The sequence below is a fragment of the Paenibacillus sp. FSL R5-0486 genome (assembly GCF_037975155.1).
In the GTDB taxonomy this organism is placed as follows: Bacteria; Bacillota; Bacilli; order Paenibacillales; family Paenibacillaceae; genus Paenibacillus; species Paenibacillus amylolyticus.
Map to the genome: position 1 here is coordinate 3056583 of NZ_CP150237.1, position 57671 is coordinate 3114253.

At 44.5% G+C, this 57671-nt stretch carries 44 protein-coding genes and 1 other annotated feature (2 of these 45 cut by a window edge); of the genes, 35 read left to right on the forward strand and 9 right to left on the reverse strand.

Annotation, left to right across the window (positions count from 1 at the left end):
* The 6 genes from MKY01_RS13780 to MKY01_RS13805 form a co-directional block, all read left to right on the forward strand.
* On the forward strand, positions 1–280 hold the final stretch of the coding sequence (locus MKY01_RS13780; RefSeq protein ID WP_339286648.1) for a glycoside hydrolase family 5 protein. Its footprint begins 701 nt before the window's first position; the window shows 280 of its 981 coding nt (coding positions 702–981); the start codon falls outside the window, past its left edge; its stop codon occupies positions 278–280.
* A gap of 179 nt (positions 281–459) precedes the next feature.
* Positions 460–2529 (forward strand): bifunctional aldolase/short-chain dehydrogenase, encoded by a 2070-nt coding sequence (locus tag MKY01_RS13785; RefSeq protein ID WP_339286650.1) that lies wholly within the window; start codon positions 460–462, stop codon positions 2527–2529.
* Between the two features lie 18 nt (positions 2530–2547).
* Positions 2548–3819 carry an L-rhamnose isomerase gene (rhaA, locus tag MKY01_RS13790; protein ID WP_339286652.1) on the forward strand — a complete coding sequence of 424 codons (1272 nt, stop codon included), beginning with the start codon at positions 2548–2550 and terminating at the stop codon, positions 3817–3819.
* Between the two features lie 157 nt (positions 3820–3976).
* Positions 3977–5650, forward strand: coding sequence for a ribonuclease J (locus tag MKY01_RS13795; protein ID WP_339286654.1), 1674 nt, complete (start codon positions 3977–3979; stop codon positions 5648–5650).
* A 245-nt stretch (positions 5651–5895) separates the two neighbouring features.
* The gene (locus MKY01_RS13800) at positions 5896–6888 is read left to right on the forward strand and encodes a DUF6731 family protein (RefSeq protein ID WP_339286656.1); all 993 of its coding nucleotides are present in this window, start codon (positions 5896–5898) and stop codon (positions 6886–6888) included.
* 18 nt (positions 6889–6906) lie between these two features.
* Complete coding sequence (locus MKY01_RS13805) at positions 6907–7416, forward strand: hypothetical protein (RefSeq protein ID WP_339286658.1); 510 nt, start codon at positions 6907–6909, stop codon at positions 7414–7416.
* 71 nt (positions 7417–7487) lie between these two features.
* On the opposite strand, the gene MKY01_RS13810 is transcribed toward MKY01_RS13805, so the two are convergent.
* Positions 7488–7673, reverse strand: a complete 186-nt coding sequence (locus tag MKY01_RS13810) for a toxin-antitoxin system HicB family antitoxin (protein ID WP_339286659.1) — start codon at positions 7671–7673, stop codon at positions 7488–7490.
* 767 nt (positions 7674–8440) lie between these two features.
* On the opposite strand from MKY01_RS13810, the gene MKY01_RS13815 reads away from it, so the two are divergent.
* From MKY01_RS13815 to MKY01_RS13825, 3 genes are all read left to right on the forward strand, one after another.
* Positions 8441–9424, forward strand: a complete 984-nt coding sequence (locus tag MKY01_RS13815) for a LacI family DNA-binding transcriptional regulator (RefSeq protein ID WP_339286661.1) — start codon at positions 8441–8443, stop codon at positions 9422–9424.
* 147 nt (positions 9425–9571) lie between these two features.
* Positions 9572–11047, forward strand: coding sequence for a sucrose-6-phosphate hydrolase (locus tag MKY01_RS13820; protein WP_339286663.1), 1476 nt, complete (start codon positions 9572–9574; stop codon positions 11045–11047).
* Positions 11048–11073: 26 nt separating this feature from the next.
* Complete coding sequence (locus tag MKY01_RS13825; RefSeq protein ID WP_339286665.1) at positions 11074–13056, forward strand: sucrose-specific PTS transporter subunit IIBC; 1983 nt, start codon at positions 11074–11076, stop codon at positions 13054–13056.
* 187 nt (positions 13057–13243) lie between these two features.
* Here the strand turns inward: MKY01_RS13825 and MKY01_RS13830 are convergent, their stop codons facing one another.
* Positions 13244–14143 carry a manganese catalase family protein gene (locus MKY01_RS13830; RefSeq protein WP_282321597.1) on the reverse strand — a complete coding sequence of 300 codons (900 nt, stop codon included), beginning with the start codon at positions 14141–14143 and terminating at the stop codon, positions 13244–13246.
* A 131-nt stretch (positions 14144–14274) separates the two neighbouring features.
* Positions 14275–16002, reverse strand: a complete 1728-nt coding sequence (locus MKY01_RS13835) for a cellulase family glycosylhydrolase (RefSeq protein WP_339286668.1) — start codon at positions 16000–16002, stop codon at positions 14275–14277.
* Between the two features lie 322 nt (positions 16003–16324).
* Between MKY01_RS13835 and MKY01_RS13840 the strand changes: the two genes are divergently transcribed.
* The 5 genes from MKY01_RS13840 (at position 16325) to abc-f (ending at position 24150) form a co-directional block, all read left to right on the forward strand.
* Entirely contained in the window at positions 16325–17155 is an 831-nt protein-coding gene (locus MKY01_RS13840; RefSeq protein WP_339286670.1) for an amidohydrolase family protein, read from the forward strand.
* Positions 17156–17394: 239 nt separating this feature from the next.
* Positions 17395–18837 (forward strand): 6-phospho-beta-glucosidase, encoded by a 1443-nt coding sequence (locus tag MKY01_RS13845; RefSeq protein WP_339287162.1) that lies wholly within the window; start codon positions 17395–17397, stop codon positions 18835–18837.
* Positions 18838–19261: 424 nt separating this feature from the next.
* On the forward strand, positions 19262–20092 hold the full coding sequence (locus MKY01_RS13850) for a PRD domain-containing protein (RefSeq protein WP_047842771.1): 831 nt from the start codon (positions 19262–19264) through the stop codon (positions 20090–20092).
* Positions 20093–20303: 211 nt separating this feature from the next.
* Positions 20304–22193 carry a beta-glucoside-specific PTS transporter subunit IIABC gene (locus MKY01_RS13855; protein ID WP_339286671.1) on the forward strand — a complete coding sequence of 630 codons (1890 nt, stop codon included), beginning with the start codon at positions 20304–20306 and terminating at the stop codon, positions 22191–22193.
* 487 nt (positions 22194–22680) lie between these two features.
* The gene (gene abc-f / locus MKY01_RS13860; RefSeq protein ID WP_339286672.1) at positions 22681–24150 is read left to right on the forward strand and encodes an ABC-F type ribosomal protection protein; all 1470 of its coding nucleotides are present in this window, start codon (positions 22681–22683) and stop codon (positions 24148–24150) included.
* Positions 24151–24292: 142 nt separating this feature from the next.
* Here the strand turns inward: abc-f and MKY01_RS13865 are convergent, their stop codons facing one another.
* Positions 24293–24883 (reverse strand): biotin transporter BioY, encoded by a 591-nt coding sequence (locus MKY01_RS13865; protein ID WP_339286673.1) that lies wholly within the window; start codon positions 24881–24883, stop codon positions 24293–24295.
* 112 nt (positions 24884–24995) lie between these two features.
* Here MKY01_RS13865 and MKY01_RS13870 point away from each other — a divergent pair, with 112 nt between their 5' ends.
* The 7 genes from MKY01_RS13870 (at position 24996) to MKY01_RS13900 (ending at position 31380) form a co-directional block, all read left to right on the forward strand.
* Positions 24996–25850, forward strand: a complete 855-nt coding sequence (locus MKY01_RS13870; protein WP_339286674.1) for an ATP-binding cassette domain-containing protein — start codon at positions 24996–24998, stop codon at positions 25848–25850.
* Positions 25835–27604, forward strand: coding sequence for an ATP-binding cassette domain-containing protein (locus MKY01_RS13875; protein WP_339286675.1), 1770 nt, complete (start codon positions 25835–25837; stop codon positions 27602–27604). Before MKY01_RS13870 ends, MKY01_RS13875 begins: the two co-directional genes overlap by 16 nt.
* A 140-nt stretch (positions 27605–27744) precedes the next feature.
* A complete protein-coding gene (locus tag MKY01_RS13880; RefSeq protein WP_017688728.1) occupies positions 27745–28044 on the forward strand; it encodes a hypothetical protein in 300 nt (99 codons plus the stop codon).
* Positions 28045–28193: 149 nt separating this feature from the next.
* Entirely contained in the window at positions 28194–28655 is a 462-nt protein-coding gene (locus MKY01_RS13885) for an NUDIX hydrolase (RefSeq protein WP_074094880.1), read from the forward strand.
* Between the two features lie 33 nt (positions 28656–28688).
* Positions 28689–29183, forward strand: a complete 495-nt coding sequence (locus MKY01_RS13890; RefSeq protein ID WP_339286677.1) for a GNAT family protein — start codon at positions 28689–28691, stop codon at positions 29181–29183.
* A 122-nt stretch (positions 29184–29305) separates the two neighbouring features.
* A complete protein-coding gene (locus MKY01_RS13895; protein WP_339286679.1) occupies positions 29306–30763 on the forward strand; it encodes a S8 family serine peptidase in 1458 nt (485 codons plus the stop codon).
* 35 nt (positions 30764–30798) lie between these two features.
* On the forward strand, positions 30799–31380 hold the full coding sequence (locus tag MKY01_RS13900; RefSeq protein ID WP_282321585.1) for a GNAT family N-acetyltransferase: 582 nt from the start codon (positions 30799–30801) through the stop codon (positions 31378–31380).
* Positions 31381–31560: 180 nt separating this feature from the next.
* Here MKY01_RS13900 and MKY01_RS13905 read toward each other — a convergent pair whose 3' ends face one another.
* Entirely contained in the window at positions 31561–31920 is a 360-nt protein-coding gene (locus MKY01_RS13905) for a MerR family transcriptional regulator (protein WP_076249478.1), read from the reverse strand.
* Positions 31921–32022: 102 nt separating this feature from the next.
* Here MKY01_RS13905 and MKY01_RS13910 point away from each other — a divergent pair, with 102 nt between their 5' ends.
* Positions 32023–32733: an SDR family NAD(P)-dependent oxidoreductase gene (locus tag MKY01_RS13910; RefSeq protein WP_339286682.1), complete on the forward strand. Its 711-nt coding sequence runs from the start codon at positions 32023–32025 to the stop codon at positions 32731–32733.
* A gap of 660 nt (positions 32734–33393) precedes the next feature.
* Here the strand turns inward: MKY01_RS13910 and MKY01_RS13915 are convergent.
* Both MKY01_RS13915 and MKY01_RS13920 read right to left on the reverse strand, forming a co-directional pair.
* Positions 33394–34911, reverse strand: coding sequence for an ATP-binding protein (locus MKY01_RS13915; protein ID WP_339286684.1), 1518 nt, complete (start codon positions 34909–34911; stop codon positions 33394–33396).
* Positions 34911–35594 (reverse strand): response regulator transcription factor, encoded by a 684-nt coding sequence (locus MKY01_RS13920; protein WP_339286686.1) that lies wholly within the window; start codon positions 35592–35594, stop codon positions 34911–34913. The genes MKY01_RS13915 and MKY01_RS13920 overlap by 1 nt, the downstream gene beginning before the upstream one ends.
* A gap of 225 nt (positions 35595–35819) precedes the next feature.
* Here MKY01_RS13920 and MKY01_RS13925 point away from each other — a divergent pair, with 225 nt between their 5' ends.
* From MKY01_RS13925 to asd, 6 genes are all read left to right on the forward strand, one after another.
* Positions 35820–37973 (forward strand): glycosyltransferase family 39 protein, encoded by a 2154-nt coding sequence (locus MKY01_RS13925; RefSeq protein ID WP_339287164.1) that lies wholly within the window; start codon positions 35820–35822, stop codon positions 37971–37973.
* 54 nt (positions 37974–38027) lie between these two features.
* Positions 38028–39014, forward strand: a complete 987-nt coding sequence (locus MKY01_RS13930; RefSeq protein ID WP_076327735.1) for a glycosyltransferase family 2 protein — start codon at positions 38028–38030, stop codon at positions 39012–39014.
* The gene (locus MKY01_RS13935; RefSeq protein ID WP_315373367.1) at positions 39007–39399 is read left to right on the forward strand and encodes a GtrA family protein; all 393 of its coding nucleotides are present in this window, start codon (positions 39007–39009) and stop codon (positions 39397–39399) included. The genes MKY01_RS13930 and MKY01_RS13935 overlap by 8 nt, the downstream gene beginning before the upstream one ends.
* A gap of 57 nt (positions 39400–39456) precedes the next feature.
* Positions 39457–40329, forward strand: coding sequence for a UTP--glucose-1-phosphate uridylyltransferase GalU (galU, locus tag MKY01_RS13940; RefSeq protein ID WP_339286689.1), 873 nt, complete (start codon positions 39457–39459; stop codon positions 40327–40329).
* A 149-nt stretch (positions 40330–40478) separates the two neighbouring features.
* Positions 40479–41324, forward strand: coding sequence for a class I SAM-dependent methyltransferase (locus MKY01_RS13945; protein ID WP_339286691.1), 846 nt, complete (start codon positions 40479–40481; stop codon positions 41322–41324).
* A 188-nt stretch (positions 41325–41512) separates the two neighbouring features.
* Positions 41513–41790, forward strand: a binding site (T-box leader).
* A gap of 171 nt (positions 41791–41961) precedes the next feature.
* Entirely contained in the window at positions 41962–43047 is a 1086-nt protein-coding gene (asd, locus tag MKY01_RS13950; protein WP_017688716.1) for an aspartate-semialdehyde dehydrogenase, read from the forward strand.
* A gap of 218 nt (positions 43048–43265) precedes the next feature.
* On the opposite strand, the gene MKY01_RS13955 is transcribed toward asd, so the two are convergent.
* Positions 43266–44234, reverse strand: a complete 969-nt coding sequence (locus MKY01_RS13955) for a bile acid:sodium symporter family protein (protein ID WP_047842786.1) — start codon at positions 44232–44234, stop codon at positions 43266–43268.
* A 141-nt stretch (positions 44235–44375) separates the two neighbouring features.
* On the opposite strand from MKY01_RS13955, the gene MKY01_RS13960 reads away from it, so the two are divergent.
* From MKY01_RS13960 to MKY01_RS13980, 5 genes are all read left to right on the forward strand, one after another.
* A complete protein-coding gene (locus MKY01_RS13960) occupies positions 44376–44846 on the forward strand; it encodes a DUF6376 family protein (protein WP_127545763.1) in 471 nt (156 codons plus the stop codon).
* Between the two features lie 324 nt (positions 44847–45170).
* Positions 45171–45926, forward strand: a complete 756-nt coding sequence (locus MKY01_RS13965; RefSeq protein WP_339286694.1) for an SDR family NAD(P)-dependent oxidoreductase — start codon at positions 45171–45173, stop codon at positions 45924–45926.
* 495 nt (positions 45927–46421) lie between these two features.
* Positions 46422–47219, forward strand: a complete 798-nt coding sequence (locus tag MKY01_RS13970; RefSeq protein WP_339286696.1) for a sulfite exporter TauE/SafE family protein — start codon at positions 46422–46424, stop codon at positions 47217–47219.
* Between the two features lie 187 nt (positions 47220–47406).
* On the forward strand, positions 47407–49788 hold the full coding sequence (locus MKY01_RS13975; protein ID WP_339286698.1) for a polyprenyl synthetase family protein: 2382 nt from the start codon (positions 47407–47409) through the stop codon (positions 49786–49788).
* A gap of 268 nt (positions 49789–50056) precedes the next feature.
* Positions 50057–52684, forward strand: coding sequence for a PAS domain S-box protein (locus MKY01_RS13980; protein ID WP_339286700.1), 2628 nt, complete (start codon positions 50057–50059; stop codon positions 52682–52684).
* Between the two features lie 128 nt (positions 52685–52812).
* Here the strand turns inward: MKY01_RS13980 and MKY01_RS13985 are convergent, their stop codons facing one another.
* A complete protein-coding gene (locus MKY01_RS13985) occupies positions 52813–54579 on the reverse strand; it encodes an ABC transporter substrate-binding protein (protein ID WP_339286702.1) in 1767 nt (588 codons plus the stop codon).
* Between the two features lie 329 nt (positions 54580–54908).
* On the opposite strand from MKY01_RS13985, the gene MKY01_RS13990 reads away from it, so the two are divergent.
* Both MKY01_RS13990 and MKY01_RS13995 read left to right on the forward strand, forming a co-directional pair.
* The gene (locus MKY01_RS13990; protein ID WP_127545778.1) at positions 54909–56144 is read left to right on the forward strand and encodes an MFS transporter; all 1236 of its coding nucleotides are present in this window, start codon (positions 54909–54911) and stop codon (positions 56142–56144) included.
* A gap of 602 nt (positions 56145–56746) precedes the next feature.
* A protein-coding gene (locus MKY01_RS13995) for an ABC transporter ATP-binding protein (RefSeq protein WP_339286704.1) crosses the window boundary here: on the forward strand, positions 56747–57671 show its 5' portion. The gene runs 821 nt beyond the window's last position; 925 of the gene's 1746 nt are visible here — the first part of the coding sequence; the start codon lies at positions 56747–56749; its stop codon lies beyond the right edge, outside the window.

Sequence of the window (57671 nt, forward strand, 5' to 3'; positions counted from 1 at the left end):
AGCCAATATGGAAAATGTGCTGAACAAAGGATTGGCTCTGATCATTGGTGAATTCGGGGGATATCACACAAACGGTGATGTGGACGAGTATGCCATTATGAGATATGGTCAGGAAAAAGGGGTAGGTTGGCTTGCCTGGTCTTGGTACGGAAACAGCTCCGGTCTAAACTATCTGGACATGGCCACAGGTCCGAACGGAAGCTTAACGAGCTTTGGCAACACCGTAGTTAATGATACCTATGGTATTAAAAACACTTCTCAAAAAGCGGGGATTTTCTAATCCGCTGATGAAACAGGAACACTCTGACGTTCACGTCAGGGTGTTTTTTTAATAAAATAGTTCAATCTATAATGACTTTTGAATATTTCCGTTTGGTTTTAAAATATTTTGTTTTCAAAATAAAACAAAGATGTTAAACTCGGATTAGGAATAAAACAAACATTATCGGAGGGAAACAAATGGTACAGAGTTTATGGAATGCATCGCAGGCATCTGAGAAAACAACAGGACTTGAGCAGTTGGTTTACCGATCCAATCTGATTGGGACTGATCGCAGTGTATGTAACATCTACGGTGGTAATACCTCTACCAAAACGACAGTGAAGGATTTTCGTGGTCGTGATGTAGAAGTAATGTATGTGAAGGGAAGCGGCTCTGATCTGGGTTCCATGGAAGCGAAACATTTTACCGGACTTGGGCTCGAAGACATTCGACCATTAATTGAACGTGAATCCATGTCGGATGAAGAGATGGTTGAATATCTGGGACATTGCATGATTGATGCCAAGCACCCGCGCGCCTCTATCGAGACTCTGCTGCATGCGTTTCTTCCATATAAACATGTGGATCATACGCACCCGGATGCCATTATCAGCTTGTGCTGTGCGCATAACGGCAAGGAATTGGCGAGAGAGATCTACGGTGATCGTTTTGTATGGGTACCTTACGTTCGTCCAGGGTTCACCTTATCTAAAATGATTGCTGAAAGCGTATTCTCGAATCCCAATGCCGAACTCGTACTGATGGAAAAACACGGACTTGTGACTTGGGGAGAAACATCCGAGGAATGTTACGCACAAACGATCAAGATTATCAACGAAGCAGAAGCATTCATCGAAGCACGGGTGGATGAAGGAAGTTTGTTTGGTGGTGTGAAACACCCGGCACTTGCAGCAGAGGTTCGTCGTCAGATCGTATCACGTGTAATGCCAACAATTCGTGGAGCGGTATCGGATAGCAAAAAAATGATTTTGTCCTTTGACGATCAAGAGGACGTACTTGCTTTTGTGGGCGGAGCAGATTCACCGGAATTGTCACAGGTAGGTGCAGCTTGCCCGGATCATCTGGTACATACCAAAGTGGTACCTTTGTTCATCGATTGGACACCGGATGCGGAAGATATTGAAGGCTTAAAAGCCAAGCTGGTAGAAGGTGTCGCGGCCTACAAAGAGCAATATCAGCAGTATTTTGAGAGCAACAAAAACGAAGGTGACGTCATGTTCGAAGCCGCACCACGCGTTATCCTCATTCCAGGTGTGGGCATGATCAATACAGGCAAGAGCTGGGCGCTTTCCCAAGTAAGCGGAGCGTTGTATCACAGAGCCATTGCCGTTATGCGTGGAGCTACTAGCCTGGGTCAATTCGTATCACTCAGTGCAAATGAATCTTACAATGTGGAGTACTGGCCGCTGGAATTGTACAAATTGTCTTTGGCTCCAGCAGAAACCGAGTTCTCCCGTAAAGTGGCGTTTATTACAGGCGGCGCAGGCGGGATCGGAAGTGAAACAGCACGCAGATTGGTATCTGAAGGCGCACATGTGGTGCTTGCTGATCTCAACCTGGAGGGCGCACAGAAAGTAGCACAGGAAATCAATGATCAGTACGGTGCGAATCGTGCTTATGCGCTGAAAATGGACGTCACCGATGAGGAAGCCGTTCAATCTGCTTATGCTGATGTTGCGGTGCAGTATGGCGGAGTGGATATCATCGTGAACAATGCCGGATTGGCGACATCCAGCCCATTTGACGAAACGTCCCTGAAAGAATGGAACCTGAATATGAATGTTCTGGGTACAGGGTATTTCCTCGTGGCTCGTGAAGCGTTCAAGCTGATGAAACAGCAGGGTATTGGGGGAAGCATGGTATTTATCGGGTCCAAGAACTCGGTGTATGCAGGTAAGAGTGCTTCTGCTTACAGTTCAGCGAAAGCGCTGGAAGCGCATCTGGCACGTTGTATTGCAGCAGAAGGTGGAGAGTATGGCATTCGTGTCAACACGATTCTTCCAGATGCCATTCTACAGGGTTCAGCGATCTGGAACGGTTCCTGGAGAAACGAACGTGCAGCGGCATATGGAATTGAACCGGATCAATTGGAAGAGTATTATCGCAAACGGACGACATTGCTCGTGAATATCTATCCAAGAGATATTGCGGAAGGAATCGCATTCTTTGCTTCTTCGAAATCCGAAAAAACAACCGGTTGTATGATGACCATTGATGGCGGAGTACCGGCAGCATTTACACGTTAAAATAGGGGGTTCTTGCGGATGGATAACCAAGTCAAGCAAGCGTATGAAGCAGCCAAGGCATTGTATGCCCAGCACGGAATTGATACGGACGAGGTACTGAACAAACTCGCGGAAATCAAAGTTTCCGTACACTGCTGGCAAGGCGACGATGTCAAAGGATTTCTGAATAAAGATGGGGAGTTAACAGGTGGTATTTCCGTTACAGGTCAATATCCGGGGGCTGCGACCACACCTGTAGAGCTTCGTAACGATCTGGAGCAAGCTTTTGCTCTGATTCCCGGCAAACATAAGGTCAATCTACACGCGATCTACACGGATACAGACGAGCAGGTTGAACTGGATCAGATTGAGCCAAAGCATTATGAGAACTGGGTAAAATGGGCTAAAGAACAAGGACTCGGTCTGGACTTCAACCCAACATGTTTTTCCCATGAAAAATCAAGTGACGGGTTCACGCTCAGTCATCCAGACCCTGAAATTCGCAAGTTCTGGATTGATCACTGCAAGGCATCCCGCCGGATTGGTGCTTATTTCGGGGAACAGCTTGGTCAGACTTGTGTAACCAATGTATGGGTACCGGACGGATTCAAGGATAATCCGGTTGATCGGTTGACACCACGCAAACGTCTCAAAGAATCGCTGGATGAAGTATTCGGCGAACCACTTAACCCGGAGCACAACCTGGACGCGGTAGAGAGTAAGCTGTTTGGTCTGGGTTCGGAAGCATATGTGGTGGGTTCTCATGAATTCTATATGGGTTACGGTTTGCAAAATGATACGTTAATCTGCCTGGATGCGGGTCATTTCCATCCTACAGAGGTTATTTCCAATAAACTGTCGTCCTTGTCTTTGTTTACAAGCGGCATCCTGCTTCACGTAAGCCGCCCGATGCGTTGGGATAGTGACCATGTGGTAATCATGGACGATGAGCTGCTGGAAATTGCCCGTGAACTGGTTCGACATGATCTGCTTGCGACCACACATATTGGACTGGATTTCTTTGATGCAAGTATTAACCGTGTAGCTGCATGGGTTGTGGGTACTCGTAACACGATCAAAGCTCTTCTGCGTGCGATGCTCGAACCAGTGGATTCCTTGAAACAAGCCGAATTGGAAGGGGATTACACGTTGCGCCTTGCCTTAACGGAAGAGTTCAAATCCTATCCGTTTGGCGCGATCTGGGACTACTATTGTGCTCAGCAAGGCGTTCCAGTCCGTGAAAAGTGGATCACCGATATCAAAACCTATGAACAAGACGTATTACTACAGCGTGATAAATCATTGGTTTAACCGCATTTATTTTTCGTATAAACCACTATGGAATGAAAATTCCATGGTGGTTTTTTGGCATAATCACGCTGTAATGCATAACTGAGGCGATTGCTCCCATACTAGGAATATAGATCCGTATCGTATACGATTGCCACGCAGAGGAGGAATAATAGAGTTGAATCTAGCCCACAACAAACTGTATATCGCTGCACTTGGCGGCGTGAATGAAATAGGAAAGAATATGTATTTCATCCAGTACCATCAGGACATCATCGTGATTGACTGTGGTTCGAAGTTTCCTGATGAGACCTTGCCTGGAATTGATCTGATCATTCCGGATGTAACGTATCTGCTGGAGAACCTGGATAAAGTAAGGGGTCTTGTGGTTACCCATGGACATGAAGATCACATTGGTGGCATTCCCTATTTGTTAAAACAAATGAACATCCCGGTGTATGCATCTAGGCTCACTCGTGGGCTGATCGAACTTAAACTGAGAGAGCATGGGTTGCTACGCAAAGCCGACTTGCATACGATCGATGCTCATTCCAGCATTACGCTGGGAGGGATCGAGGTTTCTTTTTTTGCAACCAGCCATAGTATACCGGATTGTCTTGGTATCTTTTTTCAGACCCGAGCAGGCAATGTTGTGCATACCGGAGATTTCAAATTTGATATGTCGCCTGTACATGGACCTTTCCCAGATCTGCACCGTATGGCCGAGATTGGCAAACAGGGTGTCCATATTTTGCTCTCCGAGAGTACCAATGCAGAAAGACCCGGATTTACACCTTCTGAGCGTGTTGTGGGGGATCACATTCTGGATGCCTTTATCCGTGCAAAACAAAAAGTATTCATCTCGACCTTTGCGTCGAATGTCAGCAGGGTACAGCAGATTGTGAATGCAGCATTCGAGACGGGCCGCAAACTGGCACTGTTGGGCAGAAGTATGGTGAATGTGGTATCGGTGGCCAGTGAATTGGGGTATTTGCAAGTTCCTGATGGATTGTTGATTGAAGCTATCGATTCGGATCAGTTTCCACCAGAACAAGTTGTTGTATTATGCACCGGTAGCCAGGGAGAAGCGATGGCAGCATTGTCACGTTTGGCATCCGGTAAACATCCTCACGTAAGAATTAACGCCGGGGACACGGTCATTATTGCTGCCGGAGCCATTCCGGGCAATGAACGAAATCTTGCACATGTAATTGATAACCTGTATGTTCTCGGAGCACGTGTGATATATGGTTCAAGTGGTGTAGCTGGGATGCATGTATCGGGACACGGCAGTCAGGAAGAACTCAAACTGATGTTAACCCTGATGAAACCGGATTATCTGATTCCGATCCACGGTGAGTTTCGCATGTTGTATCAACACAGACTGCTTGCTGAATCCGTAGGTATAGAGCGTGATCATGTGTTTATCGTGAATAATGGGGATATGGTCCAGTACAAAGACGGCATTGCTTCGTTAGGTCCCAAAGTTGCATCAGGAAATAGTCTCGTAGATGGTCTGATCATGGGTGATGTCGGCAATATTGTACTTCGCGACCGCAGGCAACTGTCCTCCGATGGCATGCTGGTGATCGTGACTACACTGAGCAAAACGGAAAAACAGATGGTCACGTCACCCGAAATTATCTCTAGAGGGTTTGTATTTGTTAAGGATTCGGAAGAATTCATGCATGAGATTCATGAGCTGGTTCTAAACCGGATGGGTGAGTTGACCGGGGCTGGGGTGAATCAGTGGAATGTGATCAAAAGAAAGCTGAAAGACGAGATTGGTCACTATATTTACGCTCAAACAAAGAGAAGACCTATGATCTTGCCTATTATTATTGAGGTTTGAAGGGGAATTATGGTACTATCCAGTCAAATCCGATAGCATGGGTAAAGAGGGCCTCACTGGCATATCGCTGGTGGAGCCTTCTAGATTATAATTCTATTTACAGATGCAGTTATTCATCTTATAATAGAACATGTGTTCCCTTTTGTTGGTGGGGTAGTTCATTTATCTTAGGTAAAAAGATATAATTTTGCAGGAAAATGCCTCCTTTTGTTGAATATTGTAGGTAAATAAAAGGAGGTTTTTTGATGGCGAGAAAATATGTTAGATTTAATTACTTTGAGGTTAAACTGGTTCCCGCCAAAGAAGCGTTTAAAAAGCAGATTGCTGAAGTTGAGCGAGAGGATATTACTTTTTCCTCAGCAGATCTGTGGGATATGACGGAGTTTTTGAATTTTCTTGATTCCAACAAAGAAAATTTTGATACTTCTGTTTTATTAGGAGACGAACGGGGAGAACTAGAACCAGGTTCTATCATTTACACCGAGAAATATAAAACCTATGGTTTTCAGCTATCTAAACTGGTTGATACGAATATTCCATCCAAGAAGAAAATCGGGAAGATCAAAGAAGAAATAATGCTAGAAGATGATGAATTTATAGGTCACTTTGTAACCATAATATATGATGACGTGCACAAAGTTGTAATGGTGCAGTCAAATCTATATGGTTTAAGCACGATTCAAATTGAGCAGTATCTGACAGAGATGCGATTAAAATTCTTGGATGAGAAGGGTTATGAGGATGATGAGATTTTGGCAGTTAGGTTAACTCCAATTCTTGATCATACCAAGCTAAAATCAGCTCTTCAAGCAGATTATTATAGGAAACTACGAATCAAAGGTTCTGATATTTCCCTTGATTCTGCCCTTGACGGCGATAGTTTAATCAGTGATGCAAGACGAACACTGTTTAAGATGCAAGGTGTAAACATCGAAATTACTGTATCACTTGGAGTCGCTGAGAAAACAGCTAGCTTAGACGAAGCGGCGGTAAGAGAAGTTCTAAGTGAATTTCAAAATATACCTGCAGATCAGAGACCAAAAATTGAGTTAACAATGAAAGAAGACGAAGAAGCTCCGATTGAGGTTATTAACCTTATCGAGCCCAGGATGACAGACAGAATTTCTGTTGAGATTGAACCAAGAAAGACTATCGGACATGAGTTTCTCCACGGGAAAATGCTTGAAAAGTACATTACACGTAGATCGGATATCAGGAGAGTCCTGGGAATAGTCTAATAATAAGAGGTGAAGAATTTGGCCGAAGGTAAAAAAGTGTCAGAAAAATTATTCGAGAAAGTGGAGGACACTTGGATCAAACATTCGTTTTTGATTTGTGTCGGACTCGGTATTTTATCGGGTATTTTGCACTACTTCGGCCTACTCACAAATGTAAGAACTGTAGCGGGCAGTGTAGTAAGCTTTGCTTCTATAGTTATTGGGGTGTCTGGAGTGTTTCTTACACTTATCATAACTCTCCAAGAAAGTCCGGCTTTCTCCAGATTAAGAGAATTTTTCCCAACATTTCAGAAAAGTTTATATACAAGTCTGAAAAGTCAAATCTCATACGGTTTGATAGTTGTTATACTGTCTATTATTATTACCGCTTTACCACCAGCGCCTTTTAAGATATTAGCTTCCATAGGTGTCACGACTTGGTTTTATTTCTTTTGGTATATGTCATTGGGCTCTTTTTACTCAGTAAAACTCATAACAGATATTATCGTAAAAAATTTCGATATACCCAAAAGGAACTCAAGGAGATAATTATTATTCTCATAAGAGATTCAAACATGAAAAAACGATCCAAACCTAAAATTAAGGACTGGATCGTTTTCTTATTTACTCAATTTGTACAGGCAATACTGAATTAACGAAACACTATCGGCTGCCGCGCGTTCAATTAATTGCCGATGCAGACTCTTTGGAATCCTCAAATTGAATTTACCACTGTAATCGTCCTCACCAATCGGCTCAGGAATGACGTCACCGTATTCCAGCTTTACCGTTAAATATCCCTCCATGGCCTCCCAAACGCTCTAGTATGCTTTCTCAAAGGTATCATTTTTTTTGTGGCACCCATCTAATTCCGCAACAGTTGCGAAGAAATAATCACCGCTCTCGTCTTTAATGGGTCTGATTTGTATCGTATACGGCAGGGTCATATAGTACACTAAATCCTTATTTTCCATCAGTTTTCGAATAGGATATGATGAGAATCTAGGAAAGGGAAGGTGTTACACCCCCTTCCGGTCCAGTACTTCTTTGACTTTCGTCGCCTTTAGTGGTTGTTCCTTTTTGATGGTTACCAATTCTCCTGCTTGGTTTCGGAAATGAAAGTGCGAATCGTTGCTTCTAACTAATCCGCAACTGTGATGCCGGAGTCTAAAGTTATCATATTGGATTCTACTGGGGAATATGAAGAAGCGTTCTTTTCTTGCACTGATGGCCCGAACAAACGTATACTCCATCAGGCTTTTGTGGTTGGTTAACATTGTAATCGATATTGTACTAGACCCAGTTGAATCCAATTCCCTATCGGTTTGCGTTTCGAAGTATAATAAAAGGTAAACTATATGAATTGAACTAAACATTCACACGAGAACGTAGAGGATAGAAAGAACCTGAAGAAGCGGAGCGTTCGCCTTTATCTCCGGATGTTCACCTTTGAAAAAGTAAATCAAAACATCTGGGGATAACAGCGATCGGAAGGTTGTTCTGTCATCGGAGTGGTAAGTGTGAATATTCTTGAGTTCAATTTATATAGCTAATAGAAACAAGAGGAGTCTTTATGAATAAAACGATTTCTGATATCGCTCAGATGGCAGGTGTGGCAAAAAGCACGGTCTCTCGCTTCCTGAATGGCGGATCGGTTAGTGAGGATACACGCCAGAAGATTGAGCGCATTATCAAACAATACAACTATGTTCCCAATACATTTGCACAGAGTCTGAAGGCTAAGAAGACCAGTATCATCGGTACGGTTGTGCCACGTCTTGATTCTTTTGCAACATCACAGACATTGATCGGAATTGATGAAGAACTGCGGAGTAATCAGTATCAGATGCTGATCGCAAACACGAGTCAGGACATGCAACGCGAGATTGATGCCATCTATGATTTTGCACGACAGAAGGTATCGGGTATTATTCTGCTGGCTGCTGAAGTGACCGAAGCACATCTGAAGGCCGTTGAGGATATACGGATTCCGGTGTTATTGGTGGGACAGCAGCATGAGCAACTGCACAGTTTGGTTCACAATGATGATCAGGCAGGTTATGAGATGGGCAGATATGTCGTCGAACAGGGTCACCGCAAGATCGTGTATATGGGGGTTAGCGAGAGGGATCGGGCGGTAGGAATCTATCGTAAACAAGGGTTCCAGCGAGCAATCGCCGAGTGTGGTGGATGTGAAGTGAAGTATTATGAGACAAGCTTCAAGATGTCTGAAGCCATCGTTACTGCTGAAGCCATTCTGAAAGAAATCACACCAACGATCATCGTGGGGGCCACGGATAATATCGCACTGGGTGTGATGAAGATTGCATTCTCCAATAAAATCCGCATACCGCAAGATTTGTCTGTTACGGGATTTGGCGGATATGATATTACGGAGATGATTCATCCCACGCTGACGACGGTGAAATACCATTATTTACAGGCGGGCAAAGTAGCGGCGAATCACATTATTCGACTGGTCAAAGGCGAGTCGGTGGAGGAACGAACAACACTGGACGTAGAACTAATTCCTCGAGAAAGCGTTGACAAATTATAAAAACATCCTTTATGATAATTCCATCGAACCGGTTCCATTATGAATATCCAATACGGATATGCGAATACGGGCAGGCATTAGTGCCATATGGAATTATTTTTTTGCGCCTAATGGAACCGGTTCCTATATTTTGAATGGAGAACAGCTATGAAAATGACTAGAGAGCAACGCTACAGACGAATTGAGCAAGCAGAGCCTGGAGAGATTGCGAAGCTTGAAGCACAGATATCCGTATGTCCTTGGAGACAAAGTTATCACATTCAGCCGATAACAGGTCTACTTAATGATCCTAACGGCTTTGCATATTATCAAGGCTATTATCATCTGTTCTATCAGTGGTTTCCACTTGGGACAGAACATGGCATGAAATACTGGTATCATACCCGCTCGAAGAATCTGGTGAACTGGGAAAATGTCGGGATTGGAATCGAACCGGGTGGCAGGTATGACTCACACGGAGCTTATTCCGGCAGTGCGATTGAAAAAGACGGCAAGCTGCACTTGCTGTACACGGGCAATACCAGAGATGAGGATTGGGTCAGACATCCGTATCAATGCTTGGCAGTTATGGATGAAAGCGGTTCAGTAACCAAACTGAATGATCCCGTGATCTCGTCTGTGCCAGCCGGATACACGGAACACTTCAGAGATCCCAAGGTGTGGAAACAAGGAGACACGTATTATTGTGTAATTGGTGCGCAGAGAACAGACGAGACGGGATGTACAGTGCTGTATCGCTCCTTTGATGTGAACAACTGGGAGTTCCTTGGTGAAATTCGTACGCAATTAACCTCCTTTGGTTACATGTGGGAGTGCCCGGATTATATGGAGATGGACGGGAAAGGTGTACTTGTCTTTTCCCCGCAAGGCTTAGATGCAGCGGGAGATCATTATCAGAATATTTTTCAATCCGGTTATCTGATCGGTGAGCCGCTCAATCTTCAGACGAGAGAGTTCAATCATGATGAATTTCAGGAGTTGGATCGTGGATTCGACTTCTATGCGCCGCAGACGATGCAGGGCCCGGACGGAAGACGTATTCTGGTTGGATGGATGGGACTTCCCGATCTGGAATATCCAACAGACGATAGTGGCTGGGCTCATTGCCTGACCATTCCTCGGCAATTGTCATTCCGTGACGGTAAGTTAATTCAACAACCGGTTGAAGAGATGGTCCAATTACGTCAGCAGGATAAAGGTACACATGTTCGCGCAACAATTGATAATGAGAGTCGATCTTTCACTGGTTTTAATGGGATTGCCTATGAACTGATATGTGAGATAGGCCATATAGAAGCAGAGGTTGTAGGCATCGAATTCCGGGCAAATGGAACTGAAAAAACGGTTCTTCTGTATGATCGGATTCAGCAGAAAGTTGTCTTGGATCGGACCATGTCTGGTACCGAGCTGGCAGAGCAGAATGGCGTTGTACGGCAGTGCACACTTACTGCGGAAGTGATTAAGTTCCATCTGTTCGTAGATTCGTCCTCGGTCGAGATCTTTGTGAACGATGGGGAAGAGGTCTTTACCAGCCGCATTTTCCCAAGCCGGGACAGCGTGGACATTCGTTTCTTTGCACGCGGAGGCAAAGCTGATTTTGAAGCAACTCAATGGAATTATTAAGTATTACGTGAGAGGAATGAGATAACATGTCGGAGAATCAACGGATTGCCCAAGAAGTCATTCATGCCATCGGGGGCAAAGAGAATATCGCATCATTTGCACATTGTGCAACTCGTCTTCGCATCATGGTGAAAGATAAAGAAAAGATTGATCAGAAAACGGTCGAGAATATTGAGAAGGTGAAAGGCGCCTTTTTCAACTCAGGTCAATATCAGATTATCTTTGGTACGGGAACAGTGAATCGAATCTTTGAAGAGGTTGAGAAGCTGGGCATCGAAGGAACGTCCAAGGAAGATGTGAAGAGTCAGGGGAAAAAAGAAGGAAATGCTTTTCAACGGGCTATCCGCACGTTTGGTGACGTATTTGTACCCATCATTCCCGTACTGGTAGCTACAGGACTGTTCATGGGATTGCGCGGATTACTTACCCAGAATGAAATTCTGGCGTTATTCGGTGCAACACCGGATGATATCTCGGCCAATTTCCTGTTGTTCACTCAAATCCTGACGGATACCGCATTTGCATTTCTACCTGCACTTGTAGCGTGGTCCGCATTCCGCGTATTTGGCGGAAGTCCAGTACTTGGTATCGTACTGGGGCTAATGCTGGTCAATCCTGCATTACCCAATGCTTACGCGGTGGCAGATGGATCAGCACAGCCGCTGCATATGTTCGGTTTTATACCTGTCGTGGGTTATCAAGGTTCGGTTCTGCCCGCGTTCTTTGTAGGTTTGATTGGAGCCAAGTTTGAGAAGGTACTAAGAAGACGGGTACCCGAGGCACTGGATTTAATTCTGACTCCTTTTATTACGTTGACAGTCATGATTACGCTTGGACTTTTCGCCATTGGTCCCGTATTCCATTCCCTAGAAGAGTGGGTGCTGCATGGAACAACTGCCGTATTGGATCTGCCGTTTGGAATCGCAGGTATTATCATTGGATTCTTCCATCAGATTATTGTCGTTACCGGTGTACATCACATCTTTAATTTCCTGGAGATTCAGCTACTGGAGAAAACGGGATTCAATCCGTTCAACGCCATCATTACCTGTGCCATGGCAGCACAAGGAGCGGCTTGTCTCGCAGTCGGTCTGAAGACCAAAAATATGAAACTCAAAGCACTCGCATTACCTTCTTCCTTGTCCGCATTTCTGGGCATTACGGAGCCAGCGATCTTCGGAGTTAACTTGCGTTATATGAAACCATTTATTATGGGACTTGTTGGTGGTGGTGTAGGTGGTTTCATCGCTTCCTTGTTCCATCTGCAGGGTACAGGCATGGCTGTAACGGTTATTCCCGGTACACTGCTCTATCTGAACAGCCAACTGCCGTTGTATATCTTGTCCAACGTGGTTGCCATGGCGATTGCATTTGCACTTACCTGGTTCTTCGGATATAAGGATCAACCGGTCGCAGAAGAATCGGTGAGCCATGAGAACAGTGGAGTAACATCAACTGAACTTAAAGCAGAGGAATTTAATCCGCGTATTAATTCAGTTACCGATGCCGTTACAAGCAATCGTCCTAAGGTAGATTTTCTCGAAATCGCTTCGCCAATGAACGGTACCGTCGTTGCTCTGGAGCAGGTTCCTGACCCGGCGTTCTCGGAAAAACATATGGGTGAGGGCGTTGGCATCGAGCCATCAGAAGGCAAAGTATATGCACCGTTTGATGGTGTCATCGCACATGTCATGAACAAGAGTAAACATGCGGTGATTCTGGAGCATGAGACAGGTGCACAGATGTTGGTTCATATCGGAATTAATACGGTTGGACTGAAAGGAAACGGTTTTACCGCACATGTGAATAGCGGAGATCGTGTAACTGCAGGTCAATTGTTGATCGAATTTGACATGGATGTCATTCAGGCTGCGGGTCTACCTTTGATTACACCTGTGTTGATCCCAAGTGGAAACGAAGCGATAGCAACTGTTACAGTAGCCTCAACCGGTCGTGTGCAAGCCAATGGAGAAGCGGTACTGATAGTGAAATTTACTGAGCCACAATAGTGGCACATTAAAAGGGAAATGGTAGAGATGTAACTCTCCCGTTTCCCTTTTTTTGTGTATAATCGTATGAAATTAAAGAAACAGATCATCAATAATATAATTAAATAAAAAGTTCTAGTACACGAGGCAGCACCAGTTTACGGTTATCCAATCGACGCCCTATGAAAAACAAACGTTAATCGTGATCCTACAGGCCAGCGTGACGTTTCAGTCGCTCTGCAATCTGCATCAGATCTTCTGCGGATATCCCTGGCGCAAATTCTTCCGGCAGATCAGGTAGCTCAGGCACTGGCCCCCCATACCCCGGCAAGCCTGCAAAAGCCTCCAGTTTACCGCCATCGGTTGGGTGTGTTCCTTTCCAGATCTGGGCAATGCCCTGATAATCCTTGTCACTAAACGTGTACAGTCTGCGGTGCTCGCCCATGGCTTCCCATTTACGTGTCGTTTCAAAAGCTTTATTATCCAGTTTTGGAATAGGAAACATCTTTGTTACATCCACACCCGTTGCAATTTCCAGTGCCTTGGCATACGCCAGAACGTGCACACCGCCGCGAACAAGCAGATAACCTGTCATTTCTCGGGCTGTTTTGTTGTCCGTCATTTCGTAGACTCTCATTTTGTGAGTTCTGGCTCCGCATTCAAGAAAGAAATTATGCAGCAGATCAAAGATCAGATTGCCACTGCTCACGACATATGAACCATTCCAGGGTCTTCCCATGGAGTCATACGGGAGCGCTGTCTGGGCCGATTCGATAAAGTGTGACGTCATCCGTGCATCTTTACCAACACGCAGTGGTGTGGAGTCTGGGTCACCTGGTGATGTTGAACCTTCAAGCATGAGGTTAATCGTATTGGCGACAAGTTCGACATGGCCGAATTCCTCCGCAGTAATACTTGCAACAATGTCATAAAATGGACGCAGCTTGGATCTACCTCTGAAATTAAATGACTGAAACATATAGTTATTTAATGTTGACATTTCCCCGAACTTTCCACCAAGCAACTCCTGAACTGCACTAGCTCCATTAGGGTCCGGATTATTGGATATGGGTAGTTCGATGGCAAGACGGTCTACACGTTTAAACATGACATTTCCCCCTCAATCCTAGTTAGTGTAAAGGTATGAAGGGCCACTTGTACGTTATTCAATCAATTGTGAAACAAAAACAAAACGTTCTGCCAGAGCTTAAAGCTCTGTACAGAACGTTAGATGAGTTCTTATTTGGAAGTTACGCCAACAACGCTGGTTCCATTTTTCGTGATTTTGTACGTCAGCACATCTCCATTCCAGAAATGGAACTTAAGCGTGACTTCGCCATCATTGGTTTCATTGAAGAAGTTAGGTTTCAGCTCAATCACATTACGTTCGTAATCTGGGCTAAATGTGTAGGAGAATTCTTTGAACGAAGTCCAGTTCTGTGGACCAGCGTTTTCTCCGTTTGCATATGTTGCTTCCATCGTTGCCAGTTGGTTCCCGTTAAACGTAGTCGGAATGGCAAATGCACTGGTTGTACCTGTTGCATCGTTCAACTTAGGTGTGTCATATTTAATGATATTGAAGTTCCAGTCAGCACCTTCATTGAATCCAGCCGTGAGTGTGGCATTTACGCCCAAATCACCAGAGGTTGTCAATTTGGTTAACAGATTGGATTTAAACGTAAGCACATCTTTTTTGATCGTATAGTCTTTACCTCTTACAAGAGGGGTAGTGCCATTTTTCAACGAATTGAATTTGTTCCCATTCAGATTGAGTTTTACCTTCTTATCTTGAATGGCTTCATTTTGTTTAAGATATACGAGATCCGTTTCGGCTGTGGATGAGCGACCTGTCCAGCTGGCTTTCATGGTATCAAATAATTCCTGATCAGACCAAGTAAAACTTGTGCGTCCGAAGTGTTGTCCGTTATCCCACAACATCGTTGTCATCTGTTTTTGACGCAGATATTGTCCAACAAATTCGAAGAATTTCAGTTTTTCGCCTTGCTCAATGACACCTGTGTGTTGGTCAAAACCAAGCAAGCCATACTCACCAACGATAACCGGAATGCCTTTCGCTGTAAAAGCATTGTATACTCGATCAAAAGTGTCGGTAACGTCCTTCTGTACTTCCTCGTTATACTTGGTGTAACCTGCGATGTTCACACTGAATGGCCAGAACCCGTAGTAGTGAACGGTTGCAATAATATTGCTGTCATTCAATTTTTGGATGGTTTTATTCAGTTCATCCAGATCAGGCTGAGCGGAAGAGGTATGCATCGTTGGAAGTACAAGTGGACGTGTCTCGTTGTTTCCACCCGAAGTTCTTACGATCTTGTGAAAAGAAGTATTCAACTCGTCCAGCATGCGGTATCCAATCGCTGCATCTGTTGTGCCACCTTCGGAGAAACGTGGTTCGTTAACACTTTCAAACACAAGCTTATCGGATGAATCCTTGAATTTGTCCGCAATCTGAGTCCAAGCAGCGTTGTAACGTGCAAGCACATTGTCATGGTCTTTCTCCATGTAACTGATCCAGCGCCAGGAATCATGGTGAAGATTGATCATGACGTAGAGATCCGCATCAAGGGCCCAGTTTACTACTTCTTGAACCCGATCCATGTAAGCGGAATCAATTGTGTAGTCGGGTGCGTCACCGATGTGGGCTTCCCAGGTCACAGGAATACGGATACTGTTGTAGCCCTCATCTGCGATCGACTGAATTAGTTCCTTCGTAATGCGCGGGTTGCCCCAGGCTGTCTCATCTTCACCAACGGCGTCAAGAGAGTTACCCAGATTCCAGCCAGGCTCCATGGCGTTCACGTAGGTCTGCATTTTGCTTGGAGCGGGTGAGGTATTGGCCTGTTCGCTGTTGTCAGTTGCAGCTGAAGCCATAGCCGAGGAGAATAGAGATAGAATCAGGGCAGTCACAAGCGTAAGAGATAGGACTGATTTGCGGTTTTTTTTCATTAATATAGTCTCCTTCGAATAGAGAATGGTTGAACGTGAATAGCGGTTAAGCAGGGTGAAAATAGAGCTCAACGCAAACAAAAATTCACTTGTTTAATACTGGAATCACCACCGATTTATGTACTGAAAGCGTTTTCGTAATTTACTATATCATGATTTAATATTGGACAATACCTGCACAATTGGAATAAAAATCATGTGAAAATCAGTGATTTTGTCATATGAATAGATTGTGTAATGAGCGTTTATTTCATTGGAAATGAAAATCATATGGTTGCTTTTGAACGATAATTAGATTTAAATACCCTGGGAGGGATCTAATATGAAACTGGATGCACATCAACATTTCTGGGAATACAATGCCGCCGAGTACGGATGGATTGGCGAAGAGATGAAAGCCATTCGTCAATCTTTTCTTCCGGAAGATCTTGAACCTTTATTGGTGCAATCAGGACTGGATGGATGTATTGCGGTACAAGCCAGACAATCACTGACAGAAACCGAGTGGCTTCTGCAGTTGGCAGATCAGCATGAATGTATCAAAGGTGTTGTCGGATGGGTGGACCTTTGTTCGGATGAAGTTCGGAATCAGCTTGAATTGTTCGCGTCCAATCCGTATCTGAAGGGCGTACGTCATGTCATACAGGATGAACCTGATCTGAAGTATGTATTGAGAGAAGACTTTCAGCGCGGAATTTCATTGCTTAAGGAGTATGATTTGGCCTATGATCTGTTGGTGTCCAAGGAGCAACTGCCTTATGCCGTTGAACTGGTTAAGGCGTTTCCTGAACAGCGATTTGTACTTGATCATCTAGCCAAACCCGACATAAAATCAGGTATACTCTCACCCTGGAAAGAAGCGCTTGAGTCATTGGCCGCACAACCCAATGCGTACTGTAAACTTTCAGGGATGGTGACGGAAGCAGACTGGGCAAATTGGACTCCAAAGGATTTTACAGCCTATCTGAATATCGCCATAGAAGCCTTTGGTGCAGAACGGTTAATGTTCGGGTCCGACTGGCCCGTGAGCAACGTTTCAGCTCCATATTCTGAAGTATTCGGTCTCATTATAAGTCACATTAATGGCCTACCTATACTAGATCAACAGATGATTCTTGGCGGCACATGTGCTGCGTTCTATCAAATATCGTAGTGGGCAATCCGAAGCTAAACCGGTTTCAAGAAGTTGACAACTGTTCTGATTCTTGCTAAAGTTTTATCCAATCCGCATAATCATGATCTGGGAATGTTACCGATATGGGCATAACCTGAGCTGGCTTGTTTACACGTAATCGTGTACCCAGGCTGGTTCGGGTTTTTTCTATTTTGTCTTTTTAATATTCTAACGATTTGAGCGGGTAGCTGAATTACATATTTGGAAGGAGAATGATGATGACGAATTTTAAGTTTCCCAAAGAGTTTCTGTGGGGCGGAGCCATTGCTGCCAATCAGGCGGAGGGCGCGTATCTGGAAGATGGCAAAGGGCTGAGTATTGTTGACTTGCTGCCAACAGGAGAGAACCGCAGAAGTATTATGAAAGGCAATGTTCCAGCTTTTACGCCGCTTGCTACCGAGTTCTATCCTTCGCATGAAGCAATCGATTTTTATCACCGTTACCCTGAAGACATTGCTTTATTTGCAGAAATGGGATTCAAAGCACTGCGTGTCTCCATTGCTTGGGCACGGATTTTCCCGACAGGAGAAGATGCACAGCCAAATGAAGCCGGATTACAATTTTACGATAACCTATTTGATGAATTGTTGAAAAACGGCATTGAACCTGTGGTTACATTGGCTCACTTTGATGTGCCTGTGCATCTGATCGAGAAGTATGGCAGCTGGAGAAGTCGTGAACTGGTAACTCTTTTCGAGACTTACGCTACAACGGTATTCACTCGGTACAAAGACAAGGTGAAATACTGGATGACATTTAATGAGATCAACATGCTGTTACATCTTCCGTTCCTTGGGGCGGGGCTGGCGTTTAATGAAGGGGATAACATCAAGGAAATTCAATATCAGGCTGCTCACCACCAACTGGTTGCAAGTGCACTGGCAGTCAAGGCATGTCATGAGATTATTCCTGGTGCAATGATTGGGTGTATGCTCGCCGCAGGAAGCTTCTATCCGTATACTTGTAATCCGGAAGATGTGTTCCAGGGCATGGAAAAAGATAGAGAGTCCTATTTCTTCATCGATGTGCAGTCACGTGGGGAATATCCGGGTTATGCCAAACGTTTCTTCAAAGATCACGAGTTGAACATTGTTATGCAGCCGGGTGATGCGGAAATCTTGAAGAATCATACCGTAGATTATATCGGGTTCAGTTATTATTCAAGTCGTACAACCAGCACCGATCCGGAAGTTATCAAAAATATGACCAGTGGTAATGTATTTGGCTCGGTAGCCAATCCATATCTGGCGAAGTCCGAGTGGGGCTGGACGATTGATCCTAAAGGATTCCGTATTACCGCCAATCAACTACATGATCGTTATCAGAAGCCGCTGTTTGTTGTTGAGAATGGATTTGGTGCCAATGACGAGGTTACACCGGAAGATGAAGTGGATGATGCGTACCGGATTGACTACTTGAAACGACATGTAGCTGAAATGGGTGAGGCCATTCAGGATGGCGTTAACATCATTGGTTACACCAGCTGGGGACCTATTGATATTGTAAGTGCCTCCTCAGGTGAGATGAGAAAACGTTATGGCTACATTTACGTGGATCGTAATAATGAAGGTCAAGGTGAGCTGACACGACTGAAGAAGAAGAGTTTTGAGTGGTACAAAAATGTGATCGAATCCAACGGAACAAACCTGGGTGACGCGTAATTTATATTTTTCTGAATTAAAATGGTCTTGTACGGCAATAAAACATCGGAAGTTTCATCTATATAAATTGAACTAAACATTTACACAAAGCGGAGAGGACAGAAAAAATCTGGGGATAACAGCGATCGGAAGCTTGTTCTGTCATCGGAGTAGCTAGTGTAAATATTCTCTAATTCAATTTATATAACCATGGGACTTCCGATTGTCCTCACATTGAAAGCGTTGACATATAGTCAGGTTCGCGCTATACTTGACGCAATTATATCGTTTCTGGGATTGTTACTACTCGAAGTAGGCAAAACCTAAGCACCAAAAAAAGCAGACCACCATGTCTTGTTTATTTTGTGATGCTTCAGGTTTTTTTTGTATGCCCAAAAGACGATGTATAACTGCCAAGAGAGTGGAACGTGACGGGGGGATTGAATTGAAAATAGCAAAGGTTATCAACAATAACGTCATTAGCATCTATCAGGCGGATGGAGCAGAGCTTGTGGTGATGGGACGTGGGATTGCCTTTAAGAAAAAGCCGGGGGATAAAGTAGACGAGACCCGCATCCAGAAAGTATTTGCATTGAAAAACAAACAAACATCCGATAATTTCAAAATGCTGCTGCGCGAAGTTCCAATGGAACTAATTGAAATTGTGGAAGAGATCATCACGTATGCGCGTGAGAATCTGGGCCGAAAGCTGAATGAGAACATCTATGTATCTCTTACAGATCATATTAACTTCGCGATTGAACGTTATCGGGAAGGCGTGGAGATCAAGAACGCATTAATGTGGGAGATCAAACAGTTGTATAAGTCCGAATTCGAACTGGGCCTCAGGACGCTGGAACAGATCAACACCCGAATGAATATTGAGCTTCCACCCGATGAAGCCGCTTTTATTGCCCTTCATATTGTTAACGCAGAGATGAACGAAGAAGTTATTACAACGATGAATATTACGAAGTTTATCCAACAGATTATTAATATAGCGAAATATCATTTCAAAATGGAATTTGATGAGGACTCTCTCAGTTATTTTCGCTTTATCACACATCTGAAGTTCTTCTCCCAGCGTGTGCTCAGTGGTACGCATTATGACAACAACTATGATCATTTCTATGACATGATTAAGGAGAAACATCCGGATGCCGCAGCGTGTACGGAGAAAATTGAGTTGTTTGTCAAAAAGGAATACAACCATGAGTTGACCAATGAAGAAAAATTGTATCTGACGGTTCATATCGAACGAGTGGTTAATCGATAATATTTAAATGTTGACAAAAATGGTTTAATTATAATAATATGTGATTAACAGGAATTTAATACGATTTAACTGGGATTGTTACTGGTTATGCAGGCAAAACCTAAGTCATGAGAAGGTCAGGACCATTGTGTCCCCTTGCTCAAGGCTTAGGTTTTTTGCGTGCAAAAAAATCGGTAAGAGGCCTGTTTGAGAAAAAGTGGGGGTGCAGATCATGGGTCAAGAGAAACTGGCCAAAGAGATTGTAGAACTGGTTGGCGGTGAGAAAAATGTGGAATCGCTGGTTCATTGTGCAACACGGTTACGGTTTGTATTGAAGGATGATGCCAAGGCAGACAAAGCCAAACTGGAGAAAACAGAAGGCATCATCGCAGTCAAAGAAAACGGAGGACAGTTTCAGGTGGTTGTTGGTAACAAGGTGCCTGAAGTCTATAGTGCCATTGGACAGATCAGTAACATTCTGGACGATTCGTCAGATAAAGAAAAACCTCGCAAAGCAGCCAAAGGGCTCGGGGGGATTATCGATATCATATCCAGCATCTTTGCACCACTTCTGGGTGTTATGGCGGGAGCCGGTATTCTAAAAGGGTTATTGTTGATTGCGAGCAATATTGGATGGCTGGAAACGACAGAAACAACATATACGATCTTGTATGCAGCAGCAGATAGTCTCTTCTATTTCCTGCCTCTGTTGTTAGCGGTTACAACAGCACGTAAATTCCAGGGAAATATGTTTGTCGCGATGACGATTGCAGGAGCACTGATCTATCCGTCCATCGTCGCGTTGAAATCAGAGGGAACACCAACGGATTTCTTCGGTATCCCTGTCATCTTGATGAACTATTCATCTACTGTTATTCCTATTATTTTAGCTGTCATTGTTATGAGCAAGTTGGAGAAATTCTTTAATAAAACACTTCACGATAGTGTGAAAAACTTTGTTACGCCATTATTTTTGCTAGTGATTATGGTACCTCTGACATTGCTTGTATTTGGACCATTTGGCGTATACGTTGGTAATGGAATTGCAGCTGGACTGGTTGCCGCATTTGGATTCAGTCCATTGCTCGCAGGAGCTGTTATGGGTGCAAGCTGGCAGCTGCTCGTTATTTTCGGAATACACTGGGGTCTGATTCCAGTATTTATTAATAACGTTGCAGTGTATGGACAGGATGGTGTTAAACCAGCTGCCACGGCTTCGATCTTTGCCCAAACGGGTGCTGCTTTTGGGGTTATGTTGAAAACCAAGAACAAAAAACTGAAAACATTGGCGGGATCATCCACGTTGACGGCTCTGTTCGGTATTACGGAACCGGCTATCTATGGGGTAACATTACCACTGAAACGCCCATTCATTGCAGGAGTAATCGGTGGTGCAGTTGGTGGAGCTATCATTGGTCAAGCGGGCACATTGGCATTTGCATCTGGCGCACCGGGACTACTGACCTTGCCAATCTTCTACGGACCAGGCGGACAAGGTTTCCCAGGATTGATTCTGGGTATCGTAGTATCGTTTGTTGTTTCGGCTGTACTGACGTACATCATGGGCTTCAAAGATCCGGTTGAAGAAGAAACAAAATCCGAATCTACGACATCCGCTCAGCAATCTGTTCGTGCAACGAATGCTTCGGACGAAAATGTATTTAGCCCAATCGAAGGAACGATTGTTGAATTGTCGGAAGTTCCAGATCCGGCCTTTGCATCGGGAGCAATGGGTAAAGGGATTGCGATTGAGCCAACTGTGGGCAGAGTTGTAGCGCCTTTTGACGGCACAGTTACCGTTGCATTCAAGAAAAAACATGCCTTGGCTGTAGTATCAGACACCGGTGCTGAGATATTAGTTCACGTGGGAGTTGATACCGTTAAATTGGACGGGCAGCATTTTGTCTCCCATATCAAGGAAGGTGATCGGGTCCAAGCGGGAGATCTGTTGCTTGAATTCAATATTGCACAGATTAAGGCTGCTGGTTATCATACGGTAACGCCAATTATAGTAACCAACTCAGCCAACTACGAAGAAGTGATTCCGCAGGCTACAGGTCAGGTTAGTAGCCAAGAGCTTCTATTAAAATTAAGTAGCGGTAATGTTCAGGAACAAAAGTAGATTGATGTACTAATCCGAGGGTGTAGTGTTTTCATGGTTCCGTTGACATGGTGGAATTGGAAAATTATAATTGGAATTGTACATCTATACATCATAATGAAAGGTGGATTATTGAACATGACACATGCAATGAGACTGCGCTTCCTTCCTTTGAATCGGTAATTGAATACGTTCAAAGGCTCTGACTATTGGTTCAGAGTAAACGGGATCAGTCTGTCATTTTCAATCATCCTGACCTTAAGATAAGTGTTATACTCGCTTTCCCGTTTACGTTGAATCACAGGCCGTGGCCTGTGATTCTTTGTTTTTCTTCTGATTATCTATATCAGTTAAATAATTAGGTAAAGGCGCTCAATACAGACTACTGGAGGTAACCGCTATGATGACGTTACTGTTCTATTGATACGAGCTGGCACGGCAAGCTCGTATCGATAGAAGCGTGCTTCGCTATCGATACGAAATAAATCTTATTTCGGAGGTAGCGAATATGGAAAAGATATGTTTTGAATTAGAACAGGTTGAGATGACCTATATGGATAAAGTAATACTGAACATTGAGCGACTGGCTGTGCATCAACTGGATCGCATTGGTGTAGTGGGTGGTAATGGTCAGGGTAAAAGTACATTGTTGAAACTCATTGCGGGACAGATCCAGCCAACAGTCGGAAAGGTAAAACGTTTTGCAGAGTTTGGTTATTTGGAACAAGTGGAACCGCCCCAGTCTAACGAAAGTATCGAAGTTGACGGGGCTTTACTCAGTAAATTAGCGATACCTCAACACGATCAGCCATGGAGTGGTGGAGAACAGACCCGTCTAAAACTGGCTCAAATGTTCACTCATTATCATGAAGTACTGTTACTGGATGAACCAACGACACACCTGGATCAAGAAGGCATTACATTTTTGCTGGATGAATTGCGTTATTATTATGGGGCGCTTGTGCTGATCAGTCATGATCGTGCGGTTCTGGATGAACTGGTGACCACGATCTGGGAAATCCATCAAGGTGAGGTTCGCGTATATTCCGGCAACTATAGTGATTATCAGGCACAGAAGAGGCTGGAGCGTGAACAACAAAACCAGGCCCATGAGCAGTTTTCCAAGGAGAAAAGACGATTGGAGCTGGCCGCCCGTGAAAAAATGAAGAAAGCCGAGAAAATAACGCAGGCCGGAAGCATGTCCAAAAAAGAATCCAAGGCAAAAACAAACCGTATGGTTGAAACCAAATCCAAAGGCACCAGTCAAAAAGCGGTCCACCGCGCAGCCAAAGCGATTGAACAGCGTATGCAACAACTTCACGAGGTACAAGCGGTGCAAGAGGATCGGCCTATGATCTTCCGTCAGCCAAAGACACTGGAGCTGCACAATCGATTTCCGATTATGGCAGATCGCCTTACACTTGAGGTGGATGGAAACATATTGTTGGAGGATGTAAGTTTTCAAATTCCATTAAAACAAAAAATAGCGATAACCGGAGCCAATGGCAGTGGGAAAAGCACATTGCTTAACCATGTTTTCCATGTCGGAGATCAGATCACAATGTCTCCAAAAGCAAAGCTCGGTTATTTTCAGCAAATGAGCTATCGTTTCACGACAAAAGAGACCGTATTACAATTCCTGAAAAATCGTTCGGAATATGAGGAATCAGAGCTCAGAAGTGCGTTGCATGCGATGCAGTTTACAGGTAATGACTTGCTGAAGAATGTTGGGACATTAAGCGGAGGAGAAGCGATTCGTCTTCAATTATGTCATTTGTTTCTTGGACAATATAACATTCTATTGTTGGATGAGCCAACGAACTTTCTTGATATGCATGCATTGGAAGCGTTGGAGCGTTTTATTAAAGCGTATGAAGGAACGATTCTGTATGTATCTCATGATCAGAGGTTTATTGAAAATACAGCGGATCAACAATTTCAGATTACAGAGCGTCAATTAATTCAGGTGAATATTTAAGTTGAACTAAAGAATATTTACACGGATCACTCCGATGACAGAACAATCTTAGAGGAAGAGAAGTAACGAAAACCGCCAAAGTGATTTTGGCGGTTTCGTCGTTTTCAAAGATAGGCAGATTAGTTACCTTATGTAGCTTCTATTAAGAATCCGCCTTTAAAACCGTGGAATGCATGTTACCTGTGAGACGTTGAGGTGGGAAAACCATGCGCACTGGCGCAATGATGATGGCAGCAAATACAGCTTTGATCAGATCCCCAATTATGTAAGGATAGAACCCTTGAATCATGGCCTCAGGTAAGTCCATTTTGAAAGCATAAGCAAGCCAAGGGACCCCGGATACATAAACAAGCAATGAACCAAATAGTTCAAATACAACAAAAGCGAGAATAAATCCTGTTACACCTTTGATGTTGATTCGTGCAAGCAACAATCCAATCAATAAAGCGGAGAACGGCCACATCATCACATATCCTCCGGTAGGTCCAAGAAGTACTGCAAGTCCTCCGGTCCCGTGTAGCAAGGGGAATCCAAGAGCGGTGAGCAGAACAACCATCGTGACACTTAGAAAACCATAGAGTGGACCAAGTAATCCTCCGGCCAGCATGACAGCCAAAGTTTGTAATGTTATCGGTACTGGGGAGAAGCCAATGGGAATGCTTATGTAACCAAAAAGTACTAAAATTGCGGCCATAAGTGCGCTGAATACAATGCCTCGCAAAGATAATTTCATGTTTGAACAATCCTCTCCATTTTGGTAATATGATTGTTAACCAATTATATAAATGTGGTTAACGATTAGGATCGTACCACATAACAATAGAAAGGGAAAGGACTAATTTACGATGCAAGGCAACCTGCCTATAATTACATTAGAAGATGTTCGAGTGCATTATGCTTCCGAAGGTAGTCAGGTGAGAAAAGCACTGGATGGGGTCTCACTTACGCTGCACCAAGGAGAATGGATTAGTATTGTGGGGGCGAATGGAAGTGGAAAAAGCACACTTGCTGGACTACTGATTGGATTCATTCCACTATCTGGAGGGGTACGGGATATCTCGGATGAACTTACCGTTCGGGGTGTACTGCAGCAACCGGATGCACAGGTACTAGGCGATACGATTGAAGAGGAGTTTCATTTTGCGCTGTCACCATTGATGGATTCTGTAGAAGAGCAATTGGAGCGCAGGCAGGATGCATTACATACTGTAGGACTTCAATATCCTTCGGAGAAGGCTGTCTCACAATTATCCGGTGGACAAAAACAACTGCTTAATATTGCTGTAGCGCTCGCAGCCAAACCGGATATATTGATTCTGGATGAGCCAACAGCCATGCTTGATCCGGGAGCAAGAGACCGTATCGAGACCATCGTTCAGAAGATTACCCAGCGGGGTACAACGGTGATCTGGATTACACACCATCTGGAGGAAGCAACCCTGTGTGATCGAATCATTGCTATGGAGAGGGGACGTTGTGTGTACAACGGGGCGCCTGAGTCCTTTTTCTATGAAACAGAGTTGAATGAGAAGGCTACTCGGGAAAATGTACAGCTATCTCCCTGTGAACGGTTAGGATTAGACCCTCCTTTTACTGTAAAAACTGCGTTATTGCTCAAGCAAAAAGGTATGATGCCAGAAGCCATGCCACTGCGACCCGAGCAACTGGCTAAGGAGGTCGCACGTTGGAGATTGAGCTGACCGATATACGTATAGAAGCATCAGAATCGGGCAAACGTGCCCTGCTTGAAGATGTGAGTGTACAGTTGAACAGTGGGGAAATCACCTTGCTGCTGGGCTGTACGGGTTCAGGAAAAACGACTTTACTACAGACGTTGGCTGGTCTGAGACCGCCCGATGCAGGAAGTATCACATTGGATGGCACACCTTTCTGGAAAGAAGGAAAAGTGCCGCAGTCGATTTTATTGCAAATGGGACTATTGTTTCAATTTCCGGAACAACAACTGTTTGCCCGAAGTATTCAGCGTGAATTCTCATATTCTCTGCGTCCCTATCGTCTTTCAGAGAAACAGCAACAAGAGCAGATCACAAAAGCACTGAACCAATGGGACCCGTCAGTGTCCTCGGAGTTGGACCGGCGTTTTCATCTTGACAGGTCGCCATTTGCTCTAAGTGGGGGAGAGAAGCGCAGGCTTGGACTTGCTCTCGGAAGTGTGACCAACCCACACTGGCTTCTGCTGGATGAGCCGAGCGCCGGGTTGGAAGCGCAAAGTGTCGGGCTTTTGCTGGATGTACTGGAGCAACATCGTCTGGCAGGTGGTGGGGGTGTGGTAGCAACCCATGATCTGGATACATTTTTGCCTTGTGCGGATCGAGTATTGTTGTTGCAGGAAGGCCGCCTAATCGCTGATCTTACGCCGAGAGAACTTCACAAAAGACCTGAACTGCTGGAGCAAACAGGGATTGGACTGCCACCATCGATGAGACTGGCACAGCAGTTAAGAGAAGCGGGTCTTGAGCTGTCTTTGACCGCGATGACGCCAGAGGAGATGGCTGAAAGTATTGTTCAGTCCACGTCAGTTGAGGTGGGGATTCAGAACGGATCGAAAGAAGCATCAGGGACGGTAACGATGGAAGTCAAGAGCGATGTAATGAAGTATGAAAAAAAAGCACTGAAGCTGTCGTCCGTTGAAACTGAAGATGATCCAAAGCTTCTTCCGAACACCTTGACTCATTCAGGCGGATTATATGGCGTTATGGACCCGCGTCTGAAATGGATTTTGTATATTTTGCTGGTCACCGCAGCTATGCTTCAACAGCGATGGCTGGGATTGACTTTAACACTGGTGCCGGTAGTAGCAGCACTTGCCGTGCTCCCGCGTCAGACTTTGGCTGGATGTATGAAGTTAATGAAGCCATTATTATTCTTTTTCATCATCTCAACGGCGTTATCTGGGACAACTCTTTCAACAGAGGGAGGAGGTCTGCACTTTGGCTTTTCCCTGATGCAGGCGGAGGGCACTTTGCTGAATGTGTATCGTTTGTTTATCGTCACATTGGCAAGCCTTTGGTTTTCGTTGACGACACCTTATGGGAGAATGGTAGAAGGACTTAACTGGGTACTCAGTATCGGTAAAAAGATCAGGTTGCCCGTAGCTTCGTTTGCTCTTGCTGTATCGTTAATCTTTCGGTTTATCCCGATGATCTGGAGTGAGTGGCAGCGATTCTCACTGATCGTGCGGGCACGTGGAAAGGCAGCTTTAAGACCAAATACCGTTCGAATTCGTGACCTGGGTCCGATGGTGATTCCCTTGTTAATGGCACTGTTCCAACGTGCAGAGGATATGACCATTGCGATGGAAATGCGTAAAGTTAGAGAGCACTCTACGCTCGGAGGACGTTCATCATTATTGGTATGGTCCAAACGTGATACCTGGATTAGCATGGCTGGCCTCATTGTTTTTGTACTATTAATATGGATTCGCCAATTGTGATGGCGATAATGATCGTGATGGATCCGGTAATGGATCAAAACCTAAACGCAGTGTTTTCCAAAGATCATGCATAAATGCGTTTGTCCTCGCTCACAATAAGTGGACGTTGGTCATCTGAAGTGGATTAGGAGGGATAAACGATGAAAGATAAGTTTTTGCGTGAAGAACGGCAAGAATATACCGATGTGTCTACGGTGGAGTCGCAGCGAAACGATATCACACTCGAAGAATTCCCGGAGGGTCCTTACGGTTCATCGCTGTTATCCGAGTCTCTTGGGAAAAGTTCACCGTGGCGCGTGGACCAGCGGTCTGCACATCGTTTTGATTATGAAAATCATGAGCTTCACGAGGGAGAAGTACGGGATTATCCAGGTCAGGATGTTTTTGACGAAACGGTTCCGGATAACGTGTCCAAACCTCAATATACGGAAGAATCGTAAAGGGATTCTGATATAAATTAGAGCGTAGCCTCCGACAGGTTTTATCCTGTTCGGGGGTTATTTTCGTTGTGTTTAATGAAAACAAATCTCCTCCAATTCCACATTATGGGTTATTATATTCTATATAAAACAAGCTAAGGAGACGGTCCATGGAGCAAGACTATATTAAGTATGTGAGGTCATTTGTTGGTAATTCCAAAGTGATCATGGTGGTTTCAGGAGCAATCGTGTTCGATAAGGCTGGAAGAATTCTATTGCAGAAACGGTCGGATAATGGATTCTGGGGATTTCCCGGTGGTTTTATGGAGATGGGAGAAAGTGTCCAGGAGACAGCCAAGAGAGAAGTCTACGAAGAAACTGGTCTAATACTGAACTCCATGGATTTATTCTCGATATATTCTGGGCCCCAGTACGAAGTGGTTTATGGTAATGGAGATGAAGTTGCATTAGTGCAAGTGATGTTTAAAAGCAAAGATTTTTCTGGAACTATAATAGAAAGTGAAGAATCCATAGAAACAAGATTTTTTGATATACATTCTATACCAGAACATTTCTTGTCTACGCATAAGCAAATTATAGAAGATCTGAAAAGCCATAAAGATGGTTCTTAAAGTTGGAGATAAAATAATCTAGGGGGCGGCGAATTGAGAGAGATCGACCGCTTGGATACACCCGCCCGTCGGTTATTAGAGTGTGCAGTAGAGTTGCCGCCAACCCATGTTGAAGCGAAGAGTTTCACGGAAAACTTCTCTGATTTTTCTTTAGCCAAAGGACGGATCATGTTTACAATTGTAAATATGGATGGTGAAAATGTCGGAGGTGTGAATCTGAACAGCATTGATGAAAGGAACGGTACCTTTAGCATTGGCATTCAAATTGACAGGGATCATCGAGGAAAAGGATACGGGACCAGAGCCGTACGAATCTTACTGAAGTATGCCTTCTTCGAGCGTAGGCTCAACAAATTCAATGATTCTGTACTCGAAGGAAATGAACCTTCTGCAGCCATGATGAGAAAACTTGGATGTATTCAGGAAGGTGTGCGTCGCCAGGTGATCTACACCGATGGAAAATACCAGGATATGATCCTCTTTGGATTAACCAAAGATGAGTTTATGGAAAAAGAGGGCCTTGTATGATTCTAGTATAAATAAGATCGCCAGAGAGCTCGAAATCTGCCGATTTTAGTTGGATGAATGATAATGTACTTTAAGCGGAAGGCGAGAGAGTATTCTAATAATATCAAATCTGAGGTGATCGTGTGGATAGAGCAATACCCGATCCGACATGGAAAAGGTTAGGTTTTGCTGAACAACCTGATTTTCATACTTCTGGTCTGGGTGTGGGGATTGTAATTATCGATTCAATTAAACAACATCATCTCGTAAATCACTTAAATACACGAATTAAATGTGTTGCCGTACATGAAAATATGACTGTCTCTGTGCAAGACATTTCATCTATGAACAGGGAGGAGGATAATCGGAAAGGTGAACATGGCCTTATGAGTACACTGGCTTTAGCCCATGAACCTATTCTGTTAGAGGAACAAATTCACGTCGGGATTGCACCAGCAGCAACATTTATCGTTTTAGATCATGGCGCATTTACAACTGGAGAAGGTGAACGTCTGAAAAAAGGAATGGAATGGATTCTTGAACATGGGGTCGAATGGAATATTAAAATTATTTTAAGTACTGGTTGGCAGGCATTAGATAATGAAGTTTATCTTAAAAATACGAGTGAAAACTCAACGGTTAAAGCATTGGCGACAGCTGTGCAACAGGGCATTTTGGTTATTTGTTCGAATGGAAATACACGTTTGAATAACATCATGCCTCCAATACAGTATTTAGCAGTAGGGGGTTACGTGGATCATGGAAAGGCCGATCGTTCATTACACCTTCCTTTCCCTGATGAACCTTATGGCAGAAATGGAGATGGTCACTTCAGGCCAGATATATTAGCACCCAGACTACACCTTACAATCCCCTCTTGTGAAACTGAAGATTCTGGTCAGCGCGTATCTTTTTATGAGGGGACCTCTGGAGCTGCTGCACTTGTGGCTGGTGTTGCGGCCCATTTGTTCTCCCAATTTCCGAGTCTAAGTGCGGAGATGCTAAGACACTTGTTAGTCGAGCATGGAGAACCACTTGAGGGTAATGATAACCTGGCTCCTCGAATTAATGTTGAGAATACAATTCGTTATATGAACAGGGCAGATAAGCCAAGGTACATAAAAAAAACTTTACCCATGATAAGTATAAAAAATCAAAATCTCTATAGCGCAATTCATTCAATCGATGATACCGAAAGAGCGCTCTCTTTAACAGTTTTAGTTGAGAGGGACGAATTATCACGTGAAGAGTTATGGAGTTTCACGAAAGATTCATCCGCTATTGTTCGTAAAATTGCAGTATCGACCCTCGGCGAACCGATGAATGAACAAGAGCGAAAGTTGTATTGGGTGCATTTAAAGCATGAAACAGAAGGAGGAGTGCGTGGATGGTATATGCATGGATTATTGCAAAATGCTCCAAAGGAGGAAATACACAATTGGATAAAATGGTCAACAGATATTAACTGGTCGGTTCGATGGTGTGTTAGCGAATATTTGGCTCAATATCCAGAGTATTTTCCCCAACTCGAAAAAACCCAAGACCCTGACGCTATACATATCAAGGCATTGCCTTTAAGGGAATGGTACACGGCTCTATAATGATGTAATGTAAATTAAAATGTGGAGGCAACCTTATGAACCAACCTATACAAACTGATGAATTAATCATCGATTGCAAGGATATTTATTTACGTGAGTATCGACTCGAGGATTTGAAGAAACTGCAAGAAATTACGTGGCAACCCGAGGTGTATGAATTCTTACCGGGATGGAACGCTACGATTGAAGATAGGAGCCTGTGGCTCACCGAATATGAAATTCCTGAGAATCAGCGTTTTAAACAAGCTGTGGTGGCGGGAGGAGACATCGGAGATTTATGCTTACGTATGGCTATCGTACTCAAAGAAAATGATGAGTTTATAGGATGGTGTTGCTCAGGGATTAAGGACGAACTGCCAGCATCCAATCGGGAGATTATGTACGGTATTTCGAAACACTTCAGAAATCGTGGTTACACCACGCAGGCGCTCAAAGGAATGACGGAGTATTTGTTTGAACATACAAACGTGGAAGTGTTAAATGCCATCGCTTTGACTACCAATCCAGCATCTAATAAGGTGATACAGAAATGTAATTTTGAACGGGTCAGCTCGATCGAGATCGAGGATGAAAAGTATAACCATTACCACCTGCGTAAGCAACAAGGCCAATTTTAATAGAACGTAGTCCCATAGTGAAGGGCTATAAAATGAAAGTTTCGGATCAGGTTGGACAGTTATTGCTCTGGCTGTCTGATCTTTTTTGTATTTATTTTAAGAAGCTACTGAGGAAACCTTGTTAGGATACGTGCTCCCTTACATAAATGCAAAAGGTTAATCTATAGCATAAGGCTTATATTAATAATTTTCTCCTCGATAATAGCGCTCCAGTTTGTTATCCAAATGAACAAGCTGCGCTTTTTTCTCCTCTATATCATTCAGCAACTTTTGCTTTTGATCCTCAATCAGCTTGGTTCTTTCCTTCAGCGTGGAGGTTCCTTCGTTGACCTGATCATAATATTTTTTGATGTCTTCCACACTCATCCCGGTTTCGCGAAGGCATTTGATAAAAACCAGCCAGTTCAGATCATCCTCCAAATAAAGACGGTTATTCTGCTCATTTCGTGCAGCAGGTTTTAGCAGTCCCTTTCTTTCATAAAAGCGGATCGCTCCAATGGAGATTTCAACTTTTTTTGCTACTTCTCCAATCGTTAACATGTTAATCCCCCTTTTTATAAAAATAATTTGACCTACACTAAGTGTAGCATAGTAACTTATACATTGTTCAATATAAATCAAATTATGGAAAGAAGGATTCGCATGAAACAGACTGTTTTTGTAACCGGAGCAAATAAAGGAATTGGATATGAAATCGTAAAGCAGTTGGGTGAAGCAGGTTGGAAAGTTATCCTCGGCGCACGTAGTGTTGAACGGGGCGAAAGAGCTGTTTCAGAGTTAACTTCCAGGGGGTTAGATGTAGAATTTGTACAGATCGACATGTGCGACCTGAAGAGCATTGAGCAGGCAGCCGATACGATTCACAAGAGTTATCCTGCAATAAATCTTCTGATCAATAACGCGGGTATGCCGGGTGCTTTCTCTCATTCCTTTACGGATACAAAAGAGGAAGATCTACGGAACGCCTTTGAAGTGAACTTTTTCGGCACCTTCCGTTTGAATCAGCGATTGTTCCCGTTAATCAAAGATAATGAAGGCACAATCATTAATGTATCAACTGACATGGCTTCTCTGGACCATATGCAAAATGCGGAATTTACTTTAAATTCCTTCGACTATAATTCATCCAAAACGGCCAACAGTGCCATGACACTTTCGATGGCTTATGAAGTCAAAAACAGCAGGGCGCAAGTCTTTGCAGTAACGCCCGGATTCACATCAACAGATCTTAACGGCAATGCCGAAGGTGGTAAATCAAAAGAAGCCGGCGCTGCGATTATCGTGGGCTATGCAACGGATGGTAAACGTCATAATGGGGAGTTCCTAGATGAAAATGGTGTATACCCTTGGTAATCCACCGTTGCCAAAAGCAACGATAGAACGGGATGAATTTTAGCGTGTATCTTCAAACTCAAACTCAAACTCATATTCAAATTTAGGCAAGCTATACGATGATGGATACCATTGTCTCAAAAGTCTTTAGGTCCAAGATAGCTGATCCTGGCTAATCTTAGTGAATGCCTAGACGATTTTCTAACGAACTCAGAACGTCTTATTCGGCCTCTAGGTACGCTTCTTAAATTGTAAGGAACATCAGACACGCTATTTTCCGAAATCCCCTGAGAAAAACGCAGTAAACGGTTGTTTATTCTAATATAACGTGGCTCAGGTTCATTAGATCTCTGCGGACGCTTCAAATGCTCGAATAAGACGCCTCAGATTCGTTAGCCCGAAAGCCATTGGGCTACCACTCTACCCAATCGGATACAAAAAAGAATCCCCCATTCATTCCTCAACCGAAATGAGTGGGGGAATTCGTCATGCAATGAAAAGCCGGAATTAAAATGGAAGATGAGCATCGTTTGGAGAGCTTGCCTAGAGCTTGCGTAATGATCAAGTAGATCTTACGTAAAGCTACGTATAGCCAACTTATAGCCAACTTATAGCCAACTTATAGCTTACGTATAGCCAACTTATAGCTTACGTATAGCCTACTTGCAGCCGACGTTCAGCCTAGACATCAGCCTTATACAACGGCATTAATATCATAAATTCAGTTCCCACGCCTACCTGACTTTGTACGGTAATATTCCCACCATGCGACTCCACAATCGAGCGGGTAATGGCGAGACCGAGACCTGCGCCACCTTGTTTGCGCGAACGAGAACTGCTTGTGCGGTAAAATCGCTCAAAGATATGCGGCAGATGTTCAGGTTCAATGCCTGTGCCGTTATCTTTCACTGATAATTCAGCCTTATGATGCGTGGCATATAATGTTATGGAGATGGCTCCATGCTCAGGATCGGTATGCTGCACCGCGTTATGGAACAGATTCAGCACAACCTGTTTCAGCTTGTAAGGGTCAGCCAGTACATATACTTCAGCCGTCAAATCGAGATGAATGGATCTTTGTTGAGCCATCATGGCAAGTTGTGGTTGCATTTCGAGCAGCAGACTATCCAGCTGAATGACCTCCCGCTCCTGCTTTGGGGCCTGATCCAGCTTGGTTAGTAACAGCAAATCTTCAACCAGCTTGTTAATTCGCACCGATTCGCCGTGCATGCTGTCCAGTGCTTTATACAATTGATCTTGATTGGTCGCTGCACCCCGCTGTAGAACTTCAATGAAACCGTGAATGGAGGTGAGCGGGGTACGAAGCTCATGAGAAGCATCAGACAAGAAACGTTGCATCTGCTCTTTCGATTCCCGCTCCGCTTCAAACGAATTCTCCAGTCTTTCAAGCATGCCATTAAATGAAACTGCGAGCTGATCCACTTCTTCTTGTCCCTGAATGACGGGAAGCCGTTCTGCGAGGCTGCCTGCATCTATCTGCTGTACTTTATTCACCATGTTGGACAGGGGAACCAGCGTCCGGCGTAATACCTTAGTGTATAGAACAAGACCGGCTACCATGGCCAACAGCGATAACATGATGAAGATCAGAAGCTGTTTAATAATCAAGTCTCTCAGTGGCTTTGTAGCCGTGCCCATCTGCACCATTGGTAAACCACGATTGCGTGGACCGGGTGAAGCGAATACAATCAATTGCTCATTCCCTTGGCTATCCGTGACGATCCGGTAGGGAATGTGTTTTTGTTCTTTCAACTCATCTGTAATGTCCTGATATTCAGCGGATGATAGTTGAGGGGCTTTCAGACCGTCTTCCCCAAAAACATCCTCGAACGTACCTTCGTTATCAAACAGGGCTAGTGAACGGTCAGGAATAAACAACACCCGATTACCAGACCCGTTTCCTACCTGTCCACCAAAAGGATTGTTGGAAGAGCCGTTACGTGACTGGATACCGAGCCAAACCGGGGGCATGGACATGAGCTGTTCTTCCATGGTTTTTGCCTGATTCCGGTAGAGAAAGCTTTCCATGATCCAGAATTGCAGAATACCGATTAACAATAACAGCCCAGCAAGCACGAACAGAGAACGTGAGAGCAATTGAGAACGTAATGAACGAGGCCATATCCAGTGGTGGAGACGTCTTATACGAAGTTTATTTTTCTTAGGCAGCGAGTTCATCAGAGATCCACCCTGTACCCGACACCCCGAAGCGTACGAATGAGTTTATGCTCTTTATCCCCGAGTTTGTCGCGCAAGGAACGAACGTAAACCTCCACAATATTTTCTTCCCCGCCAAAATCATACCCCCAAACCCGGCTCAGAATGGTCGCTTTGCTAAGTACAATTCCATGATTAAGCACAATAAATTTTAACAGTTCGTATTCGGTAGGAGATAACTCCAAGACCTGATTCTGATAGGTGATTTCTTTGCGCTGATCATCAATTCGGAAGGGACCGTGGGTGACGGCTCCTATTAATAAAGGAAATTGATTCCGCAGTCTGGCCTGAATCCGGGCGAGCAGCTCATCAAAGGCAAAGGGTTTGATCATGTAATCGTCAGCACCTAACCAAAGGCCCTTAACCCGATTCTCGACTTCATCCTTCGCTGTCAGCATAATTACGCCAACCTCGGCACCGGTCTTACGCAGACGCTCGACCACTTCGAATCCATCCATCTCTGGCATCATGACATCAAGAATAGCCATATGTGGCTTGAATTCAAGCGCCAACTCAAGCGCAGCGGCTCCATCGGGTGCGGTGCGCACATCTAAGCCCTCATTGCTTAATCCAAGCTCTAGAAATTGTAAAATATGTGGTTCATCATCAGCCAATAGTATTTTAATTCCGCTGCTAAGCTTCATAATGTGCTTTCTCTCCTTGCTCGTTTCATCTAGACTTCTCCCTCAATTCGGAGGGACTGTATGTAGTATTATCGCTTGCCAAACTGAAATTTAGCTGAAAGGATTGTGAATTATCCTCAGACAACATTCAGCGGGCACTCATCCCAGCTTTATTTTGGCATGTCACAATACTAGACATGAAGAACTTTGAAGGAGTGATTAACATTGAATAACACCAAAAGAAGGATGGATCTTGTCCTTCTGCCGATTGTATTACTGGCGGCATTTCTGAATGGGTACGGCATCTGGAACGATCAATATGCCAATTCCTATTATACGACTGCCGTTGGGAGTATGCTCAGCAACTTCCATAACTTTTTCTATGCTTCACTCGACTCGGCAGGCTCGGTGACTGTAGATAAACCACCTGTTGTCTTCTGGATCCAGACGGCCTTTGCCTATGTCTTCGGATTGCACGGATGGAGCGTTATTTTGCCGCAGGTATTAGCGGGAATCTGTTCGGTGCTCCTGATCTATTTCATGGTGAAACCTACATATGGTCTTGCAGCAGCACGAATCTCGGCACTTGTGATGGCGACAGTGCCTGTCGTGGCGGCAGTCAGCCGGACCAACAATATTGACAGCATGTTGGTGTTTACACTACTGCTGGGTTCATGGTTTTTGTTCAAAGGCAGCAAACAAGGCAGTACTTGGCGCATTCTGGTTGCTTTTGGGTTAATAGGCGTAGCATTTAATATGAAAATGCTTCAAGCCTACATGATTCTCCCGGCTTTTTACTTGTTTTATCTGATTGCATTTCAGGCGAAATGGAGAAGGAAGATCATCCTGCTGATCGGCAGCACAGCGGTTCTGGCGGTGGTTTCCTTATCCTGGGCGGTTACTGTGGATTCTATACCCGAAGACGAGCGGCCTTATATCGGCAGCAGTGAAACGAACTCGGTCATGGAACTTGCCTTTGGATACAATGGTCTGGCTCGCCTAACGGGTCAGCAGAATACCGCGGGTAACGCAGGTATGCCAAATGGTATCGGACAGGGGGATAATCGTGGCAATCGAGGAGACTTGTCTTCAGTCCCTAATCAGACAGGCAGTGGTGTTCCTGGCGCTGGGCAAGATGTCAATGCACCGGATAACGATAACATGAATGGTTCGAATGGCAATTTCCCGAACAGGCAGATGCCGAATGATATGGAAATGCCAAACGGAAGAAATTTTGGCGGTAATGGTGGCGGAGGCATGGGAGGAATGTTTGGTACAGGGGAGAAAGGTCCTCTGCGTCTGTTCCAGACTGAACTGTCAGGTCAAGCTAGCTGGCTGTTGCCAGTTGTGTTGCTTGGGTGCATTGCCCTATTTGCAGGGTTAAGACGGAGAAATATAACCAGCAAGCACAAGGAGGCCTTGTTCTGGCTGGCCTGGCTGCTTCCCGTTGCTGCCTTTTTCAGTGTGGCAGGTTTCTTCCATCAATATTATCTGATTATGCTTGCACCTCCCATTGCGGCGCTGACTGGCGCAGGATTTGTAGCGATGTGGAAGTCATATCGTGATCGCGATGGATGGCAGGCATGGTTGCTTCCGGTGTCCGTGCTGCTGACGACTCTGTTTGGCTGGTATATCATGCAGGTGTATAACGAGACGATTGGTGCAGGCTGGTCCATTAGTGAATTGATCGCAGGCATTCTGGTTACGGTCATCCTAATCGTTATGCTTCATCGCACACATCAATGGAAACAGGGCTTCATTATCGCGGGATTCATGGTGATGCTGATCGGTCCAATCTACTGGGCATTCACCCCAATTACTTACGGTGGCAACAGCATGATTCCGGCAGCAGGACCTACCGGTTCCAATGGCATGTTTGGTGGGGCAGGAATGGGCATGCCGATGGGTAACGTTGCAGGAGACACAGAAATGCCTACAATGGGTGGCCGTGGCGGAATGGGTAACCGTAACGAAGAAGTGGATACAGTCACACTGAATTATCTGAAAGAGCACAATACAGGCGAAACGTATCTCTTTGCCACTACGGACTATAATCAGGCAGCACCTTATATCATCGATGAAAGAGCAGCGGTCATTACACTTGGAGGGTTCTCCGGCTCAGACCCGGTGTACACAACAGATGAACTTGAGCAACTCGTCAAGAGCGGGCAAGTGAAATACTTCATGGTTGGTGGCATGGGTGGCCGCGGAGGAAACTCGGATATTAGCGATTGGATCAAAGAGCACGGAACCGAGATTCCAACGTCAGAATGGAAGACAGGCACGGACAGCGGATCCATGGATAACGGTGATACGGAGAGTGAAGCTGGACTTGGATTTGGATTCGGATTCGGATTCGGATTTGGCGGACAGACCACCTTGTACGAAGTGAAATTATAACTGTAATGAAAATCTCGAACGAACGAAGTCCATTGGAAAAGGGAGGGGACAAACATGGCTCACGCGTACCGATACAGCATTATTATTCCCATGTATAACGAGGAAGCGGTGATCGAGGAGACTTATCGGCGTCTGAAGAAGGTCATGGGCAGCACAGGAGAGAGTTATGAACTGTTGTTTGTTAATGATGGTAGCGTGGATCGAAGTGCACAGATGATCCGTGATTACGCCCGTTGGGACGAGAGTGTGAAGCTGATAGATTTTGCCCGTAACTTCGGACATCAGATTGCGATAACAGCTGGTATGGATTATGCAGTGGGGGATGCGGTGGTTATTATTGATGCGGATCTGCAGGACCCTCCCGAACTGATACTGGATATGATCGCCAAATGGAAAGAGGGCTATGAAGTCGTATATGCCCGTCGCACCAGACGAAGTGGGGAAACTCGCTTTAAGAAATGGTCGGCGAGTCTGTTCTATCGTGTACTTCGTGCTTCAACGGATACGGATATCCCGGTAGACACCGGAGATTTTCGCCTGATTGACCGCAAAGTATGTGATGAGATGAAACGTCTTCCGGAGAAAAACCGATTTGTGCGGGGGTTGGTCAGTTGGGTCGGATTTCGTCAGACTGCGATTGAATATGAACGTGATGAACGTCTGGCAGGTGAAACAAAATATCCGCTGAAACGCATGTTGAAACTAAGCCTGGACGGCATTACTTCATTTTCGTATAAACCGCTCAAGCTCGCAGGTTATGTAGGTGCGATCCTGTCGGTTGGCGGATTCATCTATATGTTAACGGTTATTGTTTCGGCCATCTTTACGGATTCAACGATTAAGGGATGGCCATCCATTGTAAGTATCATGCTGATCTTTAACGGATTCATCCTGATCATGCTGGGCATTCTGGGCGAGTACGTGGGCCGCATCTATGATGAGACCAAGGCGCGTCCGCTATACATTGTGAGAGATGTGGTGCAGGCCGAGGGCCAGCAAGCAAAATCCCAATTGACAGTTCGAGTTGCTCATCATGACTAAGCGTCTGGTGACACTCTTCAAGTTCGGTATTGTGGGTGTTGCGAATACGGCAGTAGATGCGGTGGTGTTTGCTTTGCTTGCAGTGGGCGGTGTACCGGTTCTGATGGCTCAAGTAATCTCGTACAGCTGCGGTGTTGCGAACAGTTATTGGCTGAACGGCAGGTGGACTTTTCGAGATACGGCACGAGGGGGCGGCGATAGAGCGAAACTTGTTCGTTTTCTAATCACCAATCTCATCGTTCTTGCGTTATCCGCTCTCATTCTGATGACTTTGCAAGACATGCTGGGTTGGAGTCTCGTGATGAGTAAAATCCTGGCGACCTTGATGGGGATGGTTCTGAACTATATAGCCAGCAGATATTGGGTGTTTCGTATCGCTACTTAGCTGCCCACAGCGTGCATTATTGGTTATAAGAAGCAAATGAAAGGAGTCTATGATGATATGCGAATTAAAAAAGCAGTTATTCCGGCAGCGGGTCTCGGAACCCGTTTCCTGCCAGCGACCAAAGCACAGCCCAAAGAGATGTTACCGATTGTAGACAAACCGGCCATCCAATACATTGTTGAAGAAGCAGTGCAATCAGGAATTGAGAATATCCTCATTGTGACTGGACGCAACAAAAAATCCATAGAGGACCATTTTGATAAATCGGTTGAACTTGAACACTCTTTATATGCCAAGGGCAAACAGTCTTTACTGGAAGAGGTGCAGGCCATCAGCGAGATGGCAAATATTCATTTTATTCGTCAAAAGGAACCACTGGGTCTGGGGCATGCCATTGGGTGTGCACGGCAATTTGTAGGGGATGATGCCTTCGCTGTACTGCTGGGAGATGACATAATGGTGTCTGATCCGCCTGCACTTGCACAGATGGTTCATCTCTATGAAAAGACAGGCAACCAGATCATCGGTGTCCGTCAGGTAGACGCGGCAAATGTGAGCAAATATGGCATTATTGATTCAAATGGTGCAAAGGACCGGGTTCACCGAGTCACCAATCTGGTCGAAAAACCTTCTCTTGCAGAAGCGCCATCCCGTACAGCTGTAATGGGACGATACATTCTGAAACCTTCCATCTTTCCCATTCTGGATCAGATCGAGAGAGGTGCTGGAGGGGAATATCAGTTAACGGATGCCTTGAAAGAAGTAAGTCAGGTGGAGGAACTGTTGGCCCTTGAACTGGAGGGGCGTCGCTACGATATAGGCGATCAATTCGGATATATTCAGGCGATCTTGGAGATCGGACTGTTGCGCAAGGAATTACAGCCCATGCTGACACCCTATCTTCAGAAGCTTGCAACTCAGTTGGCATAGGAATTGATATGTAGCAGAGGTTTAGATCTGCTAAAGGACGAGTTCTCCTCCGTGCCATGGTTCTGTCATAGACTCCAGTGTTGTACAATTATTCCAGTAACGCTACAATTAGCAAGAAGTTCGAGTTGCTCTTTGAGGAGTGAGGAATCATGAATGAATCTATCATCAGGGACCTTATTAAGTATATGGACGTGGAGGACAACGCCGCCATTCAGTACATTCAGACCGAGCATCGGATGAAACTGGGACTCTTTTGGGGGATACAGGAAGGCAGCCGGGTTCTGGAAATCGGGTGTGGTCAGGGAGATACAACGGCCGTGCTTGCACATCTGGTGGGGGAGAACGGGTACGTTCATGGTGTAGATATTGCACCAGAGGATTATGGTACACCGCTGACCGTAGGCGAAGCGGCAGCCAAGCTGCGGAGATCTCCACTGGGTGATCGAATTCGAATGGATTATGATTTTGACATTTTAAGTGATCAGGTTCAATTCACCGAGAATGAGTTTGATGTTATTGTACTTTCCCATTGTTCTTGGTACTTGAAATCGTTTGACGAACTCGCTGAGATTCTTAGCAAGGTTAGGACGTGGGGACATAAGTTATGTTTTGCAGAATGGGATGCCCGAGTTACAGATGTGAGCCAGCTCTCACATTGGTTATCCGTTCTGATTCAGTCCCAGGTCGAATGTTACAAGGAGAACAGCTTCTCCAATGTGCGCACGCTTTTTACACCGGAGGATATCCAAGAGCTTGTCTCTGCGGCAGGCTGGACGATTAAGGAAGAGACTTCGATCCATTCTCCCGAGCTGCAGGACGGTCGCTGGGAAACCGAAATGACACTGGCAGAAGCGCCTGTGGAACTGCAAATGCTTCCAATCCCGGACAAAGTAAAAACACTTCTTCTTTCCGAACTGAAATTACTTAAGACACATCATGTCTCGGGGCCCGGGAGCCCACTGGGAACGTATGCGATGGTTGCCAAAAAGCAGTAAAGAAATAGCTATTTGCAGTATATTATAAGAAAAAAGTCCATCACGTACTTTTCACAGAAGACAGACCGTTTAGCTGAAGTTTTTCTTGCGATAATTAATGGTTCAGCTCCGCTGGGAACATATAAATTCCATGATCTAAAAAAATGTGTTTACTTCATCACAGTAATTTTGATATTATAATCGCAATATCAAATGCGACGAAGAGACGAGTAGATAAAAATCATTCTTTCAAAGAGAGCTCCGGTAGCTGAAAAGGAGTAAAGAACTTTTTATTGAATAAAGACTCAGAGCAGCACATCGGAACTTAGCATTTAAGGGATGGTGTGACAGGAGCTCCTGTTACAGAGCTAGAGTATGAACGGTCTACAGCTAGCAAGATGGTTGTAAACCTTTACTTGAAGAGGCGGATATGGTGACATATTGGCGAATCTGGGTGGTACCACGAGAGTTCAATCTCGTCCCTGAGACTATTGTCTTGGGGATGGGATTTTTTGGTTTTTCCGGGGCTGTGACTACACGCTTTGGAATTGCCTGAATAGTGTTAATTTAGGAAGTCAATTTCATAATACGTTTTTGGTGAGTTGTGAAATTGATTTGAAGAGAAGAATCACTTAAACCGAAAGGAAATGATGATTGAATGTCAGCAAAATTGAAAGTTGGTATCGTCGGAGGAACAGGAATGGTGGGTCAGCGTTTTGTGGACCTGCTTGATCAACATCCATGGTTTGAAGTAACAGCTATTTCTGCAAGCGCCAATTCGGCAGGTAAAACATATGAAGAATCCGTACAAGGTAGATGGAAACTCGCAGTTCCTATTCCGGAAGCTGTGAAGAAAATCGTTGTTCAGGATGCTTCCCAGGTTGAGGCTTTTGCCAGCCAGGTTGATTTTATTTTCTGCGCGGTTGATATGAAAAAGAATGAAATTCAAGCGCTCGAAGAGGCTTACGCTAGAACAGGCACACCTGTCGTGTCCAACAACTCCGCTCACCGCTGGACAGCAGATGTACCAATGGTAATCCCTGAGATTAACCCGGGACATCTGGACGTGATTGAAGCTCAACGCAAACGTCTGGGCACAAAAACCGGATTCATTGCTGTAAAACCAAACTGCTCGATTCAGAGCTATGTGCCTGCACTGCACGCCTTGCGTGAGTTCAACCCGACTCAGGTTGTTGCTTCCACGTATCAAGCAATCTCCGGAGCAGGTAAAAACTTTACGGACTGGCCAGATATGCTTGATAATGTCATTCCATACATCGGTGGCGAAGAAGAGAAGAGTGAGCAGGAACCACTGCGTATCTGGGGTAGCATCGAAAATAATGAGATCGTCAAAGCATCGGCTCCATTAATTACAACACAATGTATTCGTGTTCCAGTAACGGATGGACATCTGGCGACCGTGTTTGTAAACTTCGAGAAAAAACCAAGCAAAGACGAAATTCTGGAACGTTGGTTGCAGTTCAAAGGCCGTCCGCAGGAACTGGCTCTCCCAAGTGCACCAAAACAGTTCATTACGTATTTTGAAGAAGAGAACAGACCACAGACAAAACTGGATCGTGACATCGAACGCGGAATGGGTGTCTCCACAGGCCGACTGCGCGAAGATTCACTCTATGATTACAAATTCGTTGGATTGTCCCACAACACGCTCCGCGGAGCGGCAGGTGGTGCGGTTCTGATCGCAGAACTGCTTAAAGCTGAAGGATATATTCAACCGAAATAAGCATAAGGCATTATAAGCAACAACAGATTTCTGAAAAGAATGAACAGATGAAAACCATCACTCGTTGATGGTTTTTTTCTATTGTGGGCAGGGAGCGTATAATGGGTAGGATTAGATTAAAGTAATTACAGAGACTACGGCAGAAATTACAGTAGAGGGTTATAGTGACGAAAAACGCCGACATGATTGTCGGCGTTTTTTAATCATCCAATATTTTGTTAGGCCGCAGATGTCTTATCCGACTTATGCAGAAGCTGCGATCGACGACCGAGCAGATAACCTGTCAGGGAAGCGAGCATCTGTTGAAATACCATGCCAAGCACGACGGGGACAGCAACAGGTGGCGGAAAATAAGAAACAGCGAGTACTGCACCTGCGCTGATATTACGCATACCTCCATTGAACACCAGAGCGACCTGATCGGCCTCGTTCCAGCCTAGCAATCGGGCGATGAAGTAACTTAGCGCATAACCGAATGATGCCAGGAAAATAATGATGACCGCAAGACCAGCCAACTTCCAGTTGAAATCAGCCAAGTAGGGCGCAACGACAGATCCGTTAATCGCAACGACAGATGCCATGAACAATTTGGATAACGGATTCAACCTTGGTCCCCAGACCGGGACAATGGCGCCTTTGGTCCACTCATTCAGCAGCATACCGAGCAGGGATGGTACAACAATCATCCAGAACAGACTGCTCATCATGGCTGCTGTGTCCAGTGTGACACTGGTTCCGATTAACAGGGATAACACCCCGGGCACTACAAAAGGAGCAAGCATGGTATCAATCAGGATGATGGATAGCGTAAGTGCGATATTGCCCCGATAGATGCTGACCCAGATGAAGCTACTTATTCCTGTCGGAATCACGGCTGCCAGAACAAGGCCCGTTATGGTGTACGCATCTGTAGGGAAAACCAGATGACCCATACCAAGAGCAATTAGAGGCATCGCCAAATGCAAAATAAACAGACATACAAACAGGGGGAACGGCTTTTTCAGCACGTTCACAAAATCCCGTATCCCAAGACTGATACTTCCAGCGAACGTCATGAACGCAAAAAGCCAAGGGGATAAAAAGGTATAAGAAGAAAGAAAACTCCCGCATAACACGCCAATAATAATGCTGATTGGGGTAATCAGTGGCATGATGCGGTTCAAGCGTTGGTTCAAGGCTTGAAGCATAATCATGACATCCCTTTACCGTGTGATTTTACCATTATACATCTTAATAACGTTGGCTGCAGACCCATTTGCAAAGAAGCAGTCTGAACAGGTATCATGGACTTTGAACAAGGATTCCGATTAGGAGAAGGGGAGATGATCATGTTCATAAGAAAAAGAAAGCACACATTAATGATGACAGGCCTTATTGCATCAAGTATTCTGCTGATTTCGGCCTGTTCTGTCGTGGAACAAGCTAATCAAAGTTTAAATTATGTGAGTGGGGCTACTGATTATATAGAACAGGTATCAAACGCCGGGGCTGATCTGCAAGAGCTTGCATCGGGTGCGGTGAATAATCCGGAGATAACAACGCAGATTCAGGAGAAAATCGATCTGATCCAAGCAGAGGCAAGTGAATTTTCTCAGTTGACTGCTCCTGCAATAGGAGAGAGTATTCATGAAAATCTGGTCAGTTACAATACTCAATTAACAGAAGTTGTAGACAATTTCGAGAATACAATTGCAGAGCAAGGTTTTACGGCAGAGAATTGGGAGAAGACAGGCATTCCTGAACTGATCACGAACATCAATAATTTGAAAGATCCGCTTAGCGGACTTCAGGGTGAATAAGTTAAATTGATCTTACCGCATTAAGACAATCCAGTTTGGAATCGAATACTTGAGAAGGGCGAGATATCGGAATGATTGAATTACCGTTATGCTCGCTTTTTTATTTTCCGAAAACGGATGCATATTTAATATCACAGGAGCTAGACTATATCATGTAAATAGGAGATGTATATGACATTTATCTCTTATTTATGTGAAGATGATCTATGGTTTGACAAGGTTGGGACAGAGGCGTATGATAAGTATATAAGTTAATAAAATATAGTTACTTACTATAAGTCTAGAACTACACCTAAATATATTTTGCCAAAGGAGAACAGAGTCATGACTCAACACAATGGAAAAGTAATCATTATTACAGGTGGAGCAAGTGGTATTGGTAAAGAGACAGCACTTCAACTTTCGGATCAAGGAGCGACTATTGTTGTCGCTGACTATAATGAAGACGGAGCGAAGAAGCTTGCGGCAGAGATTGAAGTAGCAGGCGGAACAGCGGGCGCGTACAAAGTGGATGTATCCAAAGGGGACGAGATCAAAGCCCTGATCGACTGGACCGTAGAGCAATATGGTACGTTAAGCGGTATTTTCAATAACGCAGGCATTGGACTTGTGAAGCCATTTCTGGAGATGGACCCGGAATCCTATCACAGAGTCATTGATGTAGATCAGCACAGTGTATATTATGGTATGTATTATGGCGCGAAAAAAATGGTTGAATTGAACGTACAGGGTACCATTGTAAATACAGCTTCGATCTATGGAAGTGTTGCTGCAGTAGGCAGCTTCAACTACAACGCAGCCAAGGCTGCGGTTGTTATGATGTCCAAATCCGGTGCATTGGAACTAGCTGAGCATGGAATTCGTGTAGTTGGTGTAGCACCTGGCTTTATCGAAACACCGATTCTGGGTGATGACCAAGCCATGAAGGATGCGCTTGCTACTCAACATATGCGTGGAGAGCTCATTCAACCCGAGAAAGTAGCCAGTGTGGTTACATTCCTGTTCAGTGATGCAGCCAGTGCAGTTAATGGTACAACCGTAGCCGTAGATGATGGATTCCTCAGCTTCAAAACTAAATAAGAACCCTTTTATAATTAAGACAACTCATCTCAAAAAAAGAAAAACAGAAAAAAACGGTGCAGAACGATTTATTCGTTTTGCACCGTTTTTGTATTTTCATTATAAAGTAATCGTGGCATATGAGATGGAAATAAGTTTGTCGAATCATCCCGAAATTTCAGAGATCGTGATACAATTAGCAAGGTTGTATCTTTTTATCATTTTGTGGTGTGTCATATACAATTCGAACTCCGAGAGAGCCATAACTCTCTTCTTTGTAATGACATTGAGAACAGGTTTTGGTCGAGCATAACGCATCGTTATGAACTTGTAATTTTTCGTTGCACTGTGGACATTTATTTTCAAAAAGAGTCTTCAACACGTTAAACATGCTTAATCACTCATTTCGGATTAATTTACTTGGTTTTTATTATAACGGATAATTTTCGCTGTGTATAGCACTTTTGAGTGATATCGAAATGAGATTTATATAGCACGAAAGGAAGCGCATAACCGATGGATCTTCTGCTTTTTGTCATCATGTTTATACTGGGTCTGGTCGGTTCATTCTTCTCCGGTTTGTTGGGTATTGGTGGGGCCATTATCAATTATCCGCTACTGTTATATGTTCCATCCTGGGTGGGATTGGAGCCGTTCTCAGCACATCAGGTATCGTCGATCAGTATGTTTCAAGTGTTTTTCGCTTCACTTGCTGGTGTGATTGCATTCCGCAGAAAAGTAAAAACGGGTAGAAGCGGTGGGGCGATCGTTCACCGAGGTTTGGTGCTATACATGGGCTCCAGCATTCTTGCTGGCAGTCTGATCGGCGGATTCATATCCGGTCATCTGGACGGAAGGGTTATTAATCTGATCTATGGCATTCTGGCGATCATGGCGATTGTGCTTATGCTGATTCCCGGAAAGGGAAAGCTTGATACCTCAGCTCCACTGGTGTTTAACCGGTGGATTGCAGCAGGCACTGCTTTTGCAGTAGGCATTGTATCAGGAATTGTTGGCGCGGGTGGTGCCTTTATCCTTATTCCTATCATGCTGACGATTCTCAACATCCCCGTACGAACGACGATTGCTTCTTCACTGGCGATTGTATTTATCTCCGCAATCGGCGGCGTTATAGGGAAAATTACGGGTGGAGAAATTCCGATAGAACCCATCATCTATACGGTGATCGGCAGTCTGCTCGGGGCATCCCTTGGTTCACGGGTTAGTTCGATGATTAATGTGAGGGTACTTCGATATGCATTAATCGTACTTATCGCCATCACAGCGGTTAAAGTCTGGTCATCCATTCTGTAAAATCACGTATATGGGAATGAACAATGACGATTTCGTAACCAAACGGTTGGATCGCCGTATAAAGGTTATGAACATGAGCTGAAGCGTTGGATACACGATCAAATGAGTTCAGTTTTCGTCCATGGAGCACCTCATCTCCTTTCATGGATACATGTTTAACATTAATAGAATTTGAGGTATCCACCCTATGAATAACGTACTTACAGAACAGGCTGATGCAGGATATCGGCTAGCTGAGCAGAAAGCATCTCAGTATTTTACTTCTCTTAGGCAGCAACTTATGGATAATACGTATACAACAGCACTTACCCAAGATATTCATGTATGGCAAAGGAAACATATTCATCGTTTTGCCTGGCTTTCTCTTTTATCACCTAGCAAAAGAAAACCGGATCCCCGGGATGTTCATAGATATATCCACTGGCTGAATACGACAGGAAAGCTGGATGATTACCTGGATCGGAGTATCTCCTATATTTATATGCGGGATCTGGGGCAAGCCCTTGATTCTCCGGGTACGCAGGCCCGAATTCAGAACGTTGTCCAGAATACTAAAAAATACTTTATGGACTCAGCTACTGGGCGAAAAGGACAGCCTGATTATATCAGTCTGGCTGCGTTGTACCGGTGGGGACAGAAGGAGCACATTGAAACGGCTGTCATCTGGGTGATGAACAAATTAAAGAATGTAGCATCCAACATCCCGAAGGAGCTGGATGCAGAGCAGGCGCAACGGAAGCTCATCAAGATCATTCTCGGCGTTGTCCTTCATGTGGACGATGAGATGAACGAGCAGACACCACCTGAAGAACGTGCCCGGAGATTTGATGCGGCGATCCGACTTGGTTATTCGTATGGTTTGACGTATCCATTTGTGGATGATCTGCTGGATTCTCAAGCATTGACTGTTCAGGAAAAAGAACAATATTCCCTGATGATACGTGATGCACTTCTTACCGGGGTCGTACCTGATCTGGGAGAGTGGAAAGGCAGCAATCTTGAAGTAATTGAATATGTACATTCCGAGCTTCGGGAAGCATTTGAGTACATCAAGAACTACCAGCATCCAGAGAAACAGCGCACGTTTTTAGAGCAATCCTATGTGTTCTTTCAGTCTCAGGAGATCGATCGCAACAAGAAATTAGCCAATGCGAATTACAGCAATGAAGAATTGTACATTCCGATTATTATCAAATCCTCTTCTTCCCGATTAATCGTCCGGTCTGTTCTCAGTGCACCGGTGGATGAAGGATTTGATCTGCGGACGTTCTATTACGGGATATATAATCAGTTGGCTGATGATTTTGCCGATATGTTTGACGATATGGAAGAAGGGGCAGTAACTCCATATACGTACTATTTGAAGTATCGAGATTTGCGTCCCGACTTGATCAATCCATATGAATTGTATTGGGCAGTCATCTCTCATCTAATCCATGATGTATATAACTCGGACGCCAAGACCCGCGAGGTCATACTGGATCGTGCCATTAACGGTCTGAAGCGTTGTAAAGAACGGTTGGGGCAGCAAAAATATGATGAAGTGATGACGATCTTTGCCTCTGAGCAGCCTGAATTCAATCAACTGGTTCAACAGATGGTGCGAAAAGCAGATGACGTTGATTTCCTTGATAAATTGTTACGAGATCAGGTTGTGCTTCAATTGAAAAATGACAAGCAGGAAAAAGAGGAGTTCAAACAGACCATTCGAACGGTTCGCGAACAGATTAATGTGGAGTTGCAGATTGCGAAGCCCGGTGGCCTTCATGAGATGAAAGAAACGCTGATCGATGCGGCCAATTACAGCTTGCAGGGAGACGGAAAAAGGCTACGTCCGATATTAACTTGGGTTATGGGCGTGCGCGAGTATGGTCTTCATGAATCATCCATCGTTCCGCTGCTAAGATCATTGGAGTACATGCATACCGCTTCCCTGATCTTTGATGATCTGCCTACGCAGGATAATGCTTCGACAAGACGTGGACGTTCCACGCTGCACCATGTACACAATAGTGCCACAGCAGAGCTTACGGGTCTGTTTCTCATTCAGAAGGCGATTGGAGAGCAATCCTCATTGAATCGTTTTGATGCGGCGACCGTACTCAGACTCATCCAGTATTCGGCTGAAAAAGCAGAGGATATGTGTATGGGGCAGGCCATGGATCTGAATTCCAAAGGCAAGGCATTGACGCTGGAGCAGTTGAACATGATCTGTTTTTACAAAACTGGCATTGCCTTCGAAGCTGCCCTGGTCATGCCAGCGATACTTGCCCAAGTGAAGGAACCGGAGATGGCTGCGCTGAAAAAGTTCGCTTATCATGCGGGGATCGCCTTCCAGATCAAGGACGACTTGCTGGATTTCGAGGGAAATTACCTTATTCTTGGGAAACCTGCAGGTCAGGATGTGCGGAACAACAATTCAACCTTTGTGTCTATTCTGGGTGATGAAGGCGCGAAGAAAGCGATGTGGGAGCATTATTGTCTTGCTACAGATGCATTGAACGAGATGCCGAAACCTATTCCATTTTTGAGACATTTATTGGATTATCTTATTGGTCGCGAGCGCTAACCCATTTTTCTAATGATTCCGTGTTGCCTATGACTCATAATGATATATAATGACAAAGTTCGGGATTCCATGTGGATGGATTCCGGGCCTTGTTTGGTTTAAAGACACAAATCTCTTAAAAAGATTTGTTTCAACGGTTGAAATTCTGGGTATTAAGCAGGTACTGTTGTTTTAAAACTGACTAATTCTTATAGAACATCTTATATCAGTAAAAATTTTAGATTTCGACAAACTTTACATGGAGTCTATGCCAAAAGGAGAACTTACAATGCAGGTTCAAAAGGTCGATCATCACGAATTGTTCGAGCAAATCTATAACCAAGCGCCTATTGGGATTGCACTCGTTGCTCCAACAGGGCAATGGATGAAAGTGAACCCTGCTTTTTGTTGTATGCTAGGTTATACAAGTGATGAATTAATGGATCTCACGTATCAGGATATTACAGATCCGGATGATTCCTCACAAGATATGATCTGTAGTTATGAGCTATTTGAAGGTAAATCAAAAGAAAATCAATACGAAAAACGTTACATTAATAAAAATGGTGACATCTTATGGTGTTCAATACATGTTTCCTTGGTTCGAAGCGAAATTACGGATGAACCGCTTTATTCCGTTTGCCATATTGTTGATATTTCCAATCGTAAACTGTCTGAACAAAAACTCCTCCATCGTGAAGAAATGTTCAAACTTATTACGGATCATGCTCAGGAGATCATCTATATTGCCGATTCAGAGGGAGTTTGTCGGTTCTGCTCACCGTCAGTCCAACAAATATTAGGTTATTCCCCGGAAGAAGTCATTGGCCAAAACAATAATGCTTCCTTTCACCCACAAGATCTGGAACGGATCTCACAGATGGATTTGACTAAAGGTAATCTGTTGAATATTAGAGTCCGCCATAAAGACGGGCATTATCTTTGGTTTGAAACCACATACAAGGTCTTTGGTGATGCGGAGCATGAACAGCAGATTTTTACAATTGGACGAGATATATCAGAGCGAAAAAAACAAAAGGATATCAGTGCAGAGGCTGAACGTATCGCCTTGATCGGTAGTTGGGAATGGGATATGGTCTTAGACCATATTACATTTTCAGATCAGATCTTTGAGATTTTTGAACTTGAACGCACCTGCAAACCATATCGGATAAGTGATGTTTTTAATGTTATGGATGCTGAAGATATAACCTCTTTACAAAAACATATTGCAGGGGTAAAACAGGGTGAACCGCTCGATTTTGAATACAAACACATCAGCTCTGATGGGAATGAGAAGTATCTTCACTTGCGTGGATTAATTACGCTTGATGAGCATGGTCAGCCAGTTCAGCTGAACGGAACACTACAGGATATCACTGAACGCAAACGCATCGAATTTAAATTGCAGGAATCTGTCGAGCGATACACTTCGCTTAAGAAATACAATCATGACGCCATTATCTCGTTTAACATGGATGGTAATATTATGAATGCAAATCCAGTAGCGGTGAAAATGACGGGTTGTCCCGTGGCTGAAATGATCGGTACAAGCATAAGCAGATTTATCGGAGCCGGTAATCTGGGTCTGATTCTGGGCAGTAACTATGAGATGGCTGAAAAGGAGATCAACGCTGTTCGGCACACGGATGGATCTGAGACAGAAGTCTTGGCTACGCTTGCTCCAATTATTATTAATACATCCAATGTCGGGTTTTACCTGATTGCGAAGGATATTACGGAGCAGAAAAAACTGCTGGTAGCCAAAGAGACAGCGGAGAGAATGAATAAGGCCAAAAGTGAATTTTTGGCGATGATGAGTCATGAAATCCGTACACCTATGAACGGTGTAATTGGGATGACGGATTTGCTTTTGGATACTCCTGGACTTAGCGGGGAACAAAAGGAATACATCGAAATCATCCAGAAGAGTGGAGATTCCTTGCTGGCCATCATTAATGATATTCTTGATTTTTCCAAAATCGAATCAGGCAAAACCGATCTGGTAGAAGATCCTTTTGATCTCGTAGAGATCGTGACCGAGACGGTGCAAATCGTAAAACCGCTGGCTCGTGAAAAGAAGCTGGATGTTCGCATGTGCGTAGAAGATGTCATTCCAACTCCGGTGTATGGTGATGCTTATCGTCTTAAACAGGTACTTACCAATATCATCGGCAACGCGGTCAAATTCACTTCAGAAGGCGGCGTGGAAGTTAAAGTGGGAGTTAAGGAGCAGTGCGGCAATAACGTGCAGCTTTATTTTCAGGTAAAAGATTCGGGCATTGGCATTCCGGCTGAGAGGAAACAACAGTTATTTGAACCTTTCTACCAACTGGAGAATTTTATGACCCGCAAACCTCAAGGTACCGGTCTTGGCCTTGCCATTAGCAAGAAACTGGTGGAGCTTATGCAGGGTGAGATCTGGATCGAGGAATCGGATGATCCGGGTACAATCTTTATATTTACCGCCCAATTTAAATTAAATAACGGTGAAGAGAGTAACAGGTTGGATCAACAGCAGAAGAAGAGCAGAACATCAGCCTTGCGGATTTTAATTGCAGAAGACAATGAGGTGAATCAACTCGTCCTTAGCAGGATCGTTGAGAAAAAAGGGCACTTCGTGGATCACGTGGCGGACGGTGTTGAGGCAGTCGAGGCGGTCAAACACACTTCATATGATATTGTCTTCATGGATGTGCATATGCCAAGGCTTAATGGATTTGAAGCGACAAAAGCGATTAAAAATGCTTTGCCCCCCGAGAGTTGTCCATTCATTATTGCGGTAACTGCAAATGCCGTAAGAGGAGACATGGAAAACTGCTTGAAGGCAGGCATGGATGCGTATGTCAGCAAACCGATCAAAATCGAGTCCATTATGCAAGCATTGGAGACCTATTACATCAAAAATAATCTCTGAGCACGCTAAAAATGGATTCATGAGCAAAAAGCTGCTAGCTTATTGTAAATAGGCTAGCAACTTTTTTTTGCTGTTCCATGATTTTGTCCTCCATCCTGCATCCCACAGATGCGACTAAGGACAAATCTCTAAGGATTTTTGATCCACAATTTGGAGATGTCCATATATCCGAATTCTGCGATCTGCATGCCGAAGATGCTCTGATCCAGTTCAGCCTGCTTGTTCATGTGACAGCCATGCAAGATCCAGCAGTGATCACGTAGCAAGGCTTCAGCTTCATCCAGGAGCGCAGTACGGTCTGCCCGATGAAGCTTTGCAAAATGATCCAGTTTGTCATCCAATAGAGACTGGAATGCAGGAGACATACACATATGAAAATGGTTGGACAGGTTTTTGAAAAAATGAATCATGCCGTACTGCCAATCTTCCTCCAGTATCTCTTCAGCGAGGATCAATTGTGCGTTTGTGGTTTCCTCTGAGTTGAAGTAATCCACAACAGCCTGCATGCTGATGTTCAGACCGATGGACGCTGCCCGACACTGAAACCACTCCGCAACGTCTGCATCTTTATTATGCTTATATGATAATGTTATCGTCTCACCTTGGTACCCACAGTTATGCAGTAATTCACGAGCATGCTCAAGAGAGGAAGCGGTCCAGTCTTGGGTTGCACTTTTCCAAGGAAGGAAGCTGCTGGCCGGTGTGATCCGATTCCCGCCGAGATCTCTGACAAGCGCGACCGAATCATAGACGATACGCAGGGCTTGTCGAAATAAGGGATGATGATGGATGCCTTCCTTGTGAAAATTGAACAGCATATATTGACAACCCAGCGCCGGATAATTGATGCTGTTCGTCTGATCACACCCTGTTGCCAGACTTAATCGATCTGTACCCGGTAGCTCATAATAGCGATCATTTGGACTCAGGTCAGGCACAAACCAGAAATGCACTTGATCCAGATGTGGCCGGATGCCGTAGTACGCATCAAAAGCGGCAAGCTCCAGCACATCTTCATTCAGCTCAGAGATCTGAAAAGGACCGGTACCTACCAATGTATTGGCTACATTGTAATCGTAGGGCAGGATTGTCATCCGAATACAACTGAACAGATGCAAGAAAAACCGATTAGGACGATGTAGAACAAACTTGATACAGTAATCACCAGCTACTTCCGCACGTTCGATATCCCGATATAACCAGATGGAGGGACTATGTACATCAATCAATCGTTGCAACGTCGCTTGAACATCCCGGGACGTCATGATACGTCCGTTGTGGAAACGTACACCTTTCCGAAGATAGAAGGTCCATAAGCGATGGTCCTCGCTACACTCCCACATGTGCGCCAGTGCTGGCAGGAATGATTCTGTCTTGGCGTCATAAGTGATCAATGTATTACAGACCTGGCTTAATAGGTAGGTTTCAAATGCAGTATAAACAAAGGCTGGGTCCAAATCACCTAACTGGCGTGACCTCATGATGCGCAGGATATCCTGACCAGAGGCAGTTTCATCGTGGCCGTGAAACCCCATCTGTTGATGAAGGGAGAGCATGAGCTGTTCTCGCAATGTATCATCCATCTGAACGGTTCCGATGAGTTCAATGGCATCTTTCATTTTGCCTTTAGCCAGAAGTTCGGTAAAACTCGCTTCCAACGCTTCATTCATGCTACGCAGCATCGTTAACTCCGAATGATGTCCACGACCACGCCCAGGCTGCCAATGGATAAAGCCTTGTTCCTCCAATTTTCTGAGAATGAATTTCACATTGCGGGGGGTGCAGCACAAGGCAGCGGACAGGCTATCGATCGTTACCGCTACAGGTTCATGAAGTTTGAATGAAAGTTGTTCGGCCCCGGCGAGCCTTATAAAGTGTGTATGCAGGGTATCCATGTTCATGACTCCTCTATTAAAGGTGAAAAGTGTGATCATATGTTTACACTTTTACTTCCCCCTTTTATCCTTACAATTATACATTAGAAGATGTAGTTCAAAAAGTCCGCTTTTGATTACGAAAGATGCCTAAAGACATCATCAGCATCGAATATGGAATTCAGCCGAAATGTCCGTTGCTCACGTAGTTTTCCCTACGCTCCGCTACTCCATTTCTAGCTTAATCCCATCTTCTCGGTACTGAAAACCGAACTTTTTGAACACGAATTAGTAGAGGTTGTTCAAAAAGTTCGCTTTTGAAGCACTTAGAAAGAATAGGAGAAGTTCGCATGAAGCAATATTTAAGGCAGATTCACCCCTTGGCATGGACGATCATTATCGGAACCATGTTTGGACGTCTTGTGACGTCCATGAGTATCCCGTTTCTATCCATCTATCTGACACGTGTGTTAGATGCTACACCGACCCAGACCGGTATTACTGTGGCGGTTAGCTCGCTGGCAGGTGTAATGGTCAGCTTTTATGGAGGTTATATTTCGGACCGGATCGGGCGCAAAATCGTGATGTTAATCTCAGTATTTAGCTGGGCAGGTGTGTTTTTTATTTTTTCAGCAGCAGAGCATCTATGGGTGTTCTTTGTTGCCAATACGTTAAACGGATTATGCCGCGCAGTATTTGAGCCCACCTCCAGAGCGCTGTTATCGGATATTACTTCTCCGGAGAACAAATTGCTGGTGTTCAACCTCAGATATGCTGCAGTTAATCTTGGTGTGGTCTTTGGGCCAATTATCGGATTTCAGCTGGGATCATCTGAATCAACGTTCCCATTTGTGATTTCCGGCTTGATATACATAGCCTATGGACTTGTATTATTTCTCCAATTCAAGCTGCAACATGCCAATCTGCCAGAGCGTCATCAGGCAACCGCACCACGTTTGCGTGAAGCACTCATAACCACCGGTCGCGACCGGGTGTTTCTGCCAGTATTAATCGGTACCACATTTTGTGTTCTGGGTTACGGGCACTTTAGTTCTACGTTGGCACAGTACTTGGCGAGGAGCCCGATCTTTGAAAATGGAAGTCAGATGTTCTCGTACATGCTATCCCTGAATGCCGTGACGGTACTGATTATTCAGTATCCTCTTGTGAGAACCTTCCGAAACTTCCCACCGCTTGTTCCTCTGATTGTGGGTAACTTGCTGGTGGCAACCAGTCTGATGATGGTTGGAATCGCTGAAGGTGTGCTCATGATGATGATGAGTGTCATACTATTTACCATTGGGGAAGTGTTGTTGTTCACCATGATGGATATGCTCATTGACCGGATTGCGAAGCCGGAATGGAAAGGGACGTATTTCGGTACCATCGGATTCAATAATATCGGTAGTGTCATTGCTCCTGTCATGGGAGGGGTGTTGCTAAGTCAATTTGGAGCGGAGAATGGGCTCGCTGTTTTTCTACCGATTGCACTGACGACTGCCCTGGGAGTACCTTTTCTTCTGATAGCACACAGACGTCTTGTTGTTAGAGAAAAACAAACAGAGCCTACATCATTAAGTATGTAGCGAGAATTGAAAAGTTTAATGGCATGAATTAAATAACAATTCAGTTAAAATTATCTTGACGGATGTTAGTCCAGCGAATACAATAAACAACAAATATGTGAAACGGGTGGGATGATGATTATGTTTATGCCTATACAGATTTCGAATCGATAACTGAATACGCATGAGCATAGTGACATTAATCCAATTTTTTTGCAATGATCGCGTTGGGACAGTCATGTTTGTGCACCTCTGTCGTGGACGCTCATCATTATTGCGATGCAGAGGAGATACGGGAAATGCTTTGCATTTCATTCGATCTCTTTTGGCTACAAGCTGTAGATGAACATTAGTTCATCTATGGCTTTTTGGCATGCATTCCACCCAATTTGTTCACATGGAAAGGAGCGTTTGGAGCGTTATTTTATAAAAACTAACTTGTTAAAAAGGAGAATGTACAATGGTCAACATATGTTCTACATATCAATTATGGGCGGGAAATCCCGATTTTAATGTCATTATGTATGACTCATCCTAGTGATCGCAAATTTGCTGTCGTTAAGATCATCAACAAATATGAATAGCCAAGAACAATTAAATAAACCGATAAAGAGGTGGGACCTGTGCCCAAAACAGAGAAAATCTCCATGTCATGGCTGCTGCGTTATCTAAAACCCGTTAAAGGACGGCTGGCCTTACTTTTAATCATGTTGCTCACATCAACGGGGCTTCAGCTTTTGAATCCACAGATTATTAAACGATTTATTGATACAGCAGCAAGTGGGGGAGTCCTCACCAATCTTGTTCAGCTCGCAGGAATATTTCTGGTTGTTGCCGTGTTTAATCAACTCATCACGGTAGCGGTCAGTTATTTGGGGAACGACGTGGCCTGGCGGGCCACGAATCAACTGCGCGGAGATCTGCTGAAGCACTGCCTGCGTCTTGATATGCGTTTTCATAATGTGAAAACACCTGGAGAGATGATTGAACGTGTGGATGGTGACGTAACGAGTATCTCCAATTTTTTCGCAATGTTCATTGTGCAAGTGATCGGGAGTTTTGTGCTGCTGGCCGGAATTCTCGGATTCATGTTCAGTGTTAATGTGCCCATTGCTTTGGTGATGACCGTGTTCACATTATTATCGATCCTTTTCATGGTCTTTATCCGAAATCTAGGCGTGGACTCTTCCAAAAATGAACGTGCGGCAAGTGCCTCTCTGTTCGGATTAATTGAAGAACGCATTGCCGGGATTGAAGATGTGCAAGCAAATGGTCATGTGCCTTATGTGATGAACCGCTTTTACCGCACGATGCGCACGGTATTCCGTAAGGGGAGAAAAGCCTGGCTGCTACGGGTTATTCCGTGGAATACCACAGTAGTTCTGTTCGCACTGGCGGTCACTGCGGTGCTTTTGCTGGGTGTGCATTATTATATGGAAGGTCTAATTAGTATCGGAACATTATTTCTGATCTACCAATATACGCAGATGCTGAATGATCCGATTGAGATGCTTGGAGATCAGGTGCAGGAGTTCCAAAAAGCAAAAT

Bases quoted from the DNA above. Each gene is read 5' to 3' on its own strand.
- MKY01_RS13785 (WP_339286650.1), top strand. From the start codon at position 460: ATGGTACAGAGTTTATGGAATGCATCGCAGGCATCTGAGAAAACAACA.
- rhaA (WP_339286652.1), top strand. From the start codon at position 2,548: ATGGATAACCAAGTCAAGCAAGCGTATGAAGCAGCCAAGGCATTGTAT.
- MKY01_RS13800 (WP_339286656.1), top strand. From the start codon at position 5,896: ATGGCGAGAAAATATGTTAGATTTAATTACTTTGAGGTTAAACTGGTT.
- MKY01_RS13810 (WP_339286659.1), bottom strand. From the start codon at position 7,673: ATGGAGGGATATTTAACGGTAAAGCTGGAATACGGTGACGTCATTCCT.
- MKY01_RS13815 (WP_339286661.1), top strand. From the start codon at position 8,441: ATGAATAAAACGATTTCTGATATCGCTCAGATGGCAGGTGTGGCAAAA.
- MKY01_RS13820 (WP_339286663.1), top strand. From the start codon at position 9,572: ATGAAAATGACTAGAGAGCAACGCTACAGACGAATTGAGCAAGCAGAG.
- MKY01_RS13825 (WP_339286665.1), top strand. From the start codon at position 11,074: ATGTCGGAGAATCAACGGATTGCCCAAGAAGTCATTCATGCCATCGGG.
- MKY01_RS13830 (WP_282321597.1), bottom strand. From the start codon at position 14,143: ATGTTTAAACGTGTAGACCGTCTTGCCATCGAACTACCCATATCCAAT.
- MKY01_RS13835 (WP_339286668.1), bottom strand. From the start codon at position 16,002: ATGAAAAAAAACCGCAAATCAGTCCTATCTCTTACGCTTGTGACTGCC.
- MKY01_RS13840 (WP_339286670.1), top strand. From the start codon at position 16,325: ATGAAACTGGATGCACATCAACATTTCTGGGAATACAATGCCGCCGAG.
- MKY01_RS13845 (WP_339287162.1), top strand. From the start codon at position 17,395: ATGACGAATTTTAAGTTTCCCAAAGAGTTTCTGTGGGGCGGAGCCATT.
- MKY01_RS13855 (WP_339286671.1), top strand. From the start codon at position 20,304: ATGGGTCAAGAGAAACTGGCCAAAGAGATTGTAGAACTGGTTGGCGGT.
- abc-f (WP_339286672.1), top strand. From the start codon at position 22,681: ATGGAAAAGATATGTTTTGAATTAGAACAGGTTGAGATGACCTATATG.
- MKY01_RS13865 (WP_339286673.1), bottom strand. From the start codon at position 24,883: ATGAAATTATCTTTGCGAGGCATTGTATTCAGCGCACTTATGGCCGCA.
- MKY01_RS13870 (WP_339286674.1), top strand. From the start codon at position 24,996: ATGCAAGGCAACCTGCCTATAATTACATTAGAAGATGTTCGAGTGCAT.
- MKY01_RS13880 (WP_017688728.1), top strand. From the start codon at position 27,745: ATGAAAGATAAGTTTTTGCGTGAAGAACGGCAAGAATATACCGATGTG.
- MKY01_RS13885 (WP_074094880.1), top strand. From the start codon at position 28,194: ATGGAGCAAGACTATATTAAGTATGTGAGGTCATTTGTTGGTAATTCC.
- MKY01_RS13900 (WP_282321585.1), top strand. From the start codon at position 30,799: ATGAACCAACCTATACAAACTGATGAATTAATCATCGATTGCAAGGAT.
- MKY01_RS13905 (WP_076249478.1), bottom strand. From the start codon at position 31,920: ATGTTAACGATTGGAGAAGTAGCAAAAAAAGTTGAAATCTCCATTGGA.
- MKY01_RS13910 (WP_339286682.1), top strand. From the start codon at position 32,023: ATGAAACAGACTGTTTTTGTAACCGGAGCAAATAAAGGAATTGGATAT.
- MKY01_RS13915 (WP_339286684.1), bottom strand. From the start codon at position 34,911: ATGAACTCGCTGCCTAAGAAAAATAAACTTCGTATAAGACGTCTCCAC.
- MKY01_RS13920 (WP_339286686.1), bottom strand. From the start codon at position 35,594: ATGAAGCTTAGCAGCGGAATTAAAATACTATTGGCTGATGATGAACCA.
- MKY01_RS13925 (WP_339287164.1), top strand. From the start codon at position 35,820: ATGGATCTTGTCCTTCTGCCGATTGTATTACTGGCGGCATTTCTGAAT.
- MKY01_RS13930 (WP_076327735.1), top strand. From the start codon at position 38,028: ATGGCTCACGCGTACCGATACAGCATTATTATTCCCATGTATAACGAG.
- MKY01_RS13935 (WP_315373367.1), top strand. From the start codon at position 39,007: ATGACTAAGCGTCTGGTGACACTCTTCAAGTTCGGTATTGTGGGTGTT.
- galU (WP_339286689.1), top strand. From the start codon at position 39,457: ATGCGAATTAAAAAAGCAGTTATTCCGGCAGCGGGTCTCGGAACCCGT.
- MKY01_RS13945 (WP_339286691.1), top strand. From the start codon at position 40,479: ATGAATGAATCTATCATCAGGGACCTTATTAAGTATATGGACGTGGAG.
- asd (WP_017688716.1), top strand. From the start codon at position 41,962: ATGTCAGCAAAATTGAAAGTTGGTATCGTCGGAGGAACAGGAATGGTG.
- MKY01_RS13955 (WP_047842786.1), bottom strand. From the start codon at position 44,234: ATGCTTCAAGCCTTGAACCAACGCTTGAACCGCATCATGCCACTGATT.
- MKY01_RS13960 (WP_127545763.1), top strand. From the start codon at position 44,376: ATGTTCATAAGAAAAAGAAAGCACACATTAATGATGACAGGCCTTATT.
- MKY01_RS13965 (WP_339286694.1), top strand. From the start codon at position 45,171: ATGACTCAACACAATGGAAAAGTAATCATTATTACAGGTGGAGCAAGT.
- MKY01_RS13970 (WP_339286696.1), top strand. From the start codon at position 46,422: ATGGATCTTCTGCTTTTTGTCATCATGTTTATACTGGGTCTGGTCGGT.
- MKY01_RS13975 (WP_339286698.1), top strand. From the start codon at position 47,407: ATGAATAACGTACTTACAGAACAGGCTGATGCAGGATATCGGCTAGCT.
- MKY01_RS13980 (WP_339286700.1), top strand. From the start codon at position 50,057: ATGCAGGTTCAAAAGGTCGATCATCACGAATTGTTCGAGCAAATCTAT.
- MKY01_RS13985 (WP_339286702.1), bottom strand. From the start codon at position 54,579: ATGGATACCCTGCATACACACTTTATAAGGCTCGCCGGGGCCGAACAA.
- MKY01_RS13990 (WP_127545778.1), top strand. From the start codon at position 54,909: ATGAAGCAATATTTAAGGCAGATTCACCCCTTGGCATGGACGATCATT.